The 46,752-nt window shown below is 67.9% G+C and carries 35 protein-coding genes and 8 pseudogenes; 16 read left to right on the top strand and 27 right to left on the bottom strand.

The genetic code is table 11. The annotated features are described in order from the left end of the window. Both ACWCXX_RS32210 and ACWCXX_RS32205 read right to left on the bottom strand, forming a co-directional pair. Positions 1-139: pseudogene (locus ACWCXX_RS32210) on the bottom strand (IS630 family transposase); the annotation flags it as partial. A gap of 227 nt (positions 140-366) precedes the next feature. Beyond that, positions 367-1,722, bottom strand: a pseudogene (locus tag ACWCXX_RS32205) (IS1380 family transposase). 106 nt (positions 1,723-1,828) lie between these two features. On the opposite strand from ACWCXX_RS32205, the pseudogene ACWCXX_RS32200 reads away from it, so the two are divergent. After that, positions 1,829-3,181, top strand: a pseudogene (locus ACWCXX_RS32200) (DUF4158 domain-containing protein); the annotation flags it as partial. Positions 3,182-3,337: 156 nt separating this feature from the next. Here ACWCXX_RS32200 and ACWCXX_RS32195 read toward each other — a convergent pair. The 8 genes and pseudogenes from ACWCXX_RS32195 to ACWCXX_RS32160 all read right to left on the bottom strand — a co-directional run bounded on the left by ACWCXX_RS32195 (position 3,338) and on the right by ACWCXX_RS32160 (position 12,403). Beyond that, positions 3,338-4,416, bottom strand: a pseudogene (locus tag ACWCXX_RS32195) (IS630 family transposase). A gap of 72 nt (positions 4,417-4,488) precedes the next feature. Further along, the gene (locus ACWCXX_RS32190) at positions 4,489-5,052 is read right to left on the bottom strand and encodes a cysteine hydrolase family protein (RefSeq protein WP_451133438.1); all 564 of its coding nucleotides are present in this window, start codon (positions 5,050-5,052) and stop codon (positions 4,489-4,491) included. Beyond that, positions 5,049-5,180, bottom strand: coding sequence for a hypothetical protein (locus tag ACWCXX_RS32185; RefSeq protein ID WP_451133436.1), 132 nt, complete (start codon positions 5,178-5,180; stop codon positions 5,049-5,051). Before ACWCXX_RS32185 ends, ACWCXX_RS32190 begins: the two co-directional genes overlap by 4 nt. 222 nt (positions 5,181-5,402) lie before the next feature. Continuing rightward, positions 5,403-5,795, bottom strand: coding sequence for an alpha/beta fold hydrolase (locus ACWCXX_RS32180; protein ID WP_451133434.1), 393 nt, complete (start codon positions 5,793-5,795; stop codon positions 5,403-5,405). Positions 5,796-6,439: 644 nt separating this feature from the next. After that, positions 6,440-7,816 carry an amino acid permease gene (locus tag ACWCXX_RS32175; RefSeq protein ID WP_451133432.1) on the bottom strand — a complete coding sequence of 459 codons (1,377 nt, stop codon included), beginning with the start codon at positions 7,814-7,816 and terminating at the stop codon, positions 6,440-6,442. A gap of 146 nt (positions 7,817-7,962) precedes the next feature. Then, positions 7,963-9,156, bottom strand: coding sequence for an alanine racemase (gene alr, locus ACWCXX_RS32170; protein WP_451133440.1), 1,194 nt, complete (start codon positions 9,154-9,156; stop codon positions 7,963-7,965). Positions 9,157-9,351: 195 nt separating this feature from the next. Then, entirely contained in the window at positions 9,352-10,968 is a 1,617-nt protein-coding gene (locus ACWCXX_RS32165) for a PucR family transcriptional regulator (protein WP_451133430.1), read from the bottom strand. A 319-nt stretch (positions 10,969-11,287) separates the two neighbouring features. Then, on the bottom strand, positions 11,288-12,403 hold the full coding sequence (locus ACWCXX_RS32160; RefSeq protein WP_451133428.1) for an alanine racemase: 1,116 nt from the start codon (positions 12,401-12,403) through the stop codon (positions 11,288-11,290). A 221-nt stretch (positions 12,404-12,624) separates the two neighbouring features. Here ACWCXX_RS32160 and ACWCXX_RS32155 point away from each other — a divergent pair, with 221 nt between their 5' ends. Next, a complete protein-coding gene (locus tag ACWCXX_RS32155) occupies positions 12,625-13,251 on the top strand; it encodes a helix-turn-helix domain-containing protein (protein WP_451133426.1) in 627 nt (208 codons plus the stop codon). A 138-nt stretch (positions 13,252-13,389) separates the two neighbouring features. On the opposite strand, the gene ACWCXX_RS32150 is transcribed toward ACWCXX_RS32155, so the two are convergent. Continuing rightward, positions 13,390-14,148: a GntR family transcriptional regulator gene (locus ACWCXX_RS32150; protein WP_451133424.1), complete on the bottom strand. Its 759-nt coding sequence runs from the start codon at positions 14,146-14,148 to the stop codon at positions 13,390-13,392. Positions 14,149-14,362: 214 nt separating this feature from the next. Between ACWCXX_RS32150 and ACWCXX_RS32145 the strand changes: the two genes are divergently transcribed. From ACWCXX_RS32145 to ACWCXX_RS32120, 6 genes are all read left to right on the top strand, one after another. Beyond that, complete coding sequence (locus tag ACWCXX_RS32145) at positions 14,363-15,517, top strand: ABC transporter substrate-binding protein (RefSeq protein WP_451133422.1); 1,155 nt, start codon at positions 14,363-14,365, stop codon at positions 15,515-15,517. Beyond that, positions 15,514-16,452: an ABC transporter permease gene (locus ACWCXX_RS32140; protein WP_451133420.1), complete on the top strand. Its 939-nt coding sequence runs from the start codon at positions 15,514-15,516 to the stop codon at positions 16,450-16,452. The genes ACWCXX_RS32145 and ACWCXX_RS32140 overlap by 4 nt, the downstream gene beginning before the upstream one ends. Further along, positions 16,440-17,267: an ABC transporter permease gene (locus ACWCXX_RS32135; protein WP_451133418.1), complete on the top strand. Its 828-nt coding sequence runs from the start codon at positions 16,440-16,442 to the stop codon at positions 17,265-17,267. The genes ACWCXX_RS32140 and ACWCXX_RS32135 overlap by 13 nt, the downstream gene beginning before the upstream one ends. Continuing rightward, positions 17,264-18,400: an ABC transporter ATP-binding protein gene (locus tag ACWCXX_RS32130; protein WP_451133416.1), complete on the top strand. Its 1,137-nt coding sequence runs from the start codon at positions 17,264-17,266 to the stop codon at positions 18,398-18,400. The genes ACWCXX_RS32135 and ACWCXX_RS32130 overlap by 4 nt, the downstream gene beginning before the upstream one ends. A gap of 189 nt (positions 18,401-18,589) precedes the next feature. Then, a complete protein-coding gene (locus ACWCXX_RS32125) occupies positions 18,590-19,279 on the top strand; it encodes an HAD family hydrolase (protein WP_451133414.1) in 690 nt (229 codons plus the stop codon). Positions 19,280-19,283: 4 nt separating this feature from the next. After that, positions 19,284-21,167 carry a phosphocholine-specific phospholipase C gene (locus ACWCXX_RS32120; RefSeq protein ID WP_451133412.1) on the top strand — a complete coding sequence of 628 codons (1,884 nt, stop codon included), beginning with the start codon at positions 19,284-19,286 and terminating at the stop codon, positions 21,165-21,167. 290 nt (positions 21,168-21,457) lie between these two features. On the opposite strand, the gene ACWCXX_RS32115 is transcribed toward ACWCXX_RS32120, so the two are convergent. The 3 genes from ACWCXX_RS32115 to ACWCXX_RS32105 all read right to left on the bottom strand — a co-directional run bounded on the left by ACWCXX_RS32115 (position 21,458) and on the right by ACWCXX_RS32105 (position 23,768). Further along, complete coding sequence (locus ACWCXX_RS32115) at positions 21,458-21,601, bottom strand: hypothetical protein (RefSeq protein WP_451133410.1); 144 nt, start codon at positions 21,599-21,601, stop codon at positions 21,458-21,460. Then, positions 21,598-23,100 (bottom strand): carboxylesterase/lipase family protein, encoded by a 1,503-nt coding sequence (locus ACWCXX_RS32110; protein WP_451133408.1) that lies wholly within the window; start codon positions 23,098-23,100, stop codon positions 21,598-21,600. The genes ACWCXX_RS32115 and ACWCXX_RS32110 overlap by 4 nt, the downstream gene beginning before the upstream one ends. 380 nt (positions 23,101-23,480) lie before the next feature. Next, positions 23,481-23,768 (bottom strand): hypothetical protein, encoded by a 288-nt coding sequence (locus ACWCXX_RS32105; protein WP_451133406.1) that lies wholly within the window; start codon positions 23,766-23,768, stop codon positions 23,481-23,483. A 54-nt stretch (positions 23,769-23,822) separates the two neighbouring features. On the opposite strand from ACWCXX_RS32105, the gene ACWCXX_RS32100 reads away from it, so the two are divergent. The 4 genes and pseudogenes from ACWCXX_RS32100 to ACWCXX_RS32085 form a co-directional block, all read left to right on the top strand. Next, positions 23,823-24,554 (top strand): MerR family transcriptional regulator, encoded by a 732-nt coding sequence (locus ACWCXX_RS32100; RefSeq protein ID WP_451133404.1) that lies wholly within the window; start codon positions 23,823-23,825, stop codon positions 24,552-24,554. 164 nt (positions 24,555-24,718) lie between these two features. Then, the gene (locus ACWCXX_RS32095; RefSeq protein WP_451133402.1) at positions 24,719-25,048 is read left to right on the top strand and encodes a transposase; all 330 of its coding nucleotides are present in this window, start codon (positions 24,719-24,721) and stop codon (positions 25,046-25,048) included. Continuing rightward, on the top strand, positions 25,024-25,956 hold the full coding sequence (locus ACWCXX_RS32090) for an IS3 family transposase (RefSeq protein WP_451133400.1): 933 nt from the start codon (positions 25,024-25,026) through the stop codon (positions 25,954-25,956). Before ACWCXX_RS32095 ends, ACWCXX_RS32090 begins: the two co-directional genes overlap by 25 nt. A 38-nt stretch (positions 25,957-25,994) precedes the next feature. Beyond that, a pseudogene (locus ACWCXX_RS32085) lies at positions 25,995-26,459 on the top strand (transposase family protein); the annotation flags it as partial. A gap of 930 nt (positions 26,460-27,389) precedes the next feature. Here ACWCXX_RS32085 and ACWCXX_RS32080 read toward each other — a convergent pair. Further along, entirely contained in the window at positions 27,390-29,786 is a 2,397-nt protein-coding gene (locus tag ACWCXX_RS32080) for a hypothetical protein (RefSeq protein ID WP_451133398.1), read from the bottom strand. A gap of 120 nt (positions 29,787-29,906) precedes the next feature. Here ACWCXX_RS32080 and ACWCXX_RS32075 point away from each other — a divergent pair, with 120 nt between their 5' ends. Then, the gene (locus ACWCXX_RS32075; RefSeq protein WP_451133396.1) at positions 29,907-30,104 is read left to right on the top strand and encodes a hypothetical protein; all 198 of its coding nucleotides are present in this window, start codon (positions 29,907-29,909) and stop codon (positions 30,102-30,104) included. A gap of 357 nt (positions 30,105-30,461) precedes the next feature. Here ACWCXX_RS32075 and ACWCXX_RS32070 read toward each other — a convergent pair whose 3' ends face one another. Then, positions 30,462-31,199 (bottom strand): SDR family oxidoreductase, encoded by a 738-nt coding sequence (locus tag ACWCXX_RS32070; RefSeq protein ID WP_451133394.1) that lies wholly within the window; start codon positions 31,197-31,199, stop codon positions 30,462-30,464. A gap of 92 nt (positions 31,200-31,291) precedes the next feature. On the opposite strand from ACWCXX_RS32070, the gene ACWCXX_RS32065 reads away from it, so the two are divergent. Then, positions 31,292-32,155, top strand: coding sequence for a LysR family transcriptional regulator (locus ACWCXX_RS32065; RefSeq protein WP_451133392.1), 864 nt, complete (start codon positions 31,292-31,294; stop codon positions 32,153-32,155). A gap of 410 nt (positions 32,156-32,565) precedes the next feature. Here ACWCXX_RS32065 and ACWCXX_RS32060 read toward each other — a convergent pair. The 8 genes and pseudogenes from ACWCXX_RS32060 to ACWCXX_RS32025 form a co-directional block, all read right to left on the bottom strand. Next, positions 32,566-32,802, bottom strand: a pseudogene (locus tag ACWCXX_RS32060) (DnaB-like helicase C-terminal domain-containing protein); the annotation flags it as partial. Positions 32,803-32,853: 51 nt separating this feature from the next. Continuing rightward, the gene (locus ACWCXX_RS32055; protein ID WP_451133390.1) at positions 32,854-34,386 is read right to left on the bottom strand and encodes an ISL3 family transposase; all 1,533 of its coding nucleotides are present in this window, start codon (positions 34,384-34,386) and stop codon (positions 32,854-32,856) included. A gap of 127 nt (positions 34,387-34,513) precedes the next feature. Next, complete coding sequence (locus ACWCXX_RS32050; RefSeq protein ID WP_451133388.1) at positions 34,514-35,356, bottom strand: alpha/beta fold hydrolase; 843 nt, start codon at positions 35,354-35,356, stop codon at positions 34,514-34,516. 396 nt (positions 35,357-35,752) lie between these two features. Then, positions 35,753-36,427: a type 1 glutamine amidotransferase domain-containing protein gene (locus ACWCXX_RS32045; RefSeq protein WP_451133386.1), complete on the bottom strand. Its 675-nt coding sequence runs from the start codon at positions 36,425-36,427 to the stop codon at positions 35,753-35,755. 209 nt (positions 36,428-36,636) lie between these two features. Beyond that, positions 36,637-36,807, bottom strand: coding sequence for a hypothetical protein (locus tag ACWCXX_RS32040; RefSeq protein WP_451133384.1), 171 nt, complete (start codon positions 36,805-36,807; stop codon positions 36,637-36,639). 1,004 nt (positions 36,808-37,811) lie between these two features. Next, the gene (locus ACWCXX_RS32035; RefSeq protein WP_451133382.1) at positions 37,812-40,040 is read right to left on the bottom strand and encodes a molybdopterin cofactor-binding domain-containing protein; all 2,229 of its coding nucleotides are present in this window, start codon (positions 40,038-40,040) and stop codon (positions 37,812-37,814) included. Between the two features lie 9 nt (positions 40,041-40,049). Beyond that, complete coding sequence (locus ACWCXX_RS32030; RefSeq protein WP_451133380.1) at positions 40,050-41,033, bottom strand: FAD binding domain-containing protein; 984 nt, start codon at positions 41,031-41,033, stop codon at positions 40,050-40,052. Then, positions 41,030-41,599, bottom strand: coding sequence for a 2Fe-2S iron-sulfur cluster-binding protein (locus tag ACWCXX_RS32025; protein ID WP_451133378.1), 570 nt, complete (start codon positions 41,597-41,599; stop codon positions 41,030-41,032). Before ACWCXX_RS32025 ends, ACWCXX_RS32030 begins: the two co-directional genes overlap by 4 nt. A 394-nt stretch (positions 41,600-41,993) precedes the next feature. Between ACWCXX_RS32025 and ACWCXX_RS32020 the strand changes: the two genes are divergently transcribed. Further along, positions 41,994-42,773, top strand: a complete 780-nt coding sequence (locus ACWCXX_RS32020; RefSeq protein ID WP_451133376.1) for an SDR family NAD(P)-dependent oxidoreductase — start codon at positions 41,994-41,996, stop codon at positions 42,771-42,773. Between the two features lie 394 nt (positions 42,774-43,167). Here the strand turns inward: ACWCXX_RS32020 and ACWCXX_RS32015 are convergent, their stop codons facing one another. The 3 genes and pseudogenes from ACWCXX_RS32015 to ACWCXX_RS32005 all read right to left on the bottom strand — a co-directional run bounded on the left by ACWCXX_RS32015 (position 43,168) and on the right by ACWCXX_RS32005 (position 46,322). Continuing rightward, the gene (locus tag ACWCXX_RS32015) at positions 43,168-43,995 is read right to left on the bottom strand and encodes an alpha/beta fold hydrolase (RefSeq protein ID WP_451133374.1); all 828 of its coding nucleotides are present in this window, start codon (positions 43,993-43,995) and stop codon (positions 43,168-43,170) included. A gap of 265 nt (positions 43,996-44,260) precedes the next feature. Beyond that, complete coding sequence (locus ACWCXX_RS32010) at positions 44,261-45,319, bottom strand: zinc-dependent alcohol dehydrogenase family protein (RefSeq protein WP_451133372.1); 1,059 nt, start codon at positions 45,317-45,319, stop codon at positions 44,261-44,263. 268 nt (positions 45,320-45,587) lie between these two features. Further along, a pseudogene (locus ACWCXX_RS32005) lies at positions 45,588-46,322 on the bottom strand (IS6 family transposase). Positions 46,323-46,614: 292 nt separating this feature from the next. Between ACWCXX_RS32005 and ACWCXX_RS32000 the strand changes: the two are divergent. Next, positions 46,615-46,752: pseudogene (locus tag ACWCXX_RS32000) on the top strand (IS630 family transposase); the annotation flags it as partial.

Genomic DNA, 46,752 nt, shown 5'->3' with positions numbered 1-46,752 from the left:
AGCGGACACTGACCCGCAGATCCCTGGCAATCGCTGTACTGCCCTCGCCCCGGGCGAACCGCTCGGCCGCCTGGAGCCGTAACTCCTCGCGGAACTGCTGCCGTTCGGCCGTCAGCCCGCCCCCTTGTGGATACCGCATGCCCCGGTGGTACCGCACGGACGACCAGCCGTCACCCCCTACGACACCACGAGTTCAACCGCAGTAACCTCGAAGTTTCGTGACGGTCCGTCGGTTTGCCCGGCGGGCCGTTTCGGCTTGTCGGAGCGGTTGTGGGCAGGCTGATTGCCCGGCTGTCGCGTCGGGTGGGCGCCGGGTTCCACGGCTCCGGGCGGTTGGTGCTGCTCGCAGGGACGGGAACGTGCTGGTCAGCCGGGGTTCGGGAGACCTTCGAGGCGTGCGAAGGCATCTGCGATCACGTTGGTCCAGGACCAGTGGCGTGCGAATCTCAGGTGCCGGCGGCGGGCGGTCGTGACGATCTGGACGGCGGCGGAGAAGAGGCGGAGCCGGAGACGGCCGGGCTCCCACCTGCGAGGTTCGCCGGTCAGAGCGAGCATGGGCATCCACGCGAGGAGATCGAGGGCGATCTGGACGATCTCCAGCCAGATCTGGTTCTGCGTGGTGTCGTGCAGGGGCAGGTTGCGCAGGCCGGTGGCGCGGGCGGCGCGGATGCGGTCCTCAGCACGTGCCCGCTGGCGGTGCCGCAGTTCGAGTGCGGCGATCGGGACGCCGGTGGTGTTGGTGGCGAACGCGGTGAGCCGCAGCCCGTCGGCGTCGGTGAAACGCAACTGGGCTCCGGGGTGCGGGCGTTCCTTGCGGACGATCAGCCGCATCCCCTTCGGCCAGCCGCCCAGGACATCGCCGTCGAGCTCTGCGGCCCAGGCGCCGTCACGGATCTCCCCGTCCGGCTCGACGGCCACCGTCCACGCGGCGGGCGGGATCTTGAGGATGGCCTCGTGGATGGCGTCGGTGATGGTCATGCCGACCTAATACGACAGCCACCTGCCCCGCCGGGCGAGCCAGGCGACGAACTCGTGGGTGCCGCCGCCGGAGTCGGTACGGATCAGTATCTTCCGTCCGCGCCGGTACTTCTTGGGGAGCTGGGCCAGGGCCTGTTGGGCGGTGGTGATGTGGTCGGCGGCGGCGTTACTGCCCGTGTTCCCGGTCCGCAGCAGGCCGGCGACCGGTTCCTCGCTTCCGCCACTGCCGTGGTCGACGAATCCCATCAGGGGGTGATGTCCGAAGGTCTTCTTCCAGGTCGCGGTGGCGCCCTGCTTGTCGGAGTGGGCCAGCACGAGCACTCCGTCCAAGTCCACGATCACCTGCCCGCCCGTGTCGGGCGCCGCGTTCTTGGCCACATTCCAGACGTGCTCAGGCGCTTCGGCCCGCGCGGCCCGTATTGCGGAGAGGGCCTTCGGCCCAGCCGCGGCGAGGGGGTCGATCAGGCGCGAGACGGTCGGATCGGACGCCACCAGCCCGAACACAGCTGGCTCGGCCCGCAGCATGGCCACGTCCGCCAGGCAGTCCCCGCCCAGCGCGACCGCCAGAGCCACATCCAGCAGGACCTTGCCCGGGTCGTGCACCGCCCTGGGCTTGCGCCACGGCACGAGCGCCGCCGACATCGCCTGATCCAGCCCGGCCTTGCGGACTGTCTCGACCAGCAGCACGCCACCAGCCTGGGACACGGCCGTGGGGACCAACGGAGCAGCCAGTATCGGTGAGATTGATCATGGTCGGCTCGCTGTGATCCACTAGCACGAGCGATCTGTTGTGTGTGGGTGTTCGCTGAAAGATCCTCGGCTCCTTGATGTGGGTGGTTACGTCCGTCGTATGCCGGTGGAGTTTTTATCTGATGAGCAGGCTGAGGCGTACGGCAAGTTCGCTGAGGAGCCCACGCGCCCGGAGCTGGAGCGCTTCTTCTTCCTGGACGACGTCGATCGCGATCTGATCGCGCTGCGGCGTACGAAGCATCACCAGCTTGGCTTCGCCCTCCAGATGTGCACAGTGCGGTACGTGGGGACATTCCTGGGCGAGGACCCGCTGGAGGTGTCGTGGCCGGTGGTCGAGCACCTGGCCGAGCAGTTGCGGATCGAGGACCCGTCGTGTGTGAAGCGGTACACGGAGCGGCGGCAGACGGTGTACGACCACGCGTGGGAGATCCGCGACGCGTACGGCTACCACCCGTACGAGGAGCATGCGATGGGCCGGAAGTTCCGAGCGTTCCTGCACGGGCGGGCGTGGACGGCGCACGCGGAGGGGCCGAAGGCACTGTTCGATCACGCGGTGGGCTGGCTGCGCAGGAACCGGATGCTGCTGCCGGGCGTCTCGGTACTGGCGCGGCAGGTGGCGGAGGTCCGCGCGGTCGCGGAGAAGCGGCTGCACGCCACGGTCGCGAAGGCCGCCCGGCGGGCGGACCCGTCCCTGGCAGGGGACCTGGTCGGGCTGCTGAAGATGCCGGAGGGCAAGCGGTACTCGTACCTGGAGCAGCTGCGCCGGCCGCCGACGCGGACCACGGGCACCGCGATGAAGAACGCGCTGCAGCGGGTGGATGAGATCGCCGCGTACCGGCTGGGGCGGGTGAAGCTGAACAAGGTCCCGCCGAACCGGCTGTCGGCGCTGGCCCGGTACGGGCTGGGCACGAAGGCGGCGAAGCTGGAGCGGGCCTCGGAGCCGAAGCGCACGGCGATGCTCACCGCGGTGATGCGGCACCTGGAGGCCAAGGCGATCGACGACGCGATGGACCTGTTCGAGATCCTGATGGCCACTCGGCTGATCAGTACGACGAAGCGGGCCACGGACAAGGAACGCCTGTCCACGCTGCCGCAGCTGGAGAAGGCGGCCAGGATCACGGCCAGGATCTCGAAGGTGGTCATCGAGGAGCTGGAGCTGCTGGAGGAGACCGGCTGCGATCCCGATCGGGCCGCGTTGTGGCGGGCGCTGGAGGAGATCGCGCCACGGGCCGTGCTGTCCAGTGCAGCGGCCACGGTGGTGAGCCTGGTCCCGGAGGACGACGACTCGGCGGAGATCAGCATGCGCAACGCGCTGGCGCTGCGCTACAACACCGTCAAGCCGTTCCTGGCGCTGCTCGGTGAGACGCCCATGCTCGGGGCGGCGACGAATGGTGACGGCGTTGCGGCCGCCGACACCCGATGCGTTCTTCGACTTCCGCACGATGAAGTCGGCGGCTTCGCCCAGGACGAAGCCGCCACCACCTCAGAGGTGATGACGGCTTGGGGGCGATGAGTGGAACAGGCGCGGTATACCCCGTGCTCGCCCTCGGCGGTGACATCGGTCCTGGTTCTGCCATGCCTCGCATGGACTGCTACTGACTTCGGCGTATTAGGGTCTGTCCGGTCTATCGAGAGCGAGGCCCGTCCCGGCGAGGAATCCGCCGAGGATGCCGTGCCGGTACTGCAGTGCTTTGAGCCGCCTGCGGAGCAGAGTCTCCAGCTCGTTGAGGGTGCGGGCGGCCAGGTTGGCCAGGCTCCGCTTGATGTGCGCCCACAGGCCCTCGACCGGGTTGAGGTCGGGCGCATACCCGGGCAGCAGGACCACCGTCAGCCAGTCCCGCTCGGCCACGAGTGCCTTCATCGTCTTGGAGATGTGGGTGTTCAGCCGGTCCCACACCACGATCAGCGGGGCCTTGAGCAGTTGGTGGGCGCCATCCAACAGGCGTACGTAGTCCGCCTCGCCCAGCGAGCGACGCTCGCCCTTGCGGCCGGTATGCCGACGCAGCCGGTAGCACAGACGGGCGGGCAGGCCCGGCCGGAAGCACAGCAGACCGGCCACCGAGAGACGTCCCCGGCTGCGACCGGACACCTTGACCCTCGGAGTGATGCCGCGCCGACCCCAGGTGCGGCCCTTGGGCGGCCGACCGGTCACGCCCGCTTCGTCCTCGAAGCAGATGAACGCGCCGGTCGCCGCCCGGAGGGTCTTACCTCCCGCCAGGTCACCTCCCGCCATGCGGTGATCGCGCCCTCGTCGCGTTCGGCGGCGGGCCGGGCGGGCATCTGCACGCTGTAGCCCATGCGGTGCAGCAGCCGAGTGACCCCGGAGACGCTGTAGGAGAGGTGGAACTTCCGCCCGATCAACGTGCGTACCCGCGCGGCGGTCCACACCTGGTCGTCCGCCCAGCCGTGCGCGGCCGGCCCCTCATCAAGCCACATCGCGAGCTTGGCCCGCAGGTACGGGCCGAGCCGACAGCCGTAACCGCAAGGGCCTCTGGAACGCAGCGCCTCGCGTCCGCCCGTCCTCCAGGTGCGGCGCCACTGGTAGACCGACTTCTCACTCACCCGTAACTCCCGGGCGATGCAAGGGACTTACACGCCCCCATCGAAGAGGTCAACGGCCCGCATCCGTACCTCTTCCCGGCGCCTGCGCTGCTCGGCGGTCAGCCCGCCCCCGTCCGAATACCGCATGCCTCCGGCGTACCAGCCCGGACGGACCGCGTCACCCCTCCCGACACAAATCCAGACCCCGAAACGCCGAAATCAGTAACGGGGTGTGGTGGCCTTGAGCCAGTCGTCGGCGGTGACGACGTCCGCCCACTGCGGGAACAGCCTCTCGGTGAGGAACCGGTGGACCTCGGCGTCGGTGTCCAGACAGGCGTCGGAGAGGACGGTGAGGCCGAAGTCCAGGTCGTTGGCCTGGCACAGGGTGTGCAGCACCACGGCGCTGGTGGCGATGCCGGTGAGGACGAGGCTGTCGATGCCACGTGCCCTGAGCACCACGTCGAGGTCGCTGCCCGAGAACGCGCTCGCCCGTCTCTTGGTGACCACCACCTCGCCCGGCAGGGGCGCGACCTCGGGGTGGATTTCGGTGCCGGGGTCGCCCTCGACATGGAGCCCGGCTCGCGCGACGGCGGTGAGTGCCCTGTTGCGCGGGTCGACTTCCGGGAAGCCCGGACGCAACGCGATGACCACGTAGATGACGGGAATGCCTGCTGCCCGTGCACCATCGATCGCCCTGCGTAGGCGCGGCAGGTAGCCGGAGCCGTCGTCGGCGATGTCCACGACGGCCCGCTGGACGTCCATCACGAGAAGGGCACTGCTCATACGGTCTCCAGGAACGACATCGGTTCGGCGTGGAAGCGGGCGGGGTCCTCCGCGCCCGGGTCGTGCACGGCCAACGGCACCGTGGCAGTGTGCCCGCGGGGGACGAGTTCCGCCAGGCGGCCTGCCACGGCGGGGTGGTCCGGTGCGTCCAGGGCACCGTTGATCGCACACAGGAGGACGGCGATCCGGGGCGCGCTCCCAGGTGTCCGTGACGGGTACCCGATGGTCCGCTGCGCCCGGTGCGTGCTTGCCGAGCGTGCCGAGTGCCATCTCCCGCTCCCGTCGAATCGGGTCGGCATCGATATCGGCCAGGTCGCGGTGCGGGCCGGTGGTGAACCGCTGGAACGCATCTACCCAGCCGGCCACGTCACCCGTGGCCGGCGCCCGCGCCTGGGCCGAAAGGAAATCCGGCGCCCCCAGGTCCTCGAAGACGGCTCGCTGGTGCCGACACTGCTGACGACGACCTCGCGGACCAGATCCGGGTGTTCCAGCGCGCAGTCGACGGCGGTGGCCCCACCCATCGACACCCCGACGAGTACGTCCAGGCCGCGCAGCAGCGCGGCGACATCGTCGGCGGGCCGGAACGGGCCGGTCGCGTTGTCTGAGCCGCCGTACTCGCGGGGGTCGAACGCGATGACCTCATGGCGTGCGGCGAAGACATGGATCGCTCCTCCGCATGCGGAGATCGAGGAAGCCGCCGTGCAGGAACCCAGAGGCGGCCCCGAACCGACCTCGCGGCGCATCGGCAGAACCACTGCGCCCGGCCCGCGTTCGAACGAGCACTCGCTGATCGCGGCGACGTGGAGCAGCTGTGTGGTTCTCGGTGTCTCTCCACCCGGTGCCGACACTGCTCATACCAGCAGCGCGCCAGGCAGACCGTTGAGCCGGTCCGTGGCCGGGTACCCACCCGCCGACGATCACATCTTGGAGCTCACACCCGACGACCGATGTCCTCCCGCCGAAGGAGCCCACCACGCAACTGAGGAAACAACAACCACCCCTGCCGCCAGCCGAACCACCCGCGTGATCATTCTCGCGGGTTCAGGTGTCGCCACTGCTTATTCTGTGTTCTGGGCGTTCATGGGACTGGGCCACGGGATGAGCCGCCTGGGCTGGGCAGCGGGGCCTTGTACGACGGCAGCCCCGCTCACCCTGACGTCAACGGCATTTGGAGGGTAGCCGCGCAGAACGGGTGCGATCACTCACCCGGCATGCTGGGTTGGTTCGCCGACTTCGCCAGCCGGATTGCCGATCGAAAGCCGACCACACACCACTCCGACGCACACCAGCGGCGATGTGGGACGAACCGGTAAGGCCCGCCCTCGCAGGAGGGATGGAGCGATGGCCGTGGCCCTGAACCACGAACCATCGCTCCGCGCGGGCGCTCTCAGGCCTTGTCCTCCCGAGGCGCGCGGTCAGGAGCCGGGCAGCGAACGGTCGGGCCGGGGGAGCTGGTATCCGCCGGTCGGCTGCGGCGGGCTATGCGGTAGCCGACTGTGAGGACCGCCGCCCAGCACGGGGCCACGTACCACGCGATCCTCTGATCGGCGTCAAAGGCGAGCAGGACGGCCACGAAGGCGAGAAAGACGAGGACGAAGTAGTTCGAAGCGGGCGCCAGCGGCATGCGGAAGGTGACCGGTTGCAGTCGCCCGGCGCGCACGGCCGCCCGGAACCGCAGGTGGGCGCAGACGATGACGCCCCAGGTGAAGAGGGCGGCGATGGTGGCCACGCTGGTGATGTACGCGAAGGCCTTGTCCGGAACAACATAGTTGGCGGCAACGCCGATGAGCATGACGGCCATCGAGGCAAGGATTCCGGGAGCGGGCACTCCCTGGCGGTTGATCTTCACGAACACGGTCGGTGCGTGCCGGTCCCCGGCCAGAGTGAACAGCATCCGGCCGGTGGAGAAGATCCCGCTGTTGCAGGAGGACAGGGCCGCCGTCAGGACGACCACATTGACGACACCGGCCGCCGCAGGGATGCCGATCTTGGCAAAGACAAGTACGAACGGGCTTGTATCTGGGTCGAGTTGGTTCCACGGGACCAGGGCCATGATGGCGATGAGCGCGCCGAGGTAGAACAGGGCGATCCGCCAGATCACCCGCCGCACGGCCGAGGGAAGAGTCTTTTGGGGGTCCTGGCTCTCGCCGGCGGTGACACCGAGAAGCTCGACACCGACGAAAGCGAAGACGACGACCTGGAGGGCCAGCAGCGGTCCTGCCGTACCGTGCGGGAAAAACCCACCGTGCGTCCAGATGTTGCTGAGCGACGCGGTGTCGCCGAGGGGGCCGAATCCAAAGACCAGGATGGCGGCCGCTATCACCAGCAGCGCGAGAATGGTCAGGACTTTGATCAGCGCGAACCAGAACTCGAATTCGCCGAACATGCGCACTGCGGCGAGGTTGACCAGGCCCAGAACGGCCAGGGCGACGAGCCCCGGCAGCCACTGGGGAACTTCGGGCCACCAGTAGCGGACGTAGATGCCCGCGGCGGTCAGCTCGGCGGTACCGGTGACGACCCACATCAACCAGTAGCTCCAGCCGGTGGCGAAGCCGGCCCAGTTGCCGAGGAACTCCTCCGCGTAGGTCGCGAACGAACCGGACACGGGCCGGTACACCAGCAGTTCGCCCAGGGCGCGCATCACGAAGAAGACGGCCAGACCCGCGAGGGTGTAGGTGACCAGCAGGCCTGGACCGGCCTCGTGGAGTGCTTGGGCCGAGCCGAGGAACAGGCCGACGCCGATCGTTCCGCCGATGGCGATCATCTGGATATGGCGGGGTCGCAGGCCGCGATGCAGGTCTCCCGGCGGCGAGGAGGCGGAGGCCTCTGGCACAGGGGACTGAGGAGAATGCGATACGGGTCGGTGAGGCATGCAGGTGCTTTCTGATGGGGAACGGTGACGTGGTGACGTCAGCGTTCGGTCTGGCTCGAACCGTCGGTGTACGTGCGCGGCACCCGGGCGCCGATGCGGGTGACGATCTCGTGCGAGAGGGTCCCGGCGGCACGTGCCCAGTCCTCGGCGCCGGGCTCTCCGCGGTCTCCGGGACCGAAGAGGACGACCTCGTCGCCGACCGCCGCGGTGTCGTCGCAGAGGTCAAGGACGAACTGGTCCATACAGACCGTGCCTGCCACCGTGCGCCATCGGCCGGCGGCGAGCACCGGTCCGGTACCGGAGGCATGCCGGGGTACGCCGTCGCCGTAGCCGAGAGGAACCAGGCCGAGAGTCGTCTCGCGGGATGTGCGATAGCGGTGGCCGTAGGAGACTCCGTGCCCGGCGGGGACGCGCTTGACGGAGGCAAGCCGTGCCGTGAGCGTCATCGCCGGACGCAGCCCCAGGGCTGTGGGACCGGCCGACTCGGGTATCGGGCTGAGCCCGAAAACCGCGAGGCCGGGGCGCACAAGATCGAAGTGGGTCTGTGGAAGGGCCAGCGTGGCGGCCGAGTTGGCCAGATGCACGACCTCAGGGCGCAGCCCGGCCTTGCGCGCCAGCGCGACTGCCTCGCGGAAGGTCTCCAGTTGCTTGTCGGACTCGGGGTGGCCGGGGGAGTCGGCATCGGTGAGGTGGGACCACACACCGACGACCCGGACATGCCCGGATGCCTCGGCGCGCGCCGCGGCGTCCAGCACCTCGGGCCAGTCGGCGCAGGAGGCGCCTCCGCGCCCGAGACCGGTGTCGATCTCCAGGTGCAGCAGGGCGGGCCGGCCTGCGGTATCAGCGGCACGGGCCGCCGCCTCCACGGCCCACGTGGCGCCGGCCGACAGGTCGATCCCCGAGGCCACGGCTGAGATCCAGTCGTCACCGGGAGTCAGCAGCCAGGCCAGGATCCGGCTGCCGATGCCGGCCGCGCGCAGCGCCAACGCCTCGTGCAGGCGCGCGACGCCGATCCACGTGGCGCCGCCGGCCAGTGCTGCTCGGGCGCAGGGCACCATGCCGTGTCCGTAACCGTCGGCCTTGACCACGGCCATCACTTCGGCGGCGCCTGCCGCATCGTGCAGCCTGGCCGTGTTGGCGCGCACGGCCGCGAGATCGATCCGCGCTTGTGCGAGCGGCGTGTGCTCCTGCTCAGGGTCCGCGCGGTCGCCGACCTCGTGGGGAATGCCGATCGTCACGCCGTTGTCCTCCCATGGAATTTCACCGATGCCCGGCTGAGTTGCGGGTGGAGCCATGGTGGCGACGAGGGGAACACGCCGTCATCGTGTGGACGGCACCGTCCTGCGACGGCGGGGAGTGCTGCTGGAACAACGGGGGCGGGGGATCGCTGACTCGCCCGAATGGAAGTGGGGTCCTGACGGACTGCGTCAAGCGCCGTATCGTGCCTCGGGACGCGGGGCACCGTCCGGTCCGTACCGACGGGCGGTGAGCTGCAGCAGCAGCGCGGAACGGACCTCGGGGCAGTCGAGCCGCAGATCCACGGTGTCCTGCAGTCGGCGCATCCGGTGGCGGAGTGTGTTCGGGTGGATGTGCAGCCGGGCGGCGGTGGCCCTTGGGTCGCCCATCTCCTCCAGCCACGTCTCCAGCGTCGGCACATAGCTCGTGCCGCACTCGTGATCGTGGTCGACCAGTTGCCGCAGTGGTCCGGTGCCCATGACCCGGGCAGCCGAGGCTGCCATCGCCACTCGCCGGAGGACTGCCTTGGCCCACACATCGTCGTGGACGGCCTCGGTGCCCGTGACCAGGCCCGCCGCGAGCAGCCCGAGGGTGTCGTCGGCCTGCTCCCGGGAGGCGGCCAGTTGGTGAATCGTGGTGGCGAGCCCGCCCACGGCGACCAGTGGCGTCGCCCGGCCGGCCGTGTCGCCGAGTGTGCGCAGCCACCCACAACGGCTTCCGGAGGCGGAACCCACCACCTCGGCGTGGACGATGCCGTAGACGACGTCGCCGATCACGGCGGCGGGCGAACGCAGGCGCGATCCGGGGAACCGGGAGAGCCGTTCGCGTACCGTCAGGCGCTTCCTCTCGGCCTCGTCGGTGTCCTCGCACTGCACGCCCACGGCGATCACGCGCCATGGGCCGGCCGTCAGGCCGAGGAGGCGGGCCGCGTCGGCGGCTCCGTCCTTCCCGTGCAGGACTCGTGCCACCAGGTCCGTCAGGGCGAGGCGCTCCCGGTCGGCCTCCGCGCGCCGACGCAGCAGGTGCAGCGCCACGGCGTCGGCGGCGTCCGACAGCGCCGCTGCCCGGTCGTCCGGGACCGGACCCGACACGATCGCCCAGATCGAGCCGAGGACGTCCCCTCCGGCGTGGACCGGTAGCACGAGCCGGGGCTTGGTCCCCTCCATGACGGCGGGAACGTAGATCGGTCTGGTGTCCTGGGCGATCCGGCGGAAGACTCCCTGCCGCCGGAAGTGCGCGTTCACCTCCTCTGGGACATGCCGGCCCATGATGGTTGCCACCCGTGCCTCGTCGCCGCGCTCCTGGCGGGTCGAGTAGGCCAGTACGCGGGAGTTGTGGTCCTCGATGGTGACGGGGGCGTCGATGATGCCGGAGATCGCGTCGGCCACACCGAACAGGTCTCCGGCCTCGGCCGCGCCCAGGTCTGCGGCGGGCTCCGCGAGCCCCTTGCTGTCGAGTGCTGCGCGCAGCAGCGACACCACCTGCGTCCAGCCTGCCTGCTGCGAGACCTGCACCAGCGCGACGCCTGCGGCGCTTGCCGCCGCGATCACCTCCGCGTCGGCCGCCGCCGGGGTTTTGAGGAACACCGCGCCCGCGGACCGCCGGGCACACCGCGACACCAGCCGCAGGACTGCCTGCCGGTCGATCACGTTCACGCCCAGAACGAGATCGCCCGCACGCAACTCCAGTTCACCGTCCGGTTCCGCGATCACCACGTCGCCCACTGGGACCGATGTGTCCTCGGGAACGCACACCGCTGACAGCACGGCCGACCCGACGGTGTCGAGAATGCGCTGCAGACCGATCATGAGCCACCACCTGTCACCGAACAGTCCACCCCTCGTGCACCGCGCCCACGAGCCGTGGCCGTCGGGGGGACTGCTCGGCTCGGCCTGCTGGTACTGGATTCCTCGGACTGAACCCTGCGAGCTTGCGGATCCCGGCCTGCCGGCTCGCCCCGATCACGGCAACAAACAGGAGCAGCCGCAGGGAGATCGCGCAGGAAGCCGACGCCACGCAAGCACAGCCTGCTGTGTTGTCCGACCCTGCAGGTCGTCGCCCGCATCCTGCTCATTCCACGCTCCTCAGCCACGGGGCCGACTGCCGCGGTGACGGTCAGGCCATCACTCAGCGGAATCGGGGGTGCCACACGTCCTGTATGCGGCCTTCGCCGTCGACCACGTTGATGTCGGGCCACCGGTCGAAGGCGGAGCAGGGGTGTGAGATTCCGAGGTCGACCTGGTCGCCCACGTTAAGGCCGTGGGCGTCGGTGAGGACCAGGTGGTGGTCGTAGATGTGCGCCGCGGTGGCCCGCGCGCCCGGCCGCGGCGCACCTTGTGCGTCGTGGGAGCCGATGAGGACGGGCAGTCCGGCGTCGTAGGGCAGTTCGCGTTTCCCGGCGCCGACGACGACCTGTCCCGGTTCCGGCGCAGACAGTACGACCGCCCGGACGGTCAGTGCCGGGCGCAGTTCCGGCAGCGGTGATACGTGGGCGTACGTGCCGTGGTCGTGTGTGACGTAGCAGCCCGATCGCAGCACGGGCACCATCGGCGGGAAACCGGACGGCCCCGCGAGATCCGAAAGCGCATCGACAACCCGGTCGGGGAAGGCGGAGCCGCCCATACTGAGGATGGGCAGCGCGATTTCGAACAGAGGTGCAAGACTGCGGAAGAGCGAGACTGCATCCCGGCAGTGTGCGTCGACGTCTGCGATCGTGAGTGCGTCCCGGCGATTCGGCCGAATGCCCTCGTAGCCCGCGACACCTGCCAAGAGGATTCCCGGTGATGCCTGGCATGCCGTGGCGAGAGCGTACGCCGCGGCGGACTCCCGCGTCCCGGTCCGTCCTCCTTGCGTGCCCACGTCTATGAGGACGCGCAGGGGGTTACGGGCTCCCTCCATGACCTGTCGTGCCAGGTCCACCCCGACCATCGAGTCCACGAAGCAGTACAGCTCGAGCCCTGGTGTTTCATCGAGCCACCGCCGCAAGAGGACGAGGTCGCAGTGGTGGATCACCTCGTTGGCGATGATGACGCGCCGTACCCCCCAGCCGAGCGCTATGCCGCACTGCCTTGCCGTGGCGACGGTGACACCCCACGCCCCCGCTGCCATCTGCCGCTCGACGATGGGGCGCGTCATCGTGGTCTTGATGTGCGGGCACAGTTCCACGGCCCGATCACGGCACCAGTTCGCCATGAGGCGCACATTGTGTTCCAGTGCCCGTACGTCAATCCGAAGCTGGGGCATCTCCGGCACTCCGCATACGGTGGGTGCCGTGTCGTCGTGGTCCATCAGTCCTCCGGGTTTCCATTCGCCGGGCGAGCACTCCTCTGCGGAGCCCGCCGAACGCATGCCCTGCGGAGCCTCCCGTCACCGGATGGTGAAGCCAGGAGCAAGCAGGCGAAATGTGTTCTTTCGGATGAAATCGTCGTGCGCCCTGACGCTCGGCTGCACAATATAGTGGATCCATGTTCTGTTTACTGGATGAAGGGATCTGTAACGTGCCTGCTGACGATCTTCGGCCGACTCCGCCAACGTCCTCGCCCGATGGCGGCATCGGCCAGCACCTGCGCCGGGAACGCCTGCGGCGAGGCCTCACTCTGGAGCGGCTCGCAGAGGAGACGGGCTTGTCCCGCAGCTACCTCAGCAACGTGGAGCGGGAGGTGAACAGTCCCACGATCAACACCTTGCGCACGATTGTCGACGCCCTCGGCACGACCCTCAGCCAGCTCTTTCATGCGGTCGACCGTGAACGACGGGTGCTCACGCGTCCTCACGAACGCGTCGAACTCACCCGCGCGGGTGTGCAGGGCATCACCTATACGCTCTTGAACCCCAGCCCCATGGGACGACTTGAGATGATGATGCTGGAGGTGGCTCCGGGAGCAGCCTCCGGCGACAACCCACACACCCATGCCGGAGAGGAAGTCGGCCTCCTTCTGGAGGGAGAGCTGGACTACTGGATCGACGGTGTGCACTACCGGTTGCAGCCCGGTGACTGTGTCAGCTTCGACTCCGCCACTCCGCACCGGTACCACAACCCGGGCACAACCCCGGCGGTCTGTGTCTGGTCGGAGACACCGCCGAGATTCTGAGAAGTGCTGAACCGGCCGCACGACCGCAGCGGCGCCTCGGCCGGGGGTGCCGGAACTCGGCTCAAAGCCTGTCGGGTGACCTTCTACGGCCGGTCCGCTCGGTCGCGGCCGGCACGCTGATCATTCCGGAACGATCAGTCAGCCGCGTCGGCGCGACAGTGCCGTCGTCGCCACTGAATTGTGCACCGTGAAGGCAACCGTGCCCGGCAGAAAGCGGTCGTCCGACCACATCAACGGTCTGCCCGCCTGATCCGTGGCTCGTCGCCGCTCCCGCATCAGCGGCCCATCCGGGGCACAGCCGAGCAGGCGCGCATCGTCGGCGTCGGCGTAGACGAGGTCAATGGTGTGTTCCGTGTCCGCGAACACCGCTCCTTCCTGCGCCAGCGGATCGGTGTGTGAGATCGCGTGGGGATCCAGGCGTTCGATCAGGAGGCCAATGCGCTCGGGATAGATCGTCCGCTCGATCATGACCGGAACGCGCGACAACGTGCGCAGCCGGAGTACCCGGTAGATCAGTTCCCCGGGCCCGAGGCTGAGTTGCTCGCATTCCAACGGTTCCGCGGGACGGCGTTCGATGTCGATCGTGCGGCCGCCCGGTTCTTCTCCGAGCGAGCGCGCCCAGCGGGTGAAGCTCAGCAGTTCGTAGAAACTCTGCGTCCGCGCCGTGCCGAGAACGACGCGACGCGTGCCTCGCCGGGAAGTCACCAGGCCGTTGGCGCGCAGCACGGCCAGCGCCTGACGGACGGTGCCGCGTGACACACCGTACTGCTGGGCGAGCCGCTCCTCACTGGGCAGCCGACCGTCCGACCCGTAGGCTCCGTCAGCTATGGCCTCGCGCAGGTCGGCCGCCAACCGTCGGTACCGGGCTCCGGTGGTACCGCCCCCCGCGACTGCCATCCCGCTCTCCCTTTCCTCAGTCGCCCCTCGACGCTCTGAGATGACCCTATCCGCTCTCCGAGCCTGGCTCACCGGCCAGGCCCCCCCGTTGAACGGTCCGCGATCTCTTCCCGAGAGGCTCCTCCGCGCGTTCGTCGGCGTTCATCTTCCGTACACCGAGCCCCTAGGTAATGAGTGAAGTTGTACAGCCAACTTACTCACCTAGGAGACTTCAGTGAGACTGCACCACGCTCGCTCCCTGAGCCTTGCCTGCGCCCTTGCTGCGGCCGCGCTGGGACTCAGCGCATGCGGCCTGACCAGTGCAGATGGTGCAGGAGGCAGCGGAAGCAAGGCTGCGACCGCCACCTCGGCAAAGGACTTCGGCGGCATGGATGCCCTCGTCGCAGCCGCGAAGAAGGAGGGCAAGTTGAACGCCATCGCCCTTCCTCGTGACTGGGCGAACTACGGCCAGATCATCGACACCTTCGAGAAGAAGTACGGCATCGAGGTCGAGGTCGAGAACCCCGACGCCTCCAGCCAGGACGAGATCAATGCGGCCGCCTCCCGCAAGGGCCAGGACCGCTCCCCGGACGTCATCGACGTGGGCAGGGCCTTCGCCATCAGTGCGGCCGGGCAGAACCTGCTGGCGCCGTACCGCGTCTCCGCCTTCGACCAGATTCCGAAGGCCCAGAAAGACGCTCAGGCCCGCTGGTACAACGACTTCGGCGGATACGTCTCGATCGGGTGTGATGCGACCCGGGTCAAGAAGTGCCCGAAGACCTTCGCCGACCTGCTCGATCCGCAGTACAAGGGCAAGGTCGCGCTGACCGGGAACCCGACGAAGTCCGGATCCGCCTTCGGCGCCGTGTACGCGGCGGCGCTCGCCAACCACGGTTCCTTCGACGACATCGAACCCGGCCTGGACTTCTTCACCCGACTGAACAAGGCCGGCAACTTCAACCCCGTCGAGTCGACCCCTGCGACCATCCAGAAGGGAGAGACTCCCATCAGCATCGACTGGGACTACCTCAACGCCGGTTACGCCGACGCGTTCCGCGCCAAGGGCGTCGACTGGAAGGTGAGCGTCCCCACCGTCGGCGCGTACGCCGAGTACTACTCCCAGGCCATTGTGAAGTGGGCACCGCACCCGGCCGCCGCCCGCCTGTGGCAGGAGTTCCTCTACAGCCCCGAAGGCCAGAACCTGTGGCTCAAGGGCCACGCCCGCCCCGTGCTCATGCCCGCGATGCAGAAGGCCGGCACGCTCGACACCACCATCGCTGACAAGCTTCCGCAGGCACCCGAAGGCACGACGGCGTTCCCGACGGAGAATCAGCTCAGCACGGCCAAGCAGGCCGTCGTCCAGGGCTGGGGCCGGGTCGTCAACGGATGAGTGCCCTTCAGACGGTCGCCGCAGGCGACAACCCCACTCGCCCCTCCGGCGGCAGAACGCCTACCCGGATCGGTTCCGCCCGACGGTTGCGCCTTCCGCGCTCGGCAGGCTGGCTGGGCGCCGTTCCGCTGCTCGTCTTCGCCGCGGTGGCGTTCGGACTGCCCGCCGGGACAATGGTGTTCGGCGCCTTCACCACGCCCGATACCGCGCCCGGCGGGGCCCACTTCACCGGCGCCAACATGAGCGCCTCGCTGCAGGGCTCCTACTTGACCGCGCTCATCGGAAGCATCAAGCTCTCAGCCGTCTCCGCGCTGATCGCCACAGTCGTCAGTCTGCCGATCGCCCACGCGGTCGTGACCTCACGATTCCGCGCGCTGCGCGAGGCGATCCTTGCGGGCGCGGGCGTACTGGCGAATTTCGGCGGTGTGCCCCTCGCCTTCGCATTCGTGGCGACACTCGGCAACGCCGGGGTGCTGACCACCCGCTTCGATCTCCTCGGACTCGGCTGGAATTTGTACGGCTTCTGGGGCCTGACCCTCGTCTACCTCTACTTCCTGATTCCGCTCATGGTGCTCACACTGGCCCCCGCTCTGGAGGGGCTGCGGCGGCACTGGCGTGAGGCTGCCCACAACAACGGCGCCAGTTCCTTCAGGTACTGGACGCACGTCGCCCTGCCGATTCTCATGCCATCGCTGCTCGGTGGCTACGTCTTGCTGTTCGGCACCGCGTTCAGTGCCTACGCCACCGCCGCCGCGATGGTCGGCAGCTCGGTACCACTGGTCACCATGCAGATCGCGGACGCGCTCTCCGGCAACGTCCTGGTCGGCGAGGGCAACGTCGCCTTGGCGCTCGGTGTCGACATGGTGCTGGTCGCAGGGCTCGTCATGGCCATTCAGGTGCCCTTGCAGCGTAGGAGCGCGCGATGGCTCGCTTGAACCGAACCGGATACGGGCGGGGTGCCGTGCTGCTGCTCACTGGTGTGTACTTCCTCGTCCCGATCGCATGCGCCATCAGCTTCAGCGTCGGAATCGGCGGCCCCCGCCAGACTGTCGGCTTCGACGCCTACACCGGCATTTTCAACGCCGACGGCTTCACAGCCAGTCTCACCCTGACCCTGAAACTGGCCACAGCCACCATCGCGCTCGTTCTCGGTCTGCTCGTACCGGCCTTGGTCACGGTGCGGCTGGCCGCTCCTCGTCTGCGCGTGCTCGTTGAGATCGTGTGCATGCTGCCGTTGGTCGTGCCCGCCGTCGCCCTGGTCGCGGGGATCAGCACGGTGCTGCGCTGGGGGCCCGACCACTTCGCCGGCACACCCCTTTTCCAGCTCATGGTTGCGCTCCAGGCCCCGGAATTCCCGCTCGTCCTGGTGTTCGCCTATTCGTTGATGGCGCTGCCGCTGGCATACCGCACGCTCGGCACAGGGCTGTCGGCCGTCGACCTGCGCGTACTCGTCGAGGCCGCACGGTCCTGCGGGGCCTCATGGCCGCGCACCCTCGCCCACGTGGTGCTGCCCAACCTTCGCGGGGCACTGCTCAACACAGCGTTCCTGACCCTGGCACTCGTGCTCGGCGAGTACACCGTCGCAGCGGTTCTCGGCTACCAGCCGTTCGCCGTATGGATCGTCGCCATCAGCGGCGCGCAGGCCCAGATGTCGGTGGCCGTGTCGATGGTCGGCCTCCTCGGCACCTGGGTTCTGCTGCTGGCGATCAGCGCCACCGGACGCACGCGCCTCCCCAAGGAGACCTCATGACCGACCTTCTCACCGATCCGACCACCGTCGGCCCGACCCGAGCCGGCTCCACCGTGGAGTTCCGGGGGCTGCGCCGCACCTTCGGCACCACGACGGCACTGGACGGACTGGACCTGGACGTCCGCCCCGGCGAACTCCTGGCACTGCTCGGCCCGTCCGGCTGCGGCAAGACCACCGCACTGCGCACGGTCGCCGGCTTCGAACGACCTGACGCGGGCAAGGTACTGGTGGACGGCGAAGACATCACGCGTGTTCCCGCACATCGCCGTGACGCGGGCATGGTGTTCCAGTCGTACAGCCTCTTTCCGCACATGAACGCCCTCGACAACGTCGCCTTCGGGCTGCGGATGAGCGGGACGGGCAAAGCCGCGCGGCGGACTCGCGCCGCGGAACTCCTGGAACTGGTGGGGCTGGCGCACCACGCCGCCCGCTACCCGCGCCAGCTCTCCGGTGGTCAGCAGCAGCGCATCGCGCTGGCCCGGGCTCTGGCCCTGCGGCCACGCGTCCTGCTGCTCGACGAGCCGCTGTCGGCGCTCGACGCACAGGTACGGCAGTCACTGCGCGAGGAGATTCGTCGTCTCCAGCAGCAACTGGGCATCACCACACTGTTTGTGACGCATGATCAGGAAGAGGCCCTGTCCATGGCCGACCGGGTCGCGGTGATGCGCGCCGGAAGACTGGAGCAGTGCGCACCGCCCGCAGAGCTGTACGAACACCCCGCGACCACGTTCGTCGCCGAGTTCGTGGGAGTGATGAGCCGTATACCGGCCAGGCCGGGGGCGGACGGCGGGACTGTATGCGCGTTCGGCCGCACGCTGCCGGTGCGCGGGATGCTACCGGGCTTGGCCGGAGCCGACGGCGAAAGCGGCGAACTGGACGTACTGGTACGCCCTGAAGCAGTCGGGGTCACGACGGACGGCGATGGCACTTCCCGGATCGTGGGCGCAGCCTTCCTGGGCGCGACGACCCGGCTGACCGTACGCCTGGCCGAAGGCACCGAGGTGATGGCAGATGTGCCGACTCACTCGACGGCCGGACTCCCCGTCGGTGCGACGGTGACGCTGACGCTTCCCGACCGGCCGGTGTTGGTGGATCGCCACCGCCAGCCAGACGGCCGCGGCGATGGAAGCTGACACCTGCAGCACGGCCGCGGCGATGGACGCTGACGTCTCCAGCACGGCCACCGCAATGGAAGCCGACGCCTCCAGCCACCTCTGCCACCCGACGCCACCTTCGTCTCGGACCCGCCCCGCCGACCCTGCCGGCATTCGATGCGAAGAGCCTCCACTTCCACCCGATCGCCACGCACCGGAGAAACATCCATGAACCACCGCAACCCCACCGCCGGCCGTCCCGCTGCCGTGCTGTTCGACATGGACGGCACGCTCGTCGACACGGAGCGGCTGTGGTGGGCCGCAGTGCAGCAGATCGCAGACGCGATCGGGCGGCCCCTGACCGATGCCGACACGCCTCACGTGCTCGGCCGCCCGGCGGCGCACACCGCGGCTCACCTCCACCGCACCGGCGGCCCTACGGCCCCCGGCCCCGGCGTGCTTGCCACCGACCTGGACGCGGCGTTCGCCGCTCTGGTCGCCCAGGACGTCGTCCCCCGTCCGGGCGTACTGCGCCTGCTGGACGAACTGGTCGCAGCCGAGGTCCCCACGGCGATCGTCTCCGCGTCACCGCGCCATGTCGTCGACCTCGTCCGCAAGGCCCTGGGCGAAGAGCGGTTCACCTTGACCTTCGCCGTCGAGGACACCGCCCGCACCAAGCCGGCGCCCGATCCCTACCTCGCGGCGGCCGCCGCCCTCGGCGTTGATCCGGGCGCCTGCGTGGTCGTCGAGGACACGCCCACGGGTGTCGCCGCGGCCGAGGCCGCCGGGTGCGCCGTGCTGGCCGTTCCCTCCACCGTACCGATCCCCTCCGTGGCGGGGCGGATGGTCATCGACTCTTTGGAGGGGGCAGATCTGCGTCTGCTCGCGTCCCTGCCCACTGCCACGAAGGGGAATTGACACCATGGACGACATCCGCCACGTCGTGGTCCTCATGCAGGAAAACCGAAGTTTCGACCACTACTTCGGCACGCTGAACGGCGTGCGCGGGTTCGATGACCGTCAAGCACTGACGTTCCCGAACGGCGACAGCGTCTTTCGCCAACCCGCCCTGTCCCGCACCGACGGCGGCGTCCTGCTGCCCTACCGGATGGACTCCACGAAGTTCAACGCGCAGAACGCCGACGGCCTGCCCCACGACTGGGAGTCCGGACACGACGCCATCAACAACGGCGCGATGAACCGCTGGACCTCCGCCAAGGGTGAGCAGAGCATGGGCTATCTGACCCGTGAGGACATCCCTTACCAGTACGCGCTCGCCGACGCGTTCACCCTCTGCGACGGGTACTTCTGTTCCCTGGCCGGACCCACCAGCCCCAACCGCCTCTACCTGTGGACCGGCACGGTCGGCCCGGGGCGCGACGGCACCACCGGGCCGTGGATCGACAACACTCCGCTGCCCGAGAGCCCGGTATGCGACTGGACAACGTACGCGGAGCGCCTGTCGGCGGCTGACGTCTCCTGGCGCGTCTACCACACGCCCGGACTCGACGAGCGTGACGGCAACTATGAGGACAATGCTCTTGAGTACTTCAGCCAGTTCCATGCCTTCGACAAGGACGACCCGCGCTACATCAACGCGATGACGAAGTGGGACCTTGCGGCCTTCGATGCGCACTGCAAGGACGGTACGTTGCCGACGGTGTCATGGCTGGTCTCGCCGTACCTGTTCTGCGAGCACCCGACCGCCAGCCCCGCCTACGGCGCGCACTGGGTCAACACCGCCCTTCAGTCGGTGTTCGCCAACCCCGAGGTGTGGCGGCACACCGTCTTCCTCGTGATGTACGACGAGAACGACGGCTACTTCGACCACGTCGTGCCGCCCTTCCCACCCGCGGGCACCCCCGAGGAGTTCGTGGACGGGCAGCCGATCGGGCTGGGCAACCGCGTGCCGCTATGGGTGATATCCCCGTGGTCGCGCGGCGGCTGGGTCAACTCCCAGGTCTTCGACCACACCTCCGTGCTGCGCTTCCTGGAGCTCGTCACCGGCGTGCGAGAACCCAACATCTCGCAGTGGCGCCGCGCCGTTTGCGGAGACCTCACCAGCTGCTTCGATTTCACCCGGCCCGACTACTCGATCCCCACGCTCCCCGACACCCGCGCACTGATGGAGCAGGCCGACGCAGCGCAGGAACTGCCGCCCGTGCGGCTTCCGGCCCCAGGCACACAGGACATGCCGACGCAGGAACCCGGCGGTCCTCGCCCACAGAGGCCGCTGCCCTACCGCCCATGGGCCGACGTCGCGCTGGACCGCGCCACCGGCAAGGTCACCTGCACCCTCACCAACGAGGGAAGCGCGGCCTTCCACTTCACAGTGTTCCCCAACATCGTCAGGCCGTTCGCCGGAACACCGCTCACCGTCGCGCCGCGGAGCACCGCCACCTATGAATGGGACGCCGTACGCACCGGCGGTCGCTACGACTTCACCGTCCACGGCGCAGACGGATTCGTCTGCCGCTTCGCAGGGACCGTTGCCGCGGTCGATCAGAACGAGGCTGCCGCGCCTCAGGTGACAGCGGTCCTGCAGGGCAGCAAGCCGGAGAACGCGTCGGTCGCGTTGCTGCTGGCCAATGAGGGTGGGACGGCAGCGCGCTTCACCGTCACCCCGAACGACCCCGGCGGCGTGGCACTCACTCGGCTGGTAGGCCCACGCGAGAAGGTCCCCTTGACCTGGCCCACGGAGGGCGGGCGGTATGACATGACTGTCACGGCTGATGGTGACACCGGCTTCGTCCGGCGATATGCCGGGACAGTGCACGCGACCCCGGACGCGACGCCGGACCTTTAGGTTTCCGACGTCATCGGGTCCGGACCGGCGCTCATGAAAGATTTCAGTGCGCGCCGGCGTTGCCGGGACCCGGCGCCGGACAAGGCAGGACCCGCTCCAGGCGCGGGCCCTGTCCTGTCGCGCGGGTCGGACGTAGCGGGCCTGACCTGAGCGCGTTCGGCGTTGCCCGGCGCGGTGGCCGAGTGAGGCCGGGGGAGATGAGCCGTTTGGGCTCGCCAGGCGGGGGAGGTATCAGAAGAGAGAGCTGGGTCCAGGCGGATTCACGGGACACGAGCCGCAACGGCACGCCATCAGTCCGCGGGCTCGGTGAGCATGCGTCGCCCGGCGGAGCCGGTTCCGTGGTGGAGGAGGGAGGCGGCGCCGTCGGCTCCCACCGTGTCGCCGATGAGGCTTTGTTCGACGCTGAACTGGCGCAGGGCGCGCCCCCGGTTCACGGACGAAGGACCGGGAAGTCGGCCCCGGCCCAAAGAGCACGGACCACGGCGGGCCTGTCGTCGGTGGGGTCATCGTCGGTGCTCCATATTTTGGCCTGGGCCGTGGAGTTGTTGACCGATGGCCAGCCCGGGTTTCCGGTGGAAGCGAAATCGGACCACGCACGCACCATGCGACGTGCCAGTCCATGGTCTGCGGAGGTGGGTGCGCCGCCGATGAGGAATGCCAGGCAGTCGCTGTCCAGGTTGCCGAAGGCGAACGGGATGTCCGCACAGTGCCAGGCCCGTACGACCCCGTGCGGGCCGGTGCGCCGACGATCGAAACGCGACAGGAACGCCCGGCCGCCGGCTTGGGCATGAAGCTCGGCGAGTCGGTTGCTGTACTCGCCGAACAGCAGATCACCGAAGACGGCGAGGTAGACGTCGAGCACCGGGGCATGGGGCATCGCGGCGCGATAGCCGGCCACCAGGCCGTCAGGAAGGCCGAAGTCTTCAGCGAAGAGAGCAAGCTGTTCATCGGTGGTGATCTTGGCACTGCTGCCGACGGCGTCGAGCAACCAGTACTCCTCCGTGGTGTGGCAGACCAGCAGGTCCACTCCCAGAGTCGCGCCGGCGGCCATCCCCGTGAGGGGGTCGGTGGTCAGGACATCGCCGTCAAGGACTGGGGCGTAGAGCGAGGGGTCGTAGTGGCGGGATCCGGAGGCCGAGTCATGCCGGTAGTCGTCGATCACCTGGTCGGAGGCGGTGATCAGGGCCTGGGGAGTCACAGATGTCAGGCCCTCGGGTGTGGCGGGGCAGCCCGCCGCCGCAGCGACCTCGCGAGTGGTTGCCGCAGCGATTTCGAGCGTGTAGCAAGGGCTGGCGGCGCTGTGGGCGATGGCACGGTGGAACAGGCCACGGGCGCGATCCATCACCATCAGGCAGGCAACCGATGCGGCCCCGGAGGACTGGCCGGCGACCGTGACGTTGTCCGGATCGCCACCGAAGGCGGCAATGTTCTCACGAACCCAGCGCAGGGCGGCGACCTGGTCGAGCAGGCCCCGGTTGTCCGGGTAGGTGGTTGCTTCGCCGGCCGGGATGTGACCGAAGCCCTCGAAGCCGAGCCGGTAGTTGAGAGTGACCACGACCAGACCGGCGCGGGCCAGCGCGGTGCCGTCGAAGTCGGGTTGGGCTGAGGACCCGAAGGTGTAGGCACCACCATGGATCCAGACCAGGACGGGCAGGCGGCCGCCATCCGGGGCCGGAGTCCAGACGTTGACGGTGAGGATGTCCTCGTCGTCGGGAGACCACACGGGTGCGCCGGGCAACTGCGCCGACTGCGGGGCGATGGGCCCGAATTCCGTGCAATCCCGCACTCCGGTCCACGCCGGTGCCGGGAGAGGTTCCAGGAACCGGTTGGCGCCGAACGGCGGGGCGGCGTACGGGATGCCAAGGACGGCGACGATGTCGGCAGAGGCCCGAAAGCCCTGGGCCGAACCGTTCTTCGTCTTGAAGGTGTCCATGAAGACTGCCTCTCGCTACACGCCAGATCACCGGGGGCTTCAGCTTCGCATCGCAAGGCGCACCAGGACCAACATCAAAATCATGATGATTGACGCATCAGTGATGTCAATTCCCCGCTGCTACCACGGCCTACTGGGGGGCTCTCGTATTCAACTATCGTCAGTTCCCCGAGGGGCCAGCCTTCTGGTGACCGTGTGTGGCCCCCGGGGCGTATCGGCTCCATGTCCGGCCGATCTCGTTGCGGAGCCGAGTGGTGGTTTTGCTGTGGTAGCCGAGGCGTCTGCAACGACGGGGGCGCGCACCTCCCGCAGTTGTTGCCGGATGGCGGCGCCGAGGTCGGCTGCGGCCAGGACGCCCACCTGGATAAGGAATGCGGACCTCAATCCCGATGCCCGTCAACGGGTGCCTTCAGCAGCCGGTCCAACTCGTTCCCGGCCTCGTCGTACCCGGCGTCGGCGATCCGTTGCAGCTCGCGCAGATCGCCGGTCGCGGCCGCGCGCCGAGTGAGCAGGAACCCGGCGTGCCTGGACCCTTCGTCCAACAGCTCGCTCAGCTCCTCGTAGTCGCCAGTTGTGTCGGCGAGGCCGGCCAGCCGGTCCAAAGCGGTCTCATTCCCCTCATCGGCCAGCTCGCGCAGGGTCTCCCGATCGAAATTCATGTTCGTCATGACGCCATGCTGCAACCCTGCCCCAGGGGAAGGGTCAAGTGGAACTATGGCCGGGTGATCACCATCGGGCAGCTGGCCAGGTACGTCGGAGTGTCGATCAAGACCATTCGCGTGTATCACGACAAGGGGCTGCTCCCCGAGCCCGACCGCGATGCGTCCGGCTACCGGCGGTACGGTGCGAACGATGCCATCGACCTGATCAAGATCCGGACACTCGCCGAAGCCGGTGTCCCCCTGGCCCGTATCCGGGACCTGAGATCAGCGACCGACGAGGAATTCCGGCAGGCGCTGCGCGAGATCGACGACGAGCTCACCGCCCGTATCCGTGGCCTGCGGGCAACACAGGGGCGCCTGCACCAGCTTGCCGCAGGGCATCTGGCACCGCTGCCCACCGAGGTCGATGCCCATCTGAAGCAGCTGGCCCGCTGGGGATTCACACCTCGGTGGGTGGACCTGCAACGCGACCTGTGGATCCTCGTGTTCGCCACCCACCCGGACCGCGCGATCACACTGTTTCACGACCAAGCCGAGACCCTGGCCGACCCGGTACTGCGGCAGCTCTTCCTCAGCTATGACCACGCGCACGACCTGAAAGCCGACGATCCCCGCATCGACGACCTGGCCCGCCGGATCGCCGATGCGACCCGGGAACGCTACGGACCCGACGAACTGCCCGAGTTGGACGCAGCCTCCGAGATTCCCGCTCTCATCCAAAGCACGGTCCGGGCCTCGTCCCCGGCATGGCAGCGACTCGACACGCTCATTCGCGCACAGCTGGACGCGTGACTCGACGTGTACAGACGCACGGTCCCGGCCGCGCGCGGAATTCAGTCAGCGTTGCCGCAAACGACGGGGCGAACGTTGAGGGGACCTCCACGGCCCGGCGACCCAATGACCCTGTCCCTCCCCTCGTAGCGTGGAGTCCGTGATTGCAGGGGAGGTTGGGGTTCATGGGGTCCAAGCAACGGACGTACACGCCTGAGTTTCGAGAGGGTGCTGTACGCATAGTGATCGGGACGGGCAGGCCGATCCCGGAGGTGGCCGAGGAGCTCGGCGTGCACTCGGGCACGCTGCACAGTTGGGTGTCGCGGTGGCGGCGCAACGGGTCGGCGTCGTCGGACCGGCCGGCCGAGCCTGCACCGGGCGGGCGGATGCGGGAGGCCGAGCGCGCCGAGCTGGAGCGGCTGCGGCGGGAGATGGGTGAGAAGGACAAGCGGATACGCGAGCTGGAGATGGAGCGTGATGTCCTCAAGCGATGCATGGTCCTCTGGGTGAAGTGACCGGGACGGACCCGGCCGCCCTGGCGGTGTTCATCGGTAACCAGAGGGCCAAGTACCGCGTCCCGCACCGTCTGGCCTGCAGGGCTCTTGGGGTGTCGGAGTCCTGGTTCTACAAGTGGCGCGACAGGCCCGCCACCGTGCGGGAGGTCCGGCGCGGCCAGCTGGCCGACGTGGTCCGGCAGATCTTCGAGGACTCCGGCGGCACCTACGGTTCCCCGAAGGTCTGGCTCCTCCTGGTCCGGGCGGGCTGGCGCGTCTCGGTGAACACCGTCGCCCGTCTGATGGCCGAACTCGGGCTGGCGGGGCGCAAGGTCCGCCGCCGACGCGGACTGACCCGGCCCGGCAAGCGGCCGGCGGCCCCGGACTTCGTGCGGCGGGACTTCACCGCGGACGCTCGGGACCAGGTGTGGTGCGGCGACATCACGGAGATCGTCACCGGTGAGGGCAAGCTCTACCTGGCCACCGTCATCGACTTGTTCTCGCCCCGACTGCTCGGCTACGCGAGGGGCGGGCGTCACGACGCGGAGCTGGTCGTCGCGTCCTTGAACATGGCCGCGGCCGCCCGGGGCGGCGATGTGAAGGGCGTGATCTTCCACAGCGACAGGGGCAGCGAATATCAGTCCCGGCGCTTCCGGTGGGCCTGTCGGCGCCTGGGCGTGACCCAGTCCATGGGCCGCGTCGGGTCGTGTTTCGACAACGCCGTCAGCGAGGCGTTCAACAGCGTGCTCAAGGTCGAGTACGTCCACCGGCACACGTTCGCCACCCGCACCGAGGCCCGGCTGCGGATCGCAACCTGGATCACCGGCTTCTACAACACCCGGCGACCACACAGCGTGTGTGGATATCAGAGTCCGATCGACTACGAGCACGACCACCGGACCGACTCCGCCATGGAGCTGGCCGCTTAGAAGATCTCCACAGTTCGAGGGGATTGACAGTGCGGAAGAAGGCGTACGTGATCCTCGACGGCACCGTACTGCCGATCGACCGCATCGCCGCCGACCGCCCGTACTACTCGGGGAAGAAGAAGCACCACGGGATGAACGTGCAGGTCCTCGCGGATCCAGCCGGCCGCCTGATCTGGGCCTCGGACGTGCTACCCGGAGCCGTGCACGATCTGACCGCGGCCCGGACCCACGGCATTCCCGCCGCTCTCGCCGCTGACGACGTCAAGTGCTGGGCTGACAGGGCGTATCAGGGCGCAGGCCCTGCTGTCCGCGTCCCGTTCCGGGGCAAGAACCTGCGCGGCTGGCGTCGCCTTCACAACCGCGATCACGCCAAGATCCGCAGCCCCGGCGAACGCGCTATGGCCACCCTCAAATGCTGGCGCCTCCTGAGGAAGCTCCGCTGCAGCACCACCCGGATCACCGCCGTCGTCCGTGCCGTCGTCGCACTCGAACTCGCCGCCTGATCACGATGGAAAAGGCTCAGTTCCATGGCTTCTCGCGCAGATTTATATAATCGCCCAGAACAAGCCCGAAACGGCCAGCCTCGTCACCGAAACCGCCCAGGGCATCACCGACCCCGACACCCGCGCCCACGCTCTGACTTCCGTGGCTGAGGCCTTGGTCGGTGCGGCGCAGGGCGGGGATGCCGCTGCCCTTGTCGACGAAGCTGCCGCAGCCGCCCGGGGCATCACCGACCCCGACACCCGCGCCTACGCTCTTGCTTCCGTGGCCGAGGCCTTGGCCGGTGCGGGGCAGGGCGGGGAGGCCGCTGCCCGCGATACGACGCGAACCGCCGGACCGGAAGTACAGACTCGAACGGGACCCGAGACACCGCCTCCAGCACGGATTCCCTCAGCCCACCGCCCTCCCTGTCAGCCCACTCGACATCGACCAGATCCAGGTCCATCGCCACTCCCGGCTCCGCATACCTGCCGAAAGCGACCGTGACGGGTACAGCGAGAACGAGACCAGAGAAGTGAGATCAAACCGCATGAACGAGGCAAACCTCGCCGCTAAGAACGCGACGCAATGAGAATCCGCCAGCGCGAACGAGAACGAGTGAGAATCCGACAGCTTCAACGCGACAGGACACTGGGGCGTATCGCGGTCGATATCGGATCCGACTTCCATCCGACATCGACCGTGAGATTCCGACACGGGATCTGAGATCCCACAAATGGTGTAGGATCTCGCGGCTCGTGTCATCGAGCGCAGACCTGACCAGCGCGTTTCTGGGCTGTCTTGGCCCGTGCCGGCGTGCCCGTGTCTCAAGCAATGGGCATTTCCTTGTGGATGTCTTCTGCAGCCATCCGCTCTGCCCACTCCCGATATTGTTCGTCAGACGGCTCGTCGGCTGGCGCCCTGCGCAGGCTGCCAACCAGTGCCGGGATCGGTCACCACAGTTCTGGGTCAGGGGCGTTGATTTCGTCAGCGTCCGAAAGGACCTCCTGGAGCACGGCGTTGGCCTGGGGATGCTCCGAGTCACTGTCGCCCCCGATGCCGAGGACGATCCGGGCGAGGCCCGCGTCGATCGCTTTACGGGCAAGGGGCCCGGCATGAGCGCTGTCCTGCCGAAGCCGCCGGAAGATCAGCTCTCGAAGCGGCTGCACTGTTCCGTGGTCGACCGCAGTGAAGGCGTGCTCATCAGCCTGGGCGTGGTCGCCTGCGTCCTCGGCGACCAGCATGGGCACTCGAGTCCAGCCTGCCTCGACGCCTTCCTTATGGATCCGCATGGCCTCCTCGTCGTCACCTTCCTGAAGATGAAGGCGGACAAGGTCGCCGTAGTCATCGATCAGCCCGGCGTCGACGGCCTTCTGGAAGTAGACCTTGGCGTTGGTCAGGTCGCCCGCCGCCTCATAGCGGTAGGCAAGCCGGGGGTACGCGTAGATGTCGCCGATTGCCGCGATGCGTTCGGTCCATTCGGCGGCTTCCTTGAAATGCCTGTCCTCGGCCAGCAGGAACACCAGGCTCTGCATGGCGTCCGGATCGCCGGCTTCGGCGCCCAGCCGGTAGAAGCGCTCGGCGTCAGCCCGGCGTCCGTCCTCCTCATGCCGCTGCCCAATGCGGTTGTAGGCGTCCACGAACCCTCTCTCGGCCAGCTCGTCCCAGATAGCAACGGCGGCCTCTTGGTCTCCGGCGCCCTCCAAAATGCGCGCCCTTTCCTGTTTGACCAGGAAGTCCGGCCAGCCCTCGAGGGCGCTGGTGTCGCCAAGGCCGACAGCCTGGCGGTAAAGGACTTCAGTGCCGTCCCAGTCGCCGGCTTTTTCCTGCTGCTGTCTCGCCAGGCGGATCAGGGCGCGCGTGCTGCCGTGCTCGGCGGCACGATGAAGCAGGTGGTGGGCCCATTGGAGGCGGTGACGGTCTTCAGCGGCTTCGGCGAGGTTGGTTAGGTCGTCGGGGTGGGTGAGGTGGGTGTGGGCGGCGTGCCAGAAGGACGCGGGCGGGCAGAGCCGTCTTCGAGCGCGGCGGCCATGCTGTTCGAGGTAGTCGGCCAGACGGAACACCGGACCCGGACCTGTCGGCGTGCTTGCGGTGCTCTTGGCCGGTGTGGGCGGGCGCCTGGGAGGACGGGGGGTGGCGTGGCGGAGGGGGGCTTGTTTGCCGTGGACGGGCCGGGCGAGTTCGGCGAAGGCGCGCTCGGCCCAGTCGTCGGTGAGCTGGTTGTAGTCAGCGTCGGTGAGGTAGTCGATCGCGGCGTCGGTCAGGAAGGTCTGGGGGAGGTGGAGGCTGACGCCGAGGCGGCGTGCGTCGATCGCGGCGTCCAGGAGCGCTCGGGCGGGAGGGGTGGCCTGCTGATAGCGGCGCAGGAGTTCCGGGGCCCCGGCCAGGTCCTGGGCCACTCGTCCGTCACCGGCCCGGGCGAGGGCGTCGGCGAGGAGATGGTCGCCGGCTTCGGCGAGCGCGGTCGCGGCGGCCAGCGCGGCGGCGTCGAAGCTGTCGGGGACAGCCAGGGTCCGCCCGGCGAGGAGTTCCCGGACCCGGCTGTGCGGGTCGGGCTCGCCTGGTATGCGCAGGACGGTGTACTGGTGGGCGTATTCGGGCCAGAGCGTGCCCAGTACGAGCACCGGGCCTCGCCCGGTGTCGGTGAGGAGCTGGTGCACCGCGGCGGTGATCTGTTCACCGACATTGGAGTCGCCGAGGTAGTGCTGGGCCTCGTTCAGCCACACCACTGTCTGCGGCCCGACACGGTGCAGCTCCTTGAGCACTGCTTGTGTGCGGGTCGGGTCGAAAGGGTGCCACAGCCGCCACCCCAGCGATGCGAGCGGTTGAACGGCCTCCCAGCACGCCCTTGTCTTCCCGGTTGAGGAGCCGCTGACCAGCACGACCATTCCGCTCCGGCCGGCCGCCGCATTCTGCACTACGATGCCCAGCATCCGGTCATGCTCTCTGGGTACGTACCCGGGTAGCACTCGACCTGCCAAAGCGCCGGTATCCGCAGGGATTCTGCCGGGCCCGGCAGGGTGCACCTCCAGATCGTGCGGCTCCCACGCCCTGATCGGCCTGCCCGGCCCCCGCCCCGCACAACTGTCCGCCCCCGGTGCCCCGGTCGCGAGCCGCTGCAACTCAAGCAGCTCGTTCACGGGCAGCTTCAGCACACGGGCCAGCGCGGCCACGGTCTGCGCGGACGGAACATCCCCCCGGGGCGAGAGCGCCGCCGACACCGTCGTGCGCCCCAGTTCCGCCCGGGTGGCGAGCTGCGTCTTGTTCATCCCAGCCGTGGCCAGTGCGTCGGCCAGGCGGCTACGCAGCTCGGCCCGCGCCAAGACCTGGCCATCCAAATCCTCCTGCACGCCTCTGCCCCCCCTGGTGGTGTGTTCGCCAGTGTTCATCTTTGTCCTGGCGAACCATGACGCACGCCGATTCCGCGACTTTCGATCACGTCAACCCACCACCGCCATCAGGAGCTTGCCGTGACTATCGCTGTCCTTCTCCTCACCACCGCACTCGTCATCATCGTCGCACTGCTGACCGCAGCCGCCGCGGCCAAACTCGCCCGGCTCGACGGCGCCACCTACCCCACGGCTCTCACCCGCGCCGCCACCGCCTTTGCCGCCGTCATCACCCTCGCCACCACAGTGACCGCGGCCATCACCACCCTCCTCACTTGAGACCCGCCACTCCCTGGAGTATTTGTCAGCGGACGATCGCCATGGAGTCGCAGACCTCAGCAGATCGACGGATGCTGATGTCCACGGGAGATGCTCTACAACCTTGTCGCCCGGTAGTCGCAGGCGTGGCAGTCGTGTGAGGGCCGCCGCCGGGCTGGTGCTCAGCGCGGTATCCGCGGCAGTGCCGACATCGTGTGGAGTCACCCGAACAAATGACGGGCTTGACCTGCTGTCCTGTCGTGTTGGGCTTGTCTGTGGATCTTGTGCTGAGCTGCGGGGTTGCCAGGTTCGATGAGAACGCTCGGCTTGGGACTCTCAGCGCATCTGGTTTCTGCGGAATCCACGGCGAGTTCGTGATCACCAGGGGACGACGCCGTCGTTCTCGAAGAACGAACCGGTCGGGCCGCCGTTGGGCAGCGTGGCGAGCCGGATCGCCGTGGTCGCGCCCTGTTCAGGAGTGCGGGGCCCTTGGAAGCCTGTGAAGTCGGTCGCGACCAGGCCCGGGCAGGCGGCGTTGATCAGGATGTTCGTACCGGCGAACTGCCGGGCGTACTGCACGGTGAGGGCGTTGAGGAACGACTTCGACGGCGCGTAGGCCGCCATGATCGGGCCGATCTCGATGTCCGGGTCCGATTGCCGGGCCAGGGAACCGACGCTGCTGGAAACGTTGACGATGCGTGGCGAGGCCGAGCGCCGCAACAGCGGCAGCATCGCGTTGGTGACCCGGACGACACCCATGACGTTGGTGTCCACGACCGTGCGGAGCACCTCCAGGTCGAGCGAGGTCGGGTCCTGCACCCACCCCGGGCCCATCTCGCCCGAGATGCCGGCATTGTTGACCAGGGCGTCCAGACGCCCGGCCAGCCGTTCGATCAGTTCCGCGGCATCAGTGACGCTCTGGTCGTCGGTCACATCCAGCGGTACCCCGAACGCGTCCACGCCGACGGCGCGCAGCTCCCCGACGGCGGTTTCGCGCCGGGCCGCGTCGCGGGCTCCCACGCCCACGCGGTACCCGAGGCTGCCCAGCCCGGCCGCGATCTCGTACCCGATGCCCTTGTTCGCGCCGGTCACCAGCGCGATCATCGTTTCGCTCATGCTGATGATGTTGGCTCGCGGACGAGTGGCGCGGCCAACACCGTTACGGTGCCCTGTCATACCTGCCGGGTATCACCGCGTATGCTGCGGCCGTGGACACCCTGGAGACCCGCGAGTTGAGGTACTTCGTGGCTGTCGCCGAAGAACTGCACTTCGGACGCGCCGCCGAGCGCCTCGGCATGGCCCAGCCGCCGCTGTCGCGGGCGATCCAGCAGCTCGAGCGGCGCCTCGGGGTCCGCCTGCTGCAGCGCAACCGCCGCGGTGTCCGCCTGACCGGTGCCGGAGAAGTGCTGCTGCACGAGGGCCGGGCGGCCCTCGACGCGACCGCTGCCGCCGCTCGCCGCACCCGGCGCGCGGGAGGTGCCGACAGCCCTGGCGGCCCCCACGGTCGGCTGGTCCTTGCGGTGAAGGCCGCCGCGTCGCACGAACTGCTGCGGAAGCTTCTCGACGCCTACGCGGCCGAGCCCGGCAGTGCCGAGATCGAGGTGCTGCTGTGCGGTCTGTGCGAGCAGGAAGAGCTACTGCGCGACGGACGTGCCGATGTCGCACTCATGCACGCGCCGTGGAACTCCCTCGCGGGGTTCGACAGCGAGACGCTGACGACCGAAGGGCAGGTCGCCATCCTGCCTGCCGGGCACCCGCTCGCCGCCCGCGAGACCTTGTCCCTGACCGATGTCAGGGATGTCCCGGATCTGCCGCTCGCCCGCTGGCCTACTCACGGCACCTACGCACCCGGCCCGGGCCCCGAGATCCACAACCAGACGCAACTGGCTCAGCTGATCGCTCTCGGACGCACCGTGGCGGTCGTCCCCGACTCCGCCCGCTCCTGGCTGTGGGCCGAGCACACGGCCGTCCCCTTGACCGACGCACCTCCCGTCGTGACCCACATCGCCTGGCCCGCGCACAGCCGCTCCCTCGCCCTGGCCGGCCTGGTCCGCACGGCTGCACGGCTGTGACCGGGTCCTGCCGCGAACGCCCGGAATGCGGAGCGGTGAGGATCCGACAACACGGATGAGATCCGGTGAGAATTCGTCAGCTTCGGTGCGACAGAAAACCTGCGGATCTCAGGTAGATGGCACAAGTGCCAACCTGGTGCCATTGCAGTTGAGACTGTGCCGCGAAATCCTGGACCCTACAAAGGGCTTGTAGGTTCTCAGGCTCCGTGTCATGCGGCGGCGCTGTGACCTGCGGTTCTGTCTGGCGCCTCACGCCGTGTCATCCGCTGGCGTTCTCAGACCCGTGTCATTTCCTCTGCTGGCCCGGCAGGCTGCAAGCCGTTGACCTGGGCGTTCTCACGGCCTGACATCCAGATGACACGGCGACTGAGAAAATGACACGGGATTTGAGAACCTACAAAAGGGCTGCGTCAGGTCTGGGCCATATCGACGAAGCGTGAGTAGTGGCCCTGGAAGGCGACGGTAATGGTGGCGGTAGGGCCGTCGCGGTGCTTCGCCACGATCAGGTCGGCTTCGCCGGCGCGGGGGGAGTCTTTTTCGTAGGCGTCTTCACGATGGATCAGGATGACGACGTCCGCGTTGTCCTCGAGCGCGCCGGAGTCTCGTAGGTCGTTGAGCATCGGCTTCTTGTCGACGCGTTGTTCGGGTCTGTCAAACGAGCGGCCCTGTCTCACATTCGGTGGTGACGGAGCGTGCCGCTATCCGAGGAGGATGCGGTGGCGAAGAAGGGTGAAGCCTGCTCGTCCGTGCATCTGGCGCGCGATCCGCTTGGTCTTGGTGCTGACGCCCTCGGTGGGGCCGTTGCTGTACGGAAGCGTGAGCGCGGCGATCACTGCGTCCCGGTCTCGGTCCAGGCCCCGGGTGAAGGCGTGCAGGTGGGGCAGATCGGCGCCGCGGACCTGGACGATCCAGCGCGAGAGCCCGTCGGCGTTTTCTTCGCGAGACGTCAGGAGCTGTGCGAAGTCCACGATGTGGGCGGCCAGTTGGGTCATCGCGGGGCAGGCGTCGGTGAGCCGTGCCAGGAGGTCGTGATGTTCGGTCTTGAGGTTGTCGGGCCTGGTGAGGAGCATCCGGGCGAGGCGGCGTGGGGAGATGTGGCTGCGGTCGGCGTCCGCGCGGCCTTGGTTGATGTACTTGTGGAGGAGGTTGAGGCAGCCCTCGTAGCCGAGGGCCTTGATCTCTTCGAAGAGGTGCTTGACGGGGACGCCAGGGTCCTCGGCCCGGCGTTTGCGCAGGTGCTCGCGGTAGGGATCGACGAGGCTGGCGCGGTACTTGGGGACGCGGAGCATGCGCTCGGGCCGGTCGGCGCGGGCATAGCGTTTGACGGTGTTCAGGGCCAGTTCCAGGCGGCGGGCGCATTCGAGCAGGCCCACGCCCTGGTCGAGCAGACCGTGGACCTGGTGCCAGCGTTCCAGGGTGGTCTGGGCGCGGGGTCCGTCGTAGATAGGCGCGTCCAGTACGGTGGCCCAGCAGGTGCTGTGCGCCTTGACCTCGCTCAAGACGGCTTCGCACAGGTTGTGCCACAGATGCCACCGATCACTGACCTGCGTCGCACGGGGCAGGGCGCGGCGGATGGCCTCGGCGTAGGTCGCGGAGCCGTCGCGGCATACGACCTCGATGCCCGGATGTTCGCGTAGCCACGCCTCCAGGGTGTCGGCCGTGCGGTCGGGCAGCACGTCGATCCGCTCATGCGTCTCGGCATCGATGATCACGGTGGCGTAGCGGTGCCGCCGGCGCAGAGCGAAATCGTCGACGCCGATCACGCGGGGCGTCCGCCCTGCGTGCAGCGGGATGCGCAACAGGGTACGCAGAGCCGTGTGACGCGAGACGCCCGCCGCGAGTATCGCCAGCAAGCGTGCCCCCGCCCGGCCCACTAACTCCTTCACCACGGCCTTGACCTGCCTGGTCAGGCGGGTGGTGCGCCGTTGGTATCGGTCCAGGACTCCTGGCACCTGCTCGCGGAAGGTATGTCGGCAGCCGCGGGTGGGGCACACCAGACGCCGCACCCGCACACGGACCACCACCCGCCGCTCGTCGACCGGAACGTCAGCCACAGTCCGCCACTGATAGCCGTGCACCCGCCCCGACAACACCCCGCACACCGGACACGGCGCCATGTCCTGCGGCGTTCGCGCCCGCACCACGATCCGCTCACCCTCGTCGACCACGTCGTCTATGACCAGCGGGAACAGGCCCGAAAACACCATCTGGACAAGCTCGTTGACATCCATCACGCGAATGTCAACGACACGGCACGACGCTCCGTCACCACCGAATGTGAGACAGGGCCGAACGTTTTACAGTCCCGCCGCGGCGCAGAACCACAACCCGCGGCTGTGGCAGGTCATGCCTGTTCGTCTACTGGTTCCCGGAGTCGTGGGCCGCGCTGAGGATGAGATCCGTGACAGCTTGGGGGTGGGAGACCAGGGACACGTGTGAGGAGTTGATCTCCACCGTCTTGCGTGCGTGTGCGCGTTTGGCCTCGTACCGTTCGAGGTTCGGGTTGATGGCCCTGTCCTGTTTGCCGACGAGCACGTAGACGGGCTTGTCCCGCCAGGCCGCCGCGGTGAGCTTGTCGGTGAAGGCCGACTGCGCGATCGGGCGCTGTGTCGATGCCATGACGGACGCCTGCTGCTGGGAGAGGTCCTGCGCGAAGGCGGCGTGGAGTTTGGCGGGCTGGATGTACACGTCGGTGCCCGTGGTGCCGTCTCCGTTGCGGAACGGGACCTGTTTCAGCGCTTTGGTGAGCGGGGCGGCGGGGAACTTGCCGGAGAGGCTGGCGAAGGACTCTCCCTTGTCCGGCATGATCGCGTTGATGTACACGAGCGCTTTGACGTTGTCGACGCCGGTGGCTGCCTGTGAGATGACTTCGCCGGCGTAGGAGTGTCCGACGAGGACGATCGGTTCCTTGATGGTTTTGAGGAGACTGTTCAGGTAGGTCGAGTCCTGGGGTATGCCGCGCAGCGTGTTGGGCGGGGCGATGACCTGGTAGCCGTCCTGCTGCAGTCGCTGCACCACTGCGTTCCAGCTGGACCCGTCGGCGAATGCGCCGTGCACGAGCACCACGGTCGGCTTCTGGCCCGCCAGGGCCCTGCCGAGATCGTCTGCGGCGTGGGTCGGTACCACGGTCAGGGCGGAGAGGACCGCCACGGTGAGGGCCAGTCTGCCCTTGCCTGATATGAGGATTCCAGAGACGGTCATGTGCTTCCACTTCCTCGGCGTAGAAGGTGAACTTCGCCATTTCGGTGGCTTGGAACCGTGAGGATCGTGCGGAAGGAGTCGGCAGCGGCCGCCGCGACTGCCGTGTCCGGTCGGCGGCGTGAACCCGAAAGCAGCCTCCGACGCGGAAGTCGTGATGGTCCGCGTTCCACCGTGCTGCGGATCACGATTTTCGCTTCTCTGCGCTTGGCGCGCATTCGATTCCGCCGTCGTTGGCCGTGCGGCAGCGGGTGTCCTGCCCGCTTGACAGGCCGTCGCTGTTGGAGCGTGGGGTACTCGCCCAGTGAAGGGTACGGCTCCCGACGGCTGGCGCCGCGTCGCAGGTCGGGCCAGGGGCGTCTGATCTGGGAGCTCGGTGCCGCCGGTCACCGGTCAGGCTCAGGAAAGGACCTTGAGTACTTCCTGTGCCAGCGGCCCGGAGGACGCGGGGTTCTGCCCCGTGTGCAGGTTGCCGTCCGATACGAGGTACGACTCCCAGGCGGGACCACGGGAGTAGTTGGTGGGGAGCTTCTTCAGCTCGTCCTCCAGCAGCCACTTCGCGTCCTTGGCGAAGCCGACGCCTTCTTCTTCCTCGTTGCAGAAGCCCGTCACGCCGCGGCCCGCGAAGGGTGTGTTCCCGTTCTCGTCGCGGGTCGCGAGGATGGCGGCCGGTGCGTGGCAGACGATGGCGAGGGGCTTGCCCGAAGCGAGTGCCTTGCGGAGCAGTACGGCGGAGTCCGCGTCGAACGCGAGGTCCTCCATGGGGCCGTGGCCTCCGGGGTAGTAGACCGCGTCGTAGTCTTCGAGCCGCGCGTCCTTGATGGCGATGGGGTGACGGAGCTCCTCGGCAGACTCGATGACCGCGGTCTCCTTGAGCATGTTCTCCTCGCCTCCCGCGTAACGGGGCTGCAGGCTCATGGTGTCCACGACGGGGATAACAGCGCCCGGGGTCGCCACCGTGACCTGGTATCCGGCATCCGTAAAGATGCTGTAGGGTGCGACGAATTCCTCGGCCCAGTACCCTGTCGGATGGCGATGACCGTTCTCGAACGTCCAGTAGCTTGCACCAGTCATCACAAACAAAACTCGACCCACGACTACTCCTCCTCGCAATTTCGGACCGGGAAGAATTCACTCCTACTGAAGCTACCTCGGGCTGACAGGCGCGGCAACCGCAGGTCCGCACAATTCATTCCCGTAGCCTAAGACGCAAATTTGAACTAAATGCAGTCCGGATTCCGGAATATCGTGGCCGAGTAGGCGGATCGACGTGTGCTTAATTCTCAGATTTTCCAGTCGCGCCATCCAGGCTTCCAGGTTCTGAGTGCCTCGTCGATCAGGAAAGTAATGTGGTCCAGCCCGGTCCGGGATTCTAGAAACCCTTTGTGGTTATTCCCGGTGTTCTCTCGGTAGCGGTGGGCGAACTTGTAGTCGATTTCTTCGACCTTGAACACCTTCTTGTGCCAATCCAGACTCTCGTCGAGATTCGTGACTGATTGAAAAATCCTTGCTGACCAGCACGTTTCAGTGGGCGGCTGGGACCCGCACTCGGGGTCGGCGAGTTCAATGAGTCCAACACACTGATCAAGATCGGCGGTGGCTTCGGCTTTCTTACAGCAATTCTTGGCATGTACGAGCGTTCATAGGCCTGGTGAATGGGACGCGGGACCGGCACCTGATCCCGACGTGCGCCGACCCCGGCAGGAGCCTTGAGCGCCTTGCCCGCAACAAGTCGCATCCCATGTCGGTTACCTCGTCCACAGCGGGGCACCCTGAGCCCAGCTGGGTCGATGCAGTCAATTCTTCGCGTGGCCCGGTATTCCGATGAATCACTGGCGCTCAGATACAGGAGTTTGGCACGCAATTCACTCTTGATGGATTGCGTGCTCTGAGTTGCCGGGAGCCGTATGCGAGATCAGACTGGTCGCGAGATCCTCCGGAGAGTGGTGCACAAGCCGTCTTCGATATCAAGACCGCTGCTGGCACTGGCGGTTGGTAACGTAGAGGGTCGGGCCGCCGTCACCGAAAACAGCGTGGGATCCGCCTCGAGTCTCTGTGAGCAGTGGCGTACACGAATTCCCCTGCTGCCGCGCATTGGTTCCCCGCCGGACCCACGCGCGCCGCGGGCACCATGTAACGTGAAAGGAAGCACTCGTCGGAGCCAGTGTACGGGATGTACGGGATGTCGAGCGCGATCGGTCGAGTCTGCGCCGTGGCGCGGCTATCAATCAACGCGACATGATGACCAATCGTGCTGCTGCGACTGGCCTACTTGGGCATGGCGAACGCGTTCGTCATGCCCAAGCGCCCGCTACCGATGAACGATCGGGAAAAGGACGTGGAGATCCTCGCCCTACGCCACCACCTGTAAGTGCGGGAGCGCCAACTCGGAAAGGAGAAGGTGCGGTTCAGCCCGAGCGATCGGGCGTTTTTGCGAACAGGCACCGTTGTCGCGGATTCAGTTATCCATCAGTGGTAGATCGGGCAGCACCTTCTCGATGGTGATGGGGAAGTCGCGCACGCGCACGCCGGTGGCGTTGAACACCGCGTTGGCGACCGATGCACCGGCCCCGCAGATGCCCAGCTCGCCGACGCCCTTCGCGCCCAGGACGTTGGCCTTGTCGTCGTACCCGTCAAGGACGACGGCGTCGACGTCGGGGACATCGGCGTGGACCGGCACCAGGTATTGCGCGAAGTCCCGGTTGACGAAGGCGCCGGATCGCAGGTCGACCACGGCCTCTTCTTCGAGGGCCGCGCCGGCTCCCCAGATCATGCCGCCGATCAGCTGGGAACGGGCCGTCTTCGCGTTGAGCACGCGGCCCACCGAGAACACGCCGAGCATCCGCCGCAGACGGATCTCGGCGGTGTCCGCGTCGACCCCCACTTCAGCGAAATGGGCCCCGTAGGTGTTGATCGAGTAGTCCGAGTAGTTCGGATCATCGCCCATGAAGCGGGTACCGCCCTCCGCCTCGAGCCCTTTCGGATGGTTGCGTGCGACGATCTCGCTCAGCAACTCGGACGCTCTGCCGACAACCACGTTGCCGTCCGAGAACACGGCGTCTGCCGGGTCCAGGCCGTGCAGCGGAGAGCGCGTGTCGCCGCGCGCCGCGGCCAGGAGCTGCTCTCGCAGGGCCATACACGCGCCATGCACCGCATTGCTTGAGCTGGCGGCGCCCCACGAGCCGCCGGATCCCCAGCTGGTGGGAAACTCGGAACGCCCGAGCTCGATCCGCACCCGATCGGGCGGCAGTCCGAGCCCGTCGGACGCGACTTGAGTCAGGACGGTGTACGTGCCCGTGCCGAGATCGGTCATGTCCGTCTGGACGACGGCGGTGCCGTCAGCCTCCAACCGCACCCGCGCTGCTGCCAGCCCTTGGAAGTGCCCGCGGATGGCGGCCGACATGCCGTAGCCGACCAACCACCGCCCGTCGCGCATACTCGCCGGGGTGGCGGGGCGGTGCTCCCAGCCGAACCGGCGCGCGCCTTCGCGCAGGCACTCGACCAGGTGCCGGTCGCTGTACGGTACGTCTCGCTCGGGATCGATAGTGGGCTCGTTGAGGATCCGCAGCTCGACCGGGTCCTTCCCAAGCGCGTGGGCCAGCTCGTCCATCGCCGACTCGACCGCCAGCATGCCCGGCGCTTCCCCCGGCGCGCGTACGTCCGTCCCAGGCGGCAGGTCCAGCGGCGCAAGCCTGTGGCTGGTCAACCGGTGGGGTGCGGCGTAGAGGCTGCGGGTCGTGGCGGCGGTCTGCTCGGCGTACTCCACGTCGGGGTTGGTGTGCATGGTGACGTCATGGGCGATCGCGGTCAGCCGTCCGTCCTGCTCCGCGCCCAGTCGAACCCGCTGGCTGGATGTCGGCCGGTTGCCGACAAGTTGGAAGATCTGCTGCCTGGTCATCGCGACCTTGACCGGTTGACGCAACTCGCGAGCGGCGAGCGCCGCCAGGATCGTCTCGGAATGGATGCCCAGCTTGGAGCCGAATCCCCCGCCGACGAAGGGGGTGACGATGTGGACCCGCTCCGGGTCGATCCGAAGCGTGGCGGCGACCGAGGCCCGCGCCGCGTCGACGATCTGGCAGCTGACGTAGACGACCAGGTCCTCGTCGCGCGGTTCCACCAGACACGCGTGCGGTTCCATCGGCATCGAGAACTCGTACGGCGTCGTGTACTGCTGGTCGACCTTCACCGCCGCGCTGTCGAACCCGGCATCGAAATCGCCGACCGCCGTGTCGGTGGGGATACCGGCGTTGACCACTTTCGGGATGTACACCTCGTCTTCCTGCTCGGCAAAGTTGAAACGTCCGCGCCCGTCGGTGTATCTGACTTCAACCAGATCGGCCGCCGCTCGGGCCTGTTCGAGGGCCGTGGCGACGACGAGTGCCACCGGCTCGCCGTAATAGTGGATGTCGGGGCCGGTCAGCACCGGCTGGGCGCGCCAGTATTCGAACCGAACGGACTCGTCACGGGCACCCTGGGCGGGGGAATTGTGATGGGTCATCACCATACGTACGCCAGGTGCGCGTTCGGCGCTCTCGGTGTCGATCCGGGTGATGCGGCCTTTGCCGATCGTTGCGCCGACGATGAACCCGTAGAGAGGCTGGCCGGCCCCCCACTGCTCGTAGGCGTATATGGCCCGGCCGGAGACCTTCAACGGGCCGTCGACGCGGTTGAGTGCTTGCCCGATCATCTCGTCTCCTCAGCTTGCCTGAGCCGCTTGCGCCAGCGTGCGGCACAGCGTGCGTTTGGCCAGCTCGATCTTGAAGTCGTTGTGCCCCTGCCCCACGGCGTCGCGCATCGCAGCCTCGGCGGCGGCGCAATAGGTGACCATCGTGGCGGGACGGCCGGTCAACGCGGCCTCCGCCTCGATGGACCGCCAGGGCTTGTGCGCCACACCGCCGAAAGCCACCCGCGCCTCACTGATCACTCCCTGATCGGTCGAGACGACAGCCGCCACGGAGACCAGCGCGAACTCGTACGAAGCCCGGTCTCGCACCTTGCGGTAGATCTGCCGGCCCGACAGGGGCGGGGGAAGGAGCACGCTCGTGATCATCTCGCGAGGACCCAGCACGGTCTCGATGTGCGGCGTATCGCCCGGCAGCCGGTAGAAGTCTGCGATGGCGACGCGGCGTACCGACCCGTCGGCGTCGAGCATCTCGATCTCCGCCTCCAGCACGGTCATCGCGACGGCCATGTCCGAGGGGTGGGTGGCGATGCAGGAGTCGCTAACACCGAGAACGGCGTGAATCCGGTTGAACCCGCCGATCGCCGAGCATCCGGAACCGGGATCCCGTTTGTTGCAGCCCGCCGCTCTGTCGTAGAAGTAGGGGCAGCGAGTGCGCTGCAACAGATTTCCCCCGGTGGACGCCTTGTTGCGCAGTTGGCCCGAGGCTCCGGCCACCAGTGCCTCCGACAGCACCGGGTAGCGAGTACGCACTCGGGCATCGGCGGCCACATCGGAATTCGCCGCCTGGGCCCCGATGTGCAGTCCGCTTTCCGGGAGCTCCTCGATGTCCCGCAACGGAAGCCGGCTGATGTCGACCAGGTGGCTGGGCTTCTCGATGTCGAGCTTCATCAGGTCGAGCAGGTTGGTGCCGCCGCTGATGAACTTCGCGCCGGTTCTGGACACCGCAGCGACGGCGGCCTGTGCATCGGTCGCTCGCTCGTACGTGAAGGATCTCATTCCGGGCCTCCCACCGCGATGCCACGGATGGCCGCGACGATGTTCGGATAGGCGGCGCACCGGCAGATGTTGCCGCTCATCCGCTCGCGGATCTCCTCATCGGTCAACGCGATCCGCGGCGAGGTCACGTCAGCGGTGGCGTGGCTGGGCCAGCCTGCCTCCACCTCGGCGAGCATGCCGACAGCCGAACAGATTTGGCCGGGAGTGCAGTAGCCGCATTGGAAGCCGTCACGCTCGACGAAGGCACGTTGCATGGGGTGCAGATCATCGGGATCGCCCAGGCCTTCGATCGTCACGATCTCGTCGTCCTCATGCATCACGGCGAGCGTCAAACAAGAGTTGACGCGTCGGCCGTTGATCAGCACCGTGCAGGCGCCGCACTGCCCGTGATCACACCCTTTCTTGGTCCCGCTCAGGCGCAGGTGTTCGCGCAGCGCGTCGAGCAGCGAGGTCCGTGGGTCCACCTCAAGCCGTCGCACCTGATCGTTGACGTTCAACTCGATCGTCAAGAGCTGGGCCATCTCGTCCTGGCTCCGCCCCGCGGTGCCCGGATCCGAATCACTCATCACAGCCCGCCTTCCTCGCTGGGTGCGGGTGCCACCCTGAATATGCGTCGCCACTGCGGGGCGCGAAGCGTGGCCCGCCATGGGCCATGCCCGCCCATCATCCGGCCGATGGGCGGGCCAGGGCGGACGACACTGTCACGGGTTCACTCGGACGGTGCTGTACCTCAAGCCCGGAGGGGTAGGTGAGCGGGAGGACGCGTTGGGTCAGCTGCACGGTGGGTGTTGACCCCGGATTTTGGACACCGGAGAGACTTGGATCTTGATAGTCCAGGAGCACGGAGTCCCTGTATCGAGATTCATGTCGATTCAAGCACGTGCGCGACAGGGCCGATGACCTTCGTACCGGATCACCCGCGCAGGCGGCACCAGCCGCGCGTACGGAGGAGACAGCACGATGGATCTTGGGCTGGAGGGCCGCGTGGCCGTGGTCACTGGCGCTAGCCGGGGAATCGGGCTCGCGGTCGTGAAGGCCCTTGCCGCAGAGGGCGTGCAGGTGGTGGCCGGCGCGCGGCACTCCTCCGACGGGCTCGATGCGTTGGTCCAGGGCGGGAACGTACGTCTGGTGCAGGTGGATCTCGCCGAGGCCGAGGGCGCCGGGCGGCTCGTCGCCGCGGCCGGGGACCGGATCGACGTACTCGTGAACAACGTGGGCTCGGCGTCGGCGCGGCCGGGCGGGTTCCTCAGCGTCACGGACGAGCAGTGGCGGAAGACGATGAACCTCAATCTGTTCACCGCGGTGCGTGTCACGCGGGAGGTTCTGCCGCTGATGCTGGCCAGGGGCAGCGGCTCGATCGTCAACATCTGCTCCGTCAACGCCGTTTACCCCGACCCGGGCGTGATCGACTACTGCGCCGCCAAGGCCGCCCTGGCGAACTTCTCCAAGGGCGTGTCCAAGGAGGTGGGCGGCCGCGGGATCCGTGTCAACACGGTCAGTCCCGGGCCCGTCGAGACCGATCTGTGGCTGGCCGGTGAAGGCATCGCAGCCGCCGTGTCGCAGGCGACAGGAATGGCGCCGGAGGAGGTGACCGCGCAGGCCGCAGGGATGGCGGTGACCGGCCGGTTCTCGAAACCGGCCGAGGTTGCGGACATGGTACTGGTGCTGGCGAGCGACCGGACAGGCAATGTCACCGGCTCCGACGTCACGATCGACGGCGGGTTCGTCACCACCTGGTAGTCACGCGGTGGCGCCGGACAGGGTGAAGAGTCAGGGCCCTGGGCTGGGACACGCACAGCATCGCCCGGCTCTCCTTCCGCGGCGCCACCTCCTCGAGGATCTTCACCCTGCTGCCCATGCTCACCGGCCGTGGCCACGAGCACCACGGCTATCCTGCGGGAAGTCGCTGCCCTCGCTGATAGCGAGTCGCTCAGCCCGTCCTTGATCCCCGCCATTTCACGCTGAGCACCGTCATCGACGCTCACACGGCAGTGGAGACCTGCACGACCACCAGCAGAGTCGTCGTCGACATCGAGGCGTGATTCCCGAGGCCGCGCAGGCCAGGGCGACAGGGGCCAAGTGGGGCGCACCCGGGGCGGGCCCCACGCGCGATCGGCCACCGCTGGCCCGTCGGTCAACTGCGAAGGAAGGCCAGCAGGTCGGCGTCGAACGTGTCCTTGAAGGGGGCTACCATCGACAGTCCGTGCGGGGCCCCTTCGTACACTGTGAACTTCGCGCCCTTGACGATCTTCGACGACTTCTCACCGGCGGCCACGATCGGGACGATCTGGTCGTCGCTGCCGTGCACGATCCAGGTCGGAATGTCGAAGCGCTTCAGGTCCTCCGTCAGGTCGGTCTCGGAGAACGCTTTGACGCAGTCGTAGGCGCCTTTGATGCCTGCCTGCATCGACCACAGCCAGAACGCGTCGCGGGTGCCCTGCGACACCTGGGAACCGGGTCGGTTGGCGCCGTAGAAGGGCGCGCTGAGGTCTTCGTAGAACTGCGATCGGTCGGTGGCGACGCCTTGGCGGATCTCGTCGAACACCTCGAGGGGCAGGCCCTCGGGGTTGGCGTCGGTCTTCAGCATCAGCGGAGGGATCGCGCCGAGCAGGACGGCCTTGGCAACCCGGCCGGTGCCGTGCTTGCCGATGTAGCGGGTCACCTCGCCGCCGCCGGTGGAGTGACCGACGAGGATGATGTCGCGCAGGTCGAGCTTCTCGATCACTTCGGCCAGGTCGTCTGCGTAGGTGTCGAGGTCGTTGCCGTTCCACGTCTGTGAAGAGCGCCCGTGCCCGCGCCGGTCGTGCACGATGGCCCGGAAGCCGTTGTCGGCCACCAGCTTGGCCTGCGGATCCCATGCGTCGCCGTTCAACGGCCAGCCGTGGCTGAACACGACCGGCTGGCCGTTGCCCCAATCCTTGTAGAAGATCGAAGTGCCGTCCTTTGTGGTCACGGAAGACATGCTCACAGGATCCTTTCGCTGGGTGGGGGCCGGACGCGGCGACCGCGGGAATCCCGGCACCGCTGACCGCTGTGGAGCCGGTGTTCGCTGGGGCCGCGCCGCGGTCTCGTCCGACCGCGGAGCCGTGTGGCGGGAGCCAGTCGGCTGCGGGCTCGGTCACACAGGGATGTGAACACTGACTGCCGTCATCACGCTAGCCGAACGAGTTGATGCAGGCATTTTGTGGTGAATACCTGACAATCAAGGGCGATCGGCCTTCCGCTTCCTACCTGTCGTCTTCGTCCCGGCCGTCTTCGAAGACGAAGAGTGGCTTGGCGTCACGGGCGGGTGTTTCGGCGAGCGCGATGGCTTCAGCGAAGCGTTCGAGCGGGAATGGCCGGCCCACTGGGATGCTCAGCACTTCACCAATGACGAGACTGCGGACCTGGGACAGCATGTGCAGCACATCCTCGGGTGAGGCAGTGCCGAACCAGCGGTTCAGCCAGAAGCCACGCAATGCTTTGGTCTCGTAGATCACCGAGCGTGCGTGCAGCGGTATCGTCAGTGCTGCCGGGTCGGTCTGCCGATGGGTGGACAGCGCGCCATAGACCACGACCTCTCCTCCCGGAGCCAATGCCTGGAACACCTGAGCGCCCAAGGGACCCGCAACGCAATCGATGGCCTTGCGCACACCGGCCGGTCCTGCTGTCTCAGCCACACGCTGCAACAGGTCCTCGTCCTGCGTGCAGATGACCTCTTCACCACCGAGCGCTTTGATCTCCTCGACGGCAGCACGTCGCCGCACGACATTGATCGTGCGAATCCCCAAATGCCCGGCCAGCTGAATGACGAGCCGGCCGACGGTGGAGCCCGCGGCCGTCTGCAACAGCCATTCGCCCGGCTGTACGTCGAGTTCGCGCGTCACGAGAAGCAGCGCGGTCAGCGGATTGACGGCAAGTTGACAGGCGCTGGAGTCGCTCAGACGGTCGGGGACCGGCAGCAGCCTTCGCGTATCGGCAACAAGGTATTCCTGCCAAGTACCGGCCGCCTGGGGCCCGGGTACCGCCGGTACCGCAGCGACCACCACGCGCTGACCGGCCTTCAGCCCCTCGGTACCCGGGCCCAGTGCCTCGATTCGGCCCACACATTCCATGTGACCACCGACAGCGGGGAACTCGGGGGAGAAACCGTAGCGGTCACGCAGCACGTGCAGATCACTGGCATGAACCGGAGTCGCCTTCACACGGATCAACGCCTGGCCGGCTCCGGGCGTGGGAACAGGCCGGGATTCCAGCCGCAGGACATCGGCAGGCTCGCCGACCTCGCCGGCCACGAGCGCGCGCATGGATCGAGGCATGAGTGACCTTTCATCTCTCAGCACCTGCCAAACCCGGCAGGCATGATCAGGACCGCTCGCCGCAGCGCACCACTCTGGTCCAGGTCATGATTCCGTCGTTTCACGCTACGCCCGGCTCCGGAAAGATTCCTGGCGGCCGTGCGACGCCGAGCCCCGCCCGTCCGCGGACGGGTCGAGCCTGGCATTGTCACGTTGTTGGCTGCGTGTGCCTCTGACGGCGCGTCGGGCTTGGTGGGGCCGGGTTCCGGCTCCGTGCTCAGGCTTTGGCGGGCTGGCCGGCGGCGGCGGTGGCCTGGTCCCGGATGGCGAAGCGGGTGGTCATCTCGGTGCGGTATTCGGGGGCGGTCATCAGGTGGCGGCGGGGTCGGAAGTGGGGTGGGATGCCGCTGAACGCGGCCAGGAACTGCTGGGCTCTGCCGGCGGAGCGGAAGCCTTTCATGGCGCGTTCGCGCTGTCGGGTGGGCTGGTGGCTGTTCTCGGCCCGGTTGTTCAGGCCCTTGTGGGCACGGTGCTCGACGGAGGGCATCACCTCGCGGTGGGCCGCGCCGTAGAGCGGAGCTTGTCGGTGACGACCACCCTGGGCACCGTGCGGGTCGTCTTGAGCAGTGTGCGGAAGAACCGCCTTGCCGCAGCGGTGTCCCGCCGGTTCTGGACCAGGATGTCCAGCACGTTGCCGTCCTGGTCGACTGCACGCCACAGGTACGTCTGCTCTCCGTTGATCCTGAGGAAGACCTCGTCCAGGTGCCCCTTGTCGCCCGGCTGCACACGTCGGCGGCGCAGGCCGTTGGCGCAGGCCTGCCCGAACTTCGCACACCGGCGGCGGACGGTCTCGTGGGAGACGAGCACACCGCGCTCGAGCATCAGCTCCTCGACCTCCCGGAACGACAACCTCGCGGAACGACGGCGGGAAGCGGAAGTACAGCCACACACAGTGCGCGATGCTCTCCACCGGGTACCGGTGCCCCCTGTACGACGGCGGCGCGCTGTCCACGGACCACCCCTCCCGGCACGACCAACCAGAAGATCATCCCAACCGGTCAGCCAACGTGACAGTGCCCGGCCAGCCGTAACGCCCCGCCGCCTTCGCGGAGGTCGGCCCCAAGAACGCCGGGCGCCGGACCACCGCAGCCACGGCGCTCACCCGGCCGAGGCACCGCCGCGGTCACCGCCGGGACGCCGACGGAGGTCTCGGCCGACGACGACTAGTAGTACTTCGTTACTGAGGTTGAACTCGTGGAGTCGTAGGGGCTGACGGCTGGTCGTCCGTGCGGTATCACCGGAGCATGCGGTATCCACAAGGGGGCGGGCTGACCGCCGAACGGCAGCACTTCCGCGAGGAGTTACGGCTCAAGGCGGCCGAGAGGTTCGCCCAGGGCGAGGCGAGCCCGGTGATCGCCAAGGATCTGCGGGTCAGCGTCCGC

The sequence above is a fragment of the Streptomyces sp. NPDC001732 genome (assembly GCF_053596315.1).
Note: the sequence above shows the minus strand (reverse complement) of the source record. Positions and strands in the feature narration are given on the sequence as shown.

Bases quoted from the DNA above. Each gene is read 5' to 3' on its own strand.
- ACWCXX_RS32190 (WP_451133438.1), bottom strand. From the start codon at position 5,052: ATGAGCAGTGCCCTTCTCGTGATGGACGTCCAGCGGGCCGTCGTGGAC.
- ACWCXX_RS32180 (WP_451133434.1), bottom strand. From the start codon at position 5,795: ATGCGCCGCGAGGTCGGTTCGGGGCCGCCTCTGGGTTCCTGCACGGCG.
- ACWCXX_RS32175 (WP_451133432.1), bottom strand. From the start codon at position 7,816: ATGATCGCCATCGGCGGAACGATCGGCGTCGGCCTGTTCCTCGGCTCG.
- ACWCXX_RS32165 (WP_451133430.1), bottom strand. From the start codon at position 10,968: ATGATCGGTCTGCAGCGCATTCTCGACACCGTCGGGTCGGCCGTGCTG.
- ACWCXX_RS32160 (WP_451133428.1), bottom strand. From the start codon at position 12,403: ATGCCCCAGCTTCGGATTGACGTACGGGCACTGGAACACAATGTGCGC.
- ACWCXX_RS32155 (WP_451133426.1), top strand. From the start codon at position 12,625: ATGTTCTGTTTACTGGATGAAGGGATCTGTAACGTGCCTGCTGACGAT.
- ACWCXX_RS32150 (WP_451133424.1), bottom strand. From the start codon at position 14,148: ATGGCAGTCGCGGGGGGCGGTACCACCGGAGCCCGGTACCGACGGTTG.
- ACWCXX_RS32140 (WP_451133420.1), top strand. From the start codon at position 15,514: ATGAGTGCCCTTCAGACGGTCGCCGCAGGCGACAACCCCACTCGCCCC.
- ACWCXX_RS32135 (WP_451133418.1), top strand. From the start codon at position 16,440: ATGGCTCGCTTGAACCGAACCGGATACGGGCGGGGTGCCGTGCTGCTG.
- ACWCXX_RS32130 (WP_451133416.1), top strand. From the start codon at position 17,264: ATGACCGACCTTCTCACCGATCCGACCACCGTCGGCCCGACCCGAGCC.
- ACWCXX_RS32125 (WP_451133414.1), top strand. From the start codon at position 18,590: ATGAACCACCGCAACCCCACCGCCGGCCGTCCCGCTGCCGTGCTGTTC.
- ACWCXX_RS32120 (WP_451133412.1), top strand. From the start codon at position 19,284: ATGGACGACATCCGCCACGTCGTGGTCCTCATGCAGGAAAACCGAAGT.
- ACWCXX_RS32110 (WP_451133408.1), bottom strand. From the start codon at position 23,100: ATGGACACCTTCAAGACGAAGAACGGTTCGGCCCAGGGCTTTCGGGCC.
- ACWCXX_RS32105 (WP_451133406.1), bottom strand. From the start codon at position 23,768: ATGACGAACATGAATTTCGATCGGGAGACCCTGCGCGAGCTGGCCGAT.
- ACWCXX_RS32095 (WP_451133402.1), top strand. From the start codon at position 24,719: ATGGGGTCCAAGCAACGGACGTACACGCCTGAGTTTCGAGAGGGTGCT.
- ACWCXX_RS32090 (WP_451133400.1), top strand. From the start codon at position 25,024: ATGCATGGTCCTCTGGGTGAAGTGACCGGGACGGACCCGGCCGCCCTG.
- ACWCXX_RS32070 (WP_451133394.1), bottom strand. From the start codon at position 31,199: ATGAGCGAAACGATGATCGCGCTGGTGACCGGCGCGAACAAGGGCATC.
- ACWCXX_RS32055 (WP_451133390.1), bottom strand. From the start codon at position 34,386: ATGGATGTCAACGAGCTTGTCCAGATGGTGTTTTCGGGCCTGTTCCCG.
- ACWCXX_RS32050 (WP_451133388.1), bottom strand. From the start codon at position 35,356: ATGACCGTCTCTGGAATCCTCATATCAGGCAAGGGCAGACTGGCCCTC.
- ACWCXX_RS32045 (WP_451133386.1), bottom strand. From the start codon at position 36,427: ATGACTGGTGCAAGCTACTGGACGTTCGAGAACGGTCATCGCCATCCG.
- ACWCXX_RS32035 (WP_451133382.1), bottom strand. From the start codon at position 40,040: ATGATCGGGCAAGCACTCAACCGCGTCGACGGCCCGTTGAAGGTCTCC.
- ACWCXX_RS32030 (WP_451133380.1), bottom strand. From the start codon at position 41,033: ATGAGATCCTTCACGTACGAGCGAGCGACCGATGCACAGGCCGCCGTC.
- ACWCXX_RS32025 (WP_451133378.1), bottom strand. From the start codon at position 41,599: ATGAGTGATTCGGATCCGGGCACCGCGGGGCGGAGCCAGGACGAGATG.
- ACWCXX_RS32020 (WP_451133376.1), top strand. From the start codon at position 41,994: ATGGATCTTGGGCTGGAGGGCCGCGTGGCCGTGGTCACTGGCGCTAGC.
- ACWCXX_RS32015 (WP_451133374.1), bottom strand. From the start codon at position 43,995: ATGTCTTCCGTGACCACAAAGGACGGCACTTCGATCTTCTACAAGGAT.
- ACWCXX_RS32010 (WP_451133372.1), bottom strand. From the start codon at position 45,319: ATGCGCGCGCTCGTGGCCGGCGAGGTCGGCGAGCCTGCCGATGTCCTG.